Here is a 43,919-nt window from a genome sequence, read left to right as displayed (position 1 = left end):
CATAGATTTCTCCAGATTCGGCCTGCTGTCAGGCCATTTTTACGGGAAGAAATCTCGCTTAGCCAACTGTTCAAAAAACCGGGGCCACTTCTCTTATTCTTCCAGCCTCAGTTCCCAACGCATCACATGCCAGGGGTGGCTTTTCTGTCCTACCCACTGGTTCACTTCGTCTTCGCCAAAGCCCATGCCCAGGGTGTCGGCGCGGCCGTGGGCGAGCCATTGGGCGCGGCCGCGTGCCAGGGCCTGGCCGTAGGTGAGCCAGCTGTCAAAGCATTCCTGGGCACGGCGCGCGTTGAGCAGCAGCACCTGGTGTTCGAGTGCCTGATCCAGCCAGCCCAGCATATGCGCGCAGCGCACATAAAAGGCCACGCGGGCACAGGCAAAGGCCATGGCCGCATGCAGGTCGTCGCCGGGCGACAGGCGTTGCAGGTCCTGCATGAACCAGCGCTGGCGCAGCAGTGCAGGCAGCTGGCGGCGAATGCTGGCGTCATCCAGGTCGGTGCGCATGCCCAGATGGTGCAGCACCATGGGGCGAAGCTGGGAGGCCAGAGTCTGGTCGGCACCCGCGAGCTCCTTGTCAGCAAAGCCGCCTTGTATGCTGTGATAGGCCATGGGGTGGGCCAGGGCCAGAGCCCAGTCCAGGGTCTTGCTGCCCGTGCTGTAGCTGCTGATGTCGCCACGGTTTCTGGCGGCCTCGGCCGCGCGCGAGCGCTTGCGCTGAAATGCGATCACCACGAGCATGACCAGGCAGCCCAGCAGCCAGTGAAGGCGCATGGCGCCATAGATCAGCGCGAACTGCAAGGCCGTCGTGAGAAGAAACCGGCTGCTCATGGCCTGCGCGGCGCGGCCGCAGTGCGTTTTTTTGCCAGATCCAGCGTTTGCTGCACGGCGTTGCTGCGCGGCATGCGCTCCAGGGGGGGCATGGTGTCGGGGCTGGCCATGAGCAGCCATTGCATCAGGGGCGACGGTGCAAGACACAGCTGGCTCAGCAGCTCGGGGTGGGTTTGCAGCAGCCATAGCTGCTCGGCCTCGGTCTGCAGGTCGTCGACTGCGCACCAGGGCGTGGCCTTCTCGGTGACGCTCAGCAGGTGGACGGGGCGGCGCACAATGCCCATGGCCAGGGCGTCTTCGGGCACGGCATGGTTGAGCGGCAAGTGGTTGAGCAGGGCCACGACATCGGGCACGTAGCGTGCAATCGGCGGGCGGTTCTGCTTGCCTTTGATCTGCTCGATTTCCAGCAAACCGTCTTCTCTGACATGGGTATTGACCGTGATGCGCGGCTGGGCCGAACCCGTGCGGTAGCTGAACAATCGCATTCGGCCTTTTTCACAGGCCTCGGCATAGCGCTCACCATAGCCGCCGCGCAATTGCTTGCGTTCGGCAAACTGGCCCAGGCAGTGGCCCATCATCTGGCTTTCATAGGCCATTTCCTCCCGCAGTGCAGCGCTTTGACCGTCGAACTCCACAAAGCTGCCGAGCTGGCCGCGCAGCATGTCGCGCACGGCTTCGGGCCTGTGCTCATGCCTGCCGGCGTGGCGCTTTCTCTCGAAGGCCAGGTGCTCCAGCGTCCAGCGTGCCAGCGCCTGGGGGCAGTTGATGCGCTGCAGCTTGCCCTGCAGCGATGTGCCGCTGCGCGTGGTGAGAAACTCCACCAGCCGCGCCTCCAGTGCGAGCACGGCTGCAGCATCAGGCTCCAGCCACCAGAGATCGGGAACTTCGAAGCCCGAGGCTTTTTTGTGCAGTCGCTCTGCTGCCCATGGCGGTGCAGGCTTGCGCCCGAGCAAGGCCTGGAGGTCTGCATTGCTGGCCACGGGCTGTAGTGTGGGTGCATCGGCCTGGAAGTTGCCCACGAGGTGACGATAGAAATGATTGCCCAGCCAGTCCGTGACATCCTGGGAATCGCCGCGTTGAAGGCTGCGCTCGCGAATGCGCTGCTTGATGGCCGGGGCATTGACCATGTCGCGAGCCTTGTAGGCCGGGTGCGGTGCCGTGGCTGCCTGCATGGCCAGGCTCACCAGAATTTCCACCAGGGCCTGGCTGTCGCGCCGCGCTGCTTGTACTCGGCCAGCTTTTGCTCGGTGCGCTCTATGCCTTGCTGGCTGGCGCGGGCCTCGAAGTCGTTGTCGTCGCCCAGCGCGAAATCCTTGTCGACGTTCTTGCCCAGGTGGGTCGCGGCTTCGCGGTGCAAGGCCAGGCATTCCTCAAGCAGCTCGGGATAGGCCTCCATGGCGCAGGCCAGGCGGCGCAGCACATAGCAGTCCTGCAGCGCTCGAATTTCCTCCAGATGGGCGCGCAGCCGGGGCAGCACGGGCTCGGGCCTGAAGGCGGAGAGAAAGTCCAGCAGCGACATCTGGGCCGCAAGATAGTCGCGGCGTTCCTGCTGCTTTTCCTCTGCGTCCAGATCCGCATACCAGTCGTCCAGGCGTTCGAGCCAGATGCTGATTTCATCGCCCCGGTCAAGCTTGTAGAGCGACAGCGCGACGGTAGGGAAGTAGCGCTGCGGCTCATGGCGGCTGAAGCCGTGTTCGCGCGCAAAGTGCCACAGGCGTTCGGCGGCTCCGATGATGGCCACATCATCGTCGCGGCCGTTGGCGCACCACCACAGACCGTCCAGATGCTCGGCAAAGGGGCTGCTGGCCAAGCCGCGCTGGTGCAGGTCTTCGGCCTCGTCGTAGCGGTCCTGGTCGCGGTATTTGATGGCCAGGTTGTTGCACAGCATGGAGTAGACATGCAGGTCGCCGTCCTTGAAGCTGCCCTGGCCCGTGGACCAGAACTGCTCGAAGCGCGCAAGGCCCTCTTCGTAGTAGCGCACGACCAGCGGAACGCGCACTTCCTCGGATGGCACTTTCGTGTGGCCTCCCATCGAGGAGGCAAGGTCATCCTCGTCATCCAGGGTGACGCCGGCTGCATAGCACCAGTGGCCTCCATGGGCCTCAGGGAAGGGGCGAGTCACGGCATCTTGTGGCGCCAGCGCGCAAAAGCGGGCGGCCCAGAGGGCGGTCAGCTTGTCGCCGTCGGCAAGCTCGGGGTGGCTGGTGACGGCTTGCTCCAGCAGGGGCAGGGCTTGGTCCATCTGGTGCTTGCGAGCCAGCTCCAGGCCTTCGATCAAGGCCAGCAGGTGGTGGCCGGGCGCGCGCGCGCGCACCAGATCCAGATAGTGCGTGGCCGGGTGTGGGGCCGCGTCTTGGTCGGCGAGCAGCTGGCGCATGTCCTCGTCGATTTGCGACCAGGCAAGAACCAGGGCCCAGGTGCAGGTCTGGGGCGTGTCTTTGTCGAACTGAGCAAGTGCAAGCTGATAGGCGGCCTCGGCCGAGCCCGGACGGGCGTGCAGCACGCATTCAAGCGCCAGCTCGGCGGCCTGGTCCAGGCGGCCGGCCTGCTCCAGCCATTGCAGCACAAGGCCGCTGAAGGGGTCGCCGTGGTCGTCGGTCAGGCTGGTGCGGCTTTGCAGGCCGAGCTGTATTGCCGCGTCGAGCTGGCCGGCCAGATGGCAGGCCTGGGCCTGCAGCCGGGCCATGCGGGTCTTGCGGTGCGTCTTCACGGCAAGTGAGGGCGCCGGCTCTTCGTTGCGGGCCAGCCATTGTTCACAGCTGATCAGCAGCGAGGGCAGGCTGTTGGGCGCCACGGGCAGCAGGCGCCGGGCCAGCTCCATCCATTGGCTGAAATCCAGGTTTTGATCGTCCCCTGCGTCGCGTAGCGTGGCCAGGGCCTGCTGCACATGGCGCTGCAGCAGGCCCTGGTCGTTGCGCAACTGGGCAAGCTCGGCCTTGTCCAGGCTGTTGGCGGCAAGAAACCAGGCCTGGTCTTCCTCGGCGATCTGCAGGTTTTCGCTGTCCTGGGCCAGCCTCAGGTCCAGGCCTTGTTCGGCCAGCGCATAGGCCTGGCATTCGCGTGCCAGGTACAGCCATCCATCCCAGTAGTTGCCGGCTGGTGTACCTATGGGCAGTTGCTCCAGCAGGCGCAGTGCGGGCTGGAGCAGGGCGCTGGCGGTTTCGCGGTCGAACAGCCGGCGGCTTTGTATGTCGCTGAGCGCCAGGCGCAGCGCGGCTTCGGTGCGCTGGACGGGATCGGTCACGTCCTGCAGCAACTGGTCGCCATGGGCCTGGAGCAAGGCATTCGCGGCCTGGGGGCGCTGCAGGAACAGCCAGAAGTCGTGTACGCGCTCCAGCTCCATGATGCTGGTCGGGGCGAACTGCTGCTGCTGCATCAGCTCCTGGACGGCGGCCAGGCGGTCGCCGTACTCGATGCTGGCACCGGTTTCGGAGTACTCGTCCAGCAGCTCCTGGGCCTGGTCTATGAGTGCGTGCAGTGCATCACCGTGCAGAGGGGCTGCAGGACTGCTTGTTGGGGCGTGGTTCATGAGAGGGCGTGATCGGGAATACTGAAAACCGCAAGGGTGTTGGGCGCAGAGGCTGGCGACACATGCTGTGGTTAGAGCCCGGCAGAGGGGGCTGCCTGTGGGTCTGTGCCAGGGTCTGGCGAGGTGCGAGGGCAGATGCGGGGGCATGCATCTGTCTGCGGGCTGCGGTGTGAAAAGGCGGGCTGACTCGCTTGGTCGGGTCTTTCTCCAGAACCTGGAAGAGCTTTCGGAACATGGCCCGGTCTGGCTTTGGCGGCGGCATCCAGATTCAGGCAGGCTGTGCAAGCCCTGCTTCAACGCACATGCATGTTCTTGTCATGCAGCTGCACAGGGGTGGGCTGCATGGGGTGTTTATCCATACAAGCGTAACAAAAAAAGATGATCCACCGAGAGGGTGGCGCATATTTTCGACGCCGGCGTCCATTCGCTCAGGGCTAACGCCCGGAGGCGCTTGCGGGGCGCGGGTTTCTTGCAAGGGCAGCTTCATAGACCGGCATGACCTTGGGGATATAGGACTGCATTTCGGCAATGCGCTCTTCGCCCAGCGGGTGGGTGCTGAAAAAGGATGAGCCTTGCTTGCCGCCCACGGTCATCATCTTTTCCCAGACCTTGGGGGCGTTGCGCGGGTCATAACCTGCGCGGGCCATGAGTTCCAGGCCGATGATGTCGGCTTCAAGCTCCATGGCGCGCGAGTTGGGCAGGTGCATGAACAGGTTGGCGCCCGAGCCCAGCAGGCTGCTGTCCACGCCCGAGGCCGCCGAGGCCACGCCGACCAGAATGTTCGACAGCCCCTGCTTGGACAGCTTCTCGCGCGAATGCTCGCGCAGCGCATGGGCGATCTCATGGCCCATGATGGCGGCCAGCTCATCGTCCGTGAGCTGCAGCCGGGTGACGATGCCCGAGTAGACGCCTATCTTGCCGCCGGGCATGCAGAACGCGTTCAGCTCATCCGACTCGAAGACATTGATCTCCCAGGGCCACTGGCGTGCATCGGGACGGAAGGCGCCGACCTGGGCGATGAGGGCCGTGCCGATGAGGCGCACGCGCTCGGTCAGCCGGCGGTCGGTGTTGAGCTTCTTTTCCTTGACGGCATTCGCCGTCATCTGCGAGAAGCCCTGGGCCGCCTGGGCATTGACCTGGGCGCTGGAGAGCATGAAGAACTGGCTGCGCTCTATGCCCACGGCTCCGCCCTGGGTGCTGCTGGCGCAGCCTTGCAGGCCCAGGATGGACGCGAGCAGCAGCGCGGGGGCCAGCAGGCCTGGACGCGTGCAGAAAGCAGGTAGGGAAAAACGCATGGCAAGTCTTTGAACGGCGGGTCGCCTTATGTTACGAGCGAGTAACGCCATCATGCCAGCAAGCGGCGGCCTGGTTTGTCCGGTGCGGGCCAGAAGGCCGCCCGAAGAAGCCGGGCGCAGGGGTCAATGGCGGAGCATGATCTCGCCGCGCAGCGTATAGGTGCGGGCCTCGGTGATGCGCACGTCCACCATCTGGCCGATCAGGCGCTCGTTGCCAGGGAAGTTGACCACGCGGTTGCACTCGGTGCGGCCCATGAGCTCGCTGCCGTCGCGCTTGGACAGGCCTTCGACCAGCAGGCGCTGCACCGTGCCCACGCGCTCTTCGCTGATCTCCTTGATGTTGTGGTTGATCACGGCCTGCAGCTCCTGCAGGCGGCGCAGCTTGACCTCGTGCGGCGTGTCGTCGTGCAGATTCGCGGCCGGCGTGCCGGGGCGGGGGCTGAAGATGAAGCTGAAGCTGTTGTCAAAGCGCACATCTGCAATGAGCTTCATCATCTTCTGGAAGTCGGCCTCGGTCTCGCCGGGAAAGCCCACGATGAAGTCGCTGCTCATGGCCATATCCGGGCGAATGGCGCGCAGCTTGCGGATCGTGCTCTTGTATTCCATAGCCGTGTAGCCGCGCTTCATGGCCATCAAGATGGTGTCGCTGCCGTGCTGCACGGGCAGGTGCAGATGGCTGACCAGCTTGGGGATCTTGGCATAGGCCTCGATCAGGCGCGGCGTGAACTCGTTGGGGTGGCTGGTGGTGTAGCGGATGCGCTCGATGCCGGGGATTTCGGCCACGTACTCGAGCAGCAGGGCAAAGTCGGCGATCTCGGCCGTGTCCCCCATCTTGCCCAGGTAGGCGTTGACGTTCTGGCCCAGCAGCGTGACCTCTTTCACGCCCTGGTCGGCCAGGCCTGCGACTTCCACCAGCACGTCCTCGAACGGGCGGCTGACCTCTTCACCGCGCGTATAGGGCACGACGCAGTAGCTGCAGTATTTGCTGCAGCCTTCCATGATGGAGACAAAGGCCGAGGCACCTTCCACACGGGCGGGCGGCAGGTGGTCAAATTTTTCGATCTCGGGAAACGAGATGTCCACCTGGGGCTTGGCCTTGGCCGCGCGGGCGTTGAGCAGCTCGGGCAGGCGGTGCAGGGTTTGCGGGCCGAACACCACGTCCACATAGGGCGCGCGCTTGATGATTTCCTCGCCCTCCTGGCTGGCCACGCAGCCGCCCACGCCGATGAGCACGCCTTTTTCCTTCAGATGCCTGATGCGGCCCAGGTCGGAGAAGACTTTTTCCTGCGCCTTTTCGCGCACCGAGCAGGTGTTGAACAGGATCAGGTCGGCCTGCTCGGGATCGTCCGTGGGCTCATAGCCCTGGGCGGCCCCCAGCACATCGGCCATCTTGTCCGAGTCGTACTCGTTCATCTGGCAGCCAAAGGTTTTGATAAAGACTTTTTTGGACATGGCGATTCTCGTGGGGCAGCCGCAGGCTGCAGCAAAAGCGATAGCTGGTAGCGCTTGTCACACCTTCATTTCAGTATGAAAGTGATCTGAAATCAAGCAGTGGAAGGCGCTAGCAGCTCTTATAAAAATAGCAATCAAGCCGTGGTACGGCCGGATTGGTGCGCCGTGGCCGGGGTCAGCTGCCCAGCAGGCGGTTGAGCAGCGTGGGCTTTACGACCTGGTGCTTTTCGATTTCGGCGGGCGTGAGCACCCAGGCCTGGTGCAGCCACTGCGTGTGGCTCTCGATCACATAGGCCACGAGCATTCTCTGGCCCGGCAGTTGGGCGGCCTGCAGCAGGGTGCGCTCGGGGCTGAACAGGCGAAAGCCCGGCGAGGTGCGGATCTCCTGACCATTGATCCTGACTGTGGGAAAGTCGGAGATCGTGAGCTCGCCAAACCGGGTCTGAGGCGGGAAGTTGCGCGCCTCATGGCTGGGCAGGCCCTGGGCGGCGGCGCCCAGGCTGGCGCAGGCCGCAGCCGAGCACAGCAGCGCAGCAAAGGCGCGGCGCTGAAGAGGCTTGGCGAAGCCGGATTTTTCTGAACAGGTGGGAGTGCAGCGGTGCATGGTGTTTATCCAGGGGCTGGACTCGGGATTCTACGAAGTTCTGTGCGGGCGACCAAGGCACTGGGGCATTGCCGATGAACGCGCTGTCCGCGCGCGATCTCAGAAGCTGCGGTATCGCGCCTCGTATCCCATCCCGCACAGACACTGGCGCGGCACCGAGGAGATCGTAAACACGTTCTCAGGCGTCGGTTGCATCGGGCAGGCGATGGCCGCAATGCGGGCAGTAGCAACAGGGGTTGCGCTGGGCGGCCAGGTTTTTCTCCTGCTGCTCGCGCAGCAGCTTGAGCACGATGTCCTGGGTTTGCTCGGGCGTGAGCCCGACCTGCTTGCGTATGACCTCGATCTGCGCGCGGTCGCTCAGCAGGTTGATGTCATGGCTTTGCAAAAGCTCCTGGAACTTGATCTCTATCTCCTGCTTTCTGACCTCGAGCTCATTCGCAATGCCCGTGGCCAGGATACCGGCGGGCAGGGCCGCCAGACCCAGGCCCAGAATGGTGATGATGGCGCCCAGAAAGCGGCCCAGCGGCGTGATCGGCGTGACATCGCCATAGCCGACCGTGGTCAGCGTGACCACGGCCCACCACATGGAGGCGGGAATCGAGCTGTAGACCTCGGGCTGGGCCTGATTCTCGACCACATACACGCCGGCTGCGGCCATGACGATCAGGATGCTGAGAATGAACAGCACGGCCTGGAACGAGCCCTTCTCCCTCTCTATGACCCGCAGCAGCATTTGCAGCGAGGTGAAATAGCGCGTGAGCTTGAGCAGGCGCAGCAGCCGCAGGATTCTGAGGAAGCGCAGATCGAAGTGCACGAAGAAGTTGATGTAGGCCGGCAAGATGGCCAGCAGATCGATGATGGCGCCGCCGCTGGTCACCCACTGCCAGCGCGACTTCCAGGCGCTTTGCCCGGGCCTGGCCTCGACCACGCACCAAAAGCGCAGTATGTACTCGGCCGTGAAGATGGCGATGGAGGCGTTCTCGAAGATGTCGAAGAACTGCTGATGGGACTTGTAGATCTCGTTGACCGACTCCAGCAGGACCGCGACCACATTGCCCAGGATCAGGACGATCAGCAAGTAGTTGATGCTCTTGCTCAGGCGCGTCTCGTTTTTCTCGTCATGCAGATAGTCGTAGAAGAATCTTCTGAGCGAGAGCCAGGCATTTGCAATCATGGTTGCTGTGGTCTTTAAAGAATGTCGCGGGATGGGGCGATGCGGTGTTGGTTCCGGCCGTGGTGGCCGTCAGAACGTGTTTACGATCTCCTCGGTGCCGCGCCAGTATCTTTGCGGGATGGGATACGAGGCGCGACACCGCAGCAATAGCCGTGCTATTGCGAGGATTCGCAACGCTGTAGACCGCCCGCAAAGGCACTGGCCCCAAGGGTTGGAGCGAAATCGGGCTATTTTCTAGCGCTGTGGCTTGCTTGCACCCCGGTGCAAGCAAGCCACAGCGCTTTGAACTCATCCCGATTGCGCTCCAACGCGGCAGCGTAGAGATCGTAAACACGTTCTCAGGGCTGCAGGCTCAAGCGCCCTGGCCCGGCGCATACAGCACGGCCTGGGGCGGGCGGCACAGGCCCCAAAAGCGCAGGCCGGTGAGCTCGGCCATGCGCACGCCCATGGCTGTGGGGGCCGAGATGGTGGCCAGCGCGGCCAGGCCCAGCTTGGCGCATTTGCGCACCAGCTCATGGCTGCCGCGGCTGGAGAGCACCACAAAGCCGGGCTCCCCCAGGCGGTCTGTGCGTGCCAAGCGGCCCAGCAACTTGTCCAGCGCGTTGTGGCGGCCCACGTCTTCCAGCACGTCGTGGAGTTGCCCATCCAGTGTGGCCCAACCCGCAGCGTGGATGGCGCCGGCCTGCTGGTTCAGCAGCTGCAAGTCCGGCAACTGCTCCATGGCGCGCAGCACCGTGGGCAGGTCGATCTGCGCGATCCAGGGCTGGGGCTGCAGCGCGGGAAAGTCCAGGTCCAGCGCGGCAAAGCTGTCCACCCCGCAGACGCCGCAACCGGTGCGCCCGCTCATATTGCGGCGCCGGTCCTTGAGCCGGGCAAAGCAGCGTGCGGCAATGTCCAGCTGAATCTCTATGCCATCCATGCCCTCGGGCAGGCCGGCCGCTGCGGCGGCCACGGTGTTCACCTCGATGCCATAGCAATCGGCGGCGCGGTCGATGATGCCTTCGCTGAGCGCAAAGCCCAGGGCAAAGTCCTCCATGTCCTGGGGCGTGCCCATCATCACCGCGTGGGAGATGCCGTTGAACACCAGGGCCATGGGCACCTCGTTGGCCAGCACCCGGGTCTGGGCCTGAATCTGGATGCGAGGCTGCACGCCGCCATCGTCCTCCAGGCGCAGCTGCTGCGCCGTCACCGGCTGCACACAGGCAATGGAGTCAGGGGCGGAGGGGGAAGGCAGAGGGCAGGCATTGGTCATAGCGCCTGCATTATCAAACGCGGGCACAGTTGGGTGCTGGCGGCAGGGTTCTGCAAAATCGTGGCGTGACAAGTACGAGCACGTGAGAACGCTTTTGCGATCTCCTTGCGGCGCGCCCGCAAAGGCACGGGCCCGAAGGCATGGCATGAATCTTTCAAAGTCATGTCATAGGCTGCGGTTGCGCCCCGCCAGTACACCGACCAGCGCCGCGACAAGCGCGAGCCCCATGCACAGCACAAGGGAAATCGTCCAGCCACCCAGTGCATCGTGCAATGCTCCGATCGCCATGGGTCCGGCTGCCGCCAGCAGATAACCAATGCATTGCGACATGCCCGACAGTGCTGCAGCCTGATGCGCATTGCCGGTGCGAAGGCCAATAAAAGACAGTCCCAGAATGATCCCCGCGCCAGTGCCGATCCCGAACAGAATCGACCAGACAAGGGCGAACTTCGGAGCTATGCACAAGCCCAGCAATGCAATGGCCGAGAACAGGCAGACCGCCGCCGCGGCAAGGCGCTGATCGCGCATGCGGCGCAGGATGGGGCCGAGCAACAGTCCCGGTACGGCCGTCGCCAGTTGCAAAACGCCGTGCATGGAGCCTGCTTGTGCTGGCGACATACCGGCATCCGTCAGGATGGAGGGCAGCCAGCCGACGACGATGTAATAGATCGTGGAATTGAGGCCGAGAAACAGCGTGACCTGCCAGGCCAGTGTCGAGTGCCAGACTTTGCCATCATGCGGTGGTGTCGATGTCTTTGCAGCGGGTTGGGAGTGGTCGGAAAGCTGTGTCATCCACACAGCCATTGCCGCCGCAGGAAGAATCAGAAATGCCAGCAATGCTGATTGCCAGCCCCAGACTTGGGCCAGGGGAATGACGGCGACCGAGCCCAAGGCGGCAGCAACACCCATCGCCAGCGCATAGGCTCCCGTCAGAGAGGCCACATGGCGAGGAAAGTCGCGCTTGACGAGGCTGGGCAGCAGCACGTTGCCCACGGCGATGCCCATGCCGATGATCCCCGTGCCCACGTACAGGCACCAGACGGCGGGAGCCGAACGCAGTGCGATTCCCAGCGCGATGGCAGCCACGGCCGCGAACAAGGTGCGCTCCAAGCCATATTTGCGTGCCAGCAATGCGCTGAATGGCGACAGCAGCGCGAATGCCAGCAGCGGCAACGTCGTCAAAGCGCCGGTTGCCAAGGTACTCAAGCCGAAATCTGCCTGGATCGTGCCTAGCAGCGGAGGCAATCCCGTAAAGGGCGCCCGCAAATTGGATGCAACCAACAGGATGCCGATCAATATGACCGCACCACTTGCATTCCGTCGATATGTTGAGGAGCTCATAACCATTCTTTCCATGCTGAATGAACATCCCAACTTTACGGATGATCGCATTGATTTAATATAGACATAAAGACAACTAATCTCTAAATAATGACAATACATGCGCCACTGGCTCACTCGATCAATGACTTCGACCCGGACACGTTCGATCGGCCAGCTGTGGCATGGCGGTTGGACGTTCAGCGCAACGATGTCGAACAACCGGTGCATCAGCACCGCAAGGGACAGCTGGTACTGGCATTGAGCGGAGGGGTGACCTGCACGGTGCCCAAGGCGATGTGGATGGTGCCGCCGCACCACGCGGTGTGGATTCCCGGAGGAATGCCGCATAGCAATCGTGCGACTGACAACGCCCGTATCTTCTTTTTGTTCATAGAGCCGGATGTCGCGCGGATGCCTGATGAATGCTGTACTTTGGCCATCAGCCCGCTGGTGCGGGAACTCATCGTGCACTTGGCTGACCAGCCTGCGGCGTACCCGCAAAAAGGGCCGACGGCCCGTGTTGCCGCAGTGCTTTTGGAGCAGTTGGCTGCTGCACCGGTAGAGCAGCTTTACCTGCCCATCTCGGCGCATCCGAAGCTGCGCCGCATCGCAGACACATTGGTGGCGGATCCTGCAAACCGGAGCACTCTGGCTGAATGGGCGCAGGAACTCGCCATGAGCGAAAGAACCCTGGCGCGGCTCGTCGTGCAAGAAACCGGACTGACGTTTGGACGCTGGCGCCAGCAACTGCATTTGATTGTTGCGCTGGGTCAGCTCGCGGCGGAGGTGCCGGTACAGCGGGTCGCCGGAAACCTGGGCTACGATTCAGTGACGGCGTTTATCACGATGTTCAAGAAGGCGTTGGGCCAATCGCCGACGCAGTATTTCGCCGCGCTGCGATAGTTCGGTCGCGGGCCATATATTGCATTCGGCAGGCGTGTGACTCTCGAACTCAGGGGCGCTTGGGGTTGGCCTCATACCCTTGGAGGACCTGGTCAATGAGTGTCTGAACCGAGCCTGCGCCCGCTCCGGAGAGATACCAGACATCGGGGTCGGCCATCACGACACGGCCATTCTTCCAAGCTTTGGTCTGCCGAATCAAGGGATTGTTGAGATCCGCGGGATTCGCGGCATGGCGCTCCACTGCCGCCGTGCGGTCGATGACATAGAGGATGTCCGGATCGGCCTCGACGATAAATTCGTTCGAGATCGGTTGTCCGTGCATACCCGGTTCGATGTGTGTGCTGGCAGGCGTGACGCCAAGCGTGTCATAAATGAAACCGTAGCGCGATTGCACGCCGAACGCAGTGAAGGAGCCATTGTTGTACATCACGATGAGCGCGCGCTCTGGCCGGCCTTTGGTGACCGTCTTCGCTGCCGCCACTTTTTGGTTGATCTCGTCGATCTTGTCGCGGGCACGGTCTTCCACGCCGAATACACGGCCCAGCGTCGTCAATTGTTCCGCCGCTCCTTTGATGAAGCCGCCATGGGCATTCATGAAGTCAATATCGAAGTAGATCGTTGGCGCGATCTTGGACAAGTCCTCGTAGCTCCAAGCCACGAGCGGAGAGATCAGGATCAGGTCCGGCTTCGTGGCATGGAGCTTCTCAAGGTTCGGCTGGAGCACGGATCCCACATCGGCGATGGCTGCGTCACGCTTGTATGTCGTCAGGTAGTTCGGAACATAGTCTTTCGGCATGCCGGCAATGGAGATGCCGAGTTGATCCAACGAGTCCAGTACGCTCATGTCGTAGGCGACTACCCGTTGGGGATTGGCAGGTGCGACGGTCGAGCCCAATTTATGCTGTATCTCGATGCTTTTTGCATCGTTGGCAGGCGCCTGCGATGTGGCAGTGTTGACCGGGCCGGAGGGCGGGGCTTCGGTCTGCTCGCGCTGACATCCTTGCAGCATGCAGGCCAGCGTCAATGCGGCGACGAGGAATCCGGGCAGGCGGTACGAGACTCTCATTGAAATTTTCCGGTTGGCTTGAAGTAATTGCACAGGCGGACGTGCCTGGTGTGCGTGATCTCGAAATTGAGGTCGTAGAGGGAGCGAAGGCTTTCCTCTGAGATGACCTCATCAACGGGGCCGGCAAACTGGACTGCACCACGCCGCATGGCGATGATGTGATCGGAATAGTTCGCCGCGAAATTGATGTCATGAATCACCATGACGACGGTGCGAGCCTTTTCGTCGCACAGCGTGCGAAGCGCCCGCATGACTTGGACCGAATGCTTCATGTCGAGGTTGTTGAGCGGCTCGTCCAGCAACAGGCATTCCGTCTGTTGCGCGATGGCCATGGCGAGGAAGGCCATCTGCCGCTGTCCTCCGCTCAACTCGTCCAGCAAGGTGGCGCGCAAAGGCTCCAGAGACAGGAAGGAAATTGCGTCATCGACCTCACGGTGATCATCTTCAGTAAGCGCTCCCTTGCTATATGGGAAGCGCCCGAAGCTCACCAGCTCTTCCACTGTGAGACGCAGGCTGATGTCCGGTGATTGGGGCTGTGTTGCGATCTTTTTCGCGTACGCGCTGTGTCGGATGGTGGAGGCCTCTTGGCCATCCAGGAGCACCTCGCCACTCGTAGGCTCGAGCAGCCGCCCCAATGCCATGAGCAAAGAACTTTTTCCTGCACCATTCGGCCCGATCAGCGCAGTGAGCTTTCCGTGCGGGACGGAAATATTGACGTCGGAAATGACCTGGTTGTCGCCATAAACTTTCGTCAGATTCTTGGTTTTAATCATGCGTTGCCCTTGGTTCGCACCATCAGAATCAGGAAGTAAGCCCCTCCAAGCATGTTGATGAGGATGCTGACCGTGGTCGTATAGTTGAAGACATGCTCCACGAGGAATTGAGCGACAAGGAAGATGGTGATGGCTATCGCGCAACCAATGGGCAGCATCGCGCGGTGCCGGGCCGAAGCAGCTATCGTGTAGGTGAGATTTGCCACAAAGATTCCCATGAAGCCCGTTGGACCGATCAGGCTCGTCGAGGTCGCAACCAGGACGGCCGTCAAGATCAGATAGAGCCTGACGTACCGTGGGTAGTCCACGCCCAGTGAGATCGCCCGGTTCTTTCCCAGCGCAATGGCATCAAGGTAAGGTAGCGTTTTGGCGCCCACCACGAGGACGCCTACGAGCAGCAGTGCCGAATAGCCGAGCTGGTCGGCCTGTGCCCGGTTGAACGTCGCGTAGATCAGGCTTTGCACCATCCCAAAGTCGCTGGGGCTGATCTTGAGCTGAACGAACTGGGCCAGCGTGCCCATCACCATGCTGAGGACCAGTCCCAGCAGCAGCAGAAAGTAGATGTCGCGCCTCCCATCCTTGAAAAGCCAGCGATGCAACGCCCAGGAATAGGCCAGCATGCACCCGAGCGAGATCAGGAAATTCGCGCTGTTCCCGAACACGATGCGTGTGTGGCCACCAAGCACCAGCGTCAGCGTGGACTGCAGGAGCAGGAAAACCCCTTCATAGCCCATGATGGCTGGCGTGAGGATGCGGTTTCCGGCAATGGTCTGGAAGCAAATGGAGGCGCAGGCGACGCAGATCCCGCCAATTGCAATGGCACCGATTCGGATGAGCCTGTTCGGAATGACATACCCGAAATCGAGTCCGGAGCGGAACAGCAGGAATGCAGTCGCCAAGCCCAAGGTTGCGGCAAAGAGCACCGACTTCGAAACACGCATTAGCGCCCCTTCCGCAACAGGAGCACGAAGAAGAGTGCCCCGCCGAGGCTGCCGGTCGTCATTCCGACGGGGACCTCGAATGGATAGATCACCAGCCGGCTGACGAGATCGCAGGCCAGCACGAGCGCGGCGCCCCACAGCGCGATGACAGGTAGCGTCCTGCGCAGGTTATCGCCGTAGCGCAAGGCCACTAAATTGGGAACGAGCAGCCCGACGAATGGGATTGCGCCGACCGTAATGACCGAAACAGACACGGCGAGCGACACCAGCAGCAAGCCTAGGATGACCGTGGCCGCGTAGTTCAGCCCCAGGCTGGAGGCCAGGCCCTCGCCCATGCCGGCCAGCATGAACCGATGGGTATAGAAATAGCAGAGCACCACAATTGGCAGGATGAGGAAGACGACCTCGTAGTTGCCTTGGACAATCTTGGAGAAATCGCCGAGCAGCCAGCCCTGCATGTTCTGGACGATGTTGTGGCGATAGGCATAAAACTCGGCGATTGCGCTCAAAACGCTGCCATACATCAGTCCCACCACGGGGACCAATACGGTGCTTCTGAAACGGATGCGGCGGATGACCGCCACATACACCAGGTTGGCGGCGAAACAGACAAGAAAGGCGCACAGCATCTTTGCGGCCTGCCCGCCGGACGGGGCGATGACCAGTGAAGCCAGAATGCCCAGCTTCGCGGCATCCAAGCCGCCGGACGTGGCAGGCTCCACGAAGCGGTTGCGAACAAGTTGCTGGAGAATTACACCGCAGACGGCGAGACCCGCACCGGTCAATAGGATCGCCGCTAGCCTGGGGAGCCGGCTTGCGAGAAACGTCAATCTGACGTCATCGGTCATTGCGAATAGAGAAAGCCAGGAAAGCTGTTTTGCCCCCAAGAAAAGTGATGCCATGCAGGCAGCTACAAAAACGACAACATGCCATCCACGGATCACAAAACCCCCAGCCAAATATCCCCGTGCGGGCCCGAGTTCAACGACTTGGGCTTCGCAATTTCATATGTTGGCAAGCATATCTTTTAAATGAAAATCATTATCGTTTAATGTGGGCAGTTCATCTCTAAATTAAGACAGTCGTTGGGAGGCGCAATTTTCTGCAGCCACTGCCGCACGTTTTTGCAGGGCAGGCAGTTCAGGCTGTGGCGCACCATGTGCCCCCACATTGCCGGATCTCTCGGGCCACATCGAATGTAGAGATCGTGAACACGCTCTCAGGCAGCCGCAGGCTGCAAAGCGTGCACTCAATCCAGCAGTGCCACGCCCTTGACCTGCGCAAACACAGGCTGGCTCACCTGCAGCCCCAGCTGCTGCACCGAATGCAGGCTCAGCCGTGCCAGCAGCGTGGTGGTGCCGGCCTGCAGCTGCAGCATGGCGTGGCCCTGGGCGTCGGGCTGTATGGCGGCAATCACCACCGGCAGCACATTGAGGATGCTGGAGTCCCGGGGCGCCGTCAGCGCCACGCTCACATCGCGGGCCTGTATGCGCAGGCGCACGGCCGTGCCGGGCTGGTGTGCCTGGCTACCCACGAGGCGCAGCTGGCCGCCGTCAAAGCCGGCCGTGGTCAGGTGCTGGGCCGCGTCGTGGGCGGTGACGGTGGCGGGCACCACAGCGGCGGCGGTGTCGCCCTGGGCCAGCGGCAGGTCCAGGCGCGACAGCAGGCTGGCCGTCTCGCCCTGGGCCATGACCTTGCCGGCGCGCAGCAGCACCAGCTGGCTGGCCAGGCGGGCCACTTCGTCCAGTGAGTGGCTGACATAGAGCACGGGAATGTCGAGATGGGCCTGCAGCTTGTCGAAATAAGGCAGCAACTCGGCCTTGCGCTGGGCATCCAGCGCAGACAGCGGCTCGTCCATCAGCAGCACGCGCGGGCTGGTGGCCAGGGCGCGGGCTATGGCCACGCGCTGGCGCTCGCCGCCGGACAGGGTGGAGGGCTTGCGCGGCAACAGTTGGGCAATGCCCAGCAGTTCGATGACCTGCTCCAGCGCCACGCGCTGGCGTGCCTGGGGCGTACGGCGCAGGCCGTAGCGGATGTTGTCCTCGGCCGTCAGATGGGGAAAGAGGCTGGCTTCCTGGAACACATAGCCCAGCGCACGCTGGTGGGTGGGCAGCCAGTGGCGCGCGGCATCGTCCTGCCAGCGCTCGCCGTTGACGGTGACCGCTCCGCGTGCGCGCTCCAGCCCGGCAATGCTGCGCAAAAGCGTGGTCTTGCCGCAGCCCGAGGGGCCGAACAGCGCAGTCACGCCCTGGCCGGGCAGTTGCAGGTCCACATCCAGCGCAAAGTCGGCGCGCTGCAGCTGCAGGCGGGCGGTGATGTGGCGCTCGGCCTGAGGGGAGGCGTTCATGGAATCCGGGTTCATAGCGGCGAGGCGTTGCGGTTGTCACGGGGCTGCAGCCAGTTCAGCAGCATCAGCACCACAAAGGCAAAGCCCACCATGCCGCCGGCCAGCCAGTGGGCCTGGGCGTATTCCATGGCTTCCACATGGTCGTAGATCTGCACCGAGACCACACGGGTGACGCCGGGGATATTGCCGCCCAGCATCAGCACAATGCCGAACTCGCCCACGGTGTGGGCAAAGGTCAGCACGGCGGCGGTGATGAAGCCGGGCCTCGCCAGCGGCAGAGCCACGGTGAAGAACCTGTCCAGCCGGCCGGCGCCCAGGGCGGCAGCCACTTCCAGCGGACGATTGCCCATGGATTCAAAGGCCCGCTGCAGCGGCTGCACGGAAAAGGGCAGCGAGTACACCAGCGAGCCGATCACCAGACCGGGGAAGGTAAAGGGCAGATGACCCAGGCCCAGCGCCTGGGTCAGATGGCCGACCGGGCCATTGGGCCCCATGGTGATCAGCAGGTAAAAACCAATCACCGTGGGCGGCAGCACCAGGGGCAGGGCCACCACGGCCCCGATAGGCCCACGCCAGCGCGAGCGCGTGTGCGCCAGCCACCAGGCCAGCGGTGTGGTCAGCACCAGCAGCAGCACGGTGGTGACGCTGGCCAGCTCCAGCGTGAGGGTGATGGCGGCCCAGTCTTCGGGGCTGAGTAGGGGAGAGTTCACGGCGCGGAGTGCCAAAGGTGCACTATGAAAATTGAGAGCTTTATTCGCTGATGGAGAGCCAGTTTCAAAGCTGAATATATTTGAAACTGGCTTTCGATAAGCGCTTCCAGCTATGGTTTTTGCTGCTGTTCGGGATGCCGGCGCGGGCCTGCGCAGCGCAGCCGGGCGCAAGCGCATCCTCCACAACGCCCAGACGGCACTTCAGGCGAGGCGCTGGCCCGCAGACAGTACTTGCGTACGGCCAGGGCCGGCAACGACGCATCAAGTGCCGTATGGGCGCCTCCAAAAGAGGCGCTTACGCTTTCAAAAAAGGCTTAGAACGCGTAGCCGTAGGACTTGATGATGGCGCGGGCCTTGTCACCCTTGAGGTACTCCATCAAAGCCTTGGCGGCCGCATTGTCCTTGGCCGCGTTCAGCACGATGGCGTCCTGGCGGATGGGCTCGTGCATGGAAGCCGGCACCACCCAGGCCGAGCCTTCACGCAGCTTGCCTTCTTCCATCACCTGCGACAGGGCCACAAAGCCCAGCTGGGCATTGCCGCTGGCGGCGAACTGGTAGGTCTGGCCGATGTTCTCGCCCAGCACGGTCTTGGCCTGCACCTGGGTGGTCAGGCCCAGCTTTTCCACGGTCTGCATGGCGGCCAGGCCGTAGGGGGCCAGCTTGGGGTTGGCGATGGCGATGTGCTTGTAGTCGCCGGTCTTGAGCACGGCGCCCTTGTCGTCCACGTAGTTGGCCTGCTTGCTCCACAGCACCAGCTGGCCGATGGCGTAGGTGAAGCGGCTGGCGTCCACGCCCTTGCCTTCCTTGGCGATCTTCTCGGGCGTGCTGTCATCGGCGGCCAGCAGGATGCCAAAGGGTGCGCCGTTGTTGATCTGGGCGTAGAACTTGCCGGTGGCACCGAAGGACAGCACGGCCTTGTGGCCGGTGTCTTTTTCAAACTGCGCAGCAATCTTTTGCATGGGCGCAGTGAAGTTGGCAGCCACGGCCACGGCCACTTCGTCGGCGTGGGCGGCGCTGGCCAGCAGCAAGGCGGAAGGCAGGATCAGATGGCGCAGAGAAAAAGTGCTCATGGTTCGTTATTCCAGTGATGAATAACGAAGAGTGTAACCAGCCTGAAGATGGCTTCAAACACCGTTCGTTGATTCTTGTTGGGAATAGCGCTGGCCGTGCATGATGCGGGCATGACAGCCCCAGCTCCAAAGCCTGTCATCGGCCGCCACGGAGAGTTTCTGGATCTGGCGCCGGCCCTGGGCCATGCGTCGGTCGACAGGCGTTTGGCCATCCTGCGCCATATCACGCGGGAAAGCACGTAACGCCAAGGCCGAGCGGGGGCTGCGGGTTCCGCAAAATGAGGCGCCTGGCGCTCATGGATTGAAGGCGGCAGCCAGAGTCGAGGCCAGGCGGGAATAAGGCGTGGCGCCGTTTCTGGGCGTCATGTGCGAGCTGCCGCTGCCGGCTTCACCGCTCCAGGCGGCCAGCACCCGGCCCCTGTGGTCTATGAAGCTGCTGAGGCCCACGTTGTTGGCGCGTACCAGGGGCTTTTGCAATTCGGCTGCGCGTACTCTGGCCAGGTTGTGGGCCTGCAACAGGTAAAGCCGTGAAGGAATCCAGGAGTCGCTGGCGGGAGAGACCACGAGGCCGGCGCCCGCACCCTGGCCTGCGCTCAGAACAGGAGCCGCGAGCTCGCTGCAGATCATGGGGCCGAGCTGCACGCCGCTAATTCTCAGCGGGTCCTGGACCGGGGGGCCGGGCACCATGTCGGCCAGCGGATAGCGGTAGAGCAGAGGCCAGATCCACTGCACCCAGGGGCTGGATGGCAGGTACTCGGTAAACGGCAGCAGCAACTGCTTGGCATAGCTGTGGGCCAGACCTGTTTCGTCAATCAGCACCAGGGTGTTCTGCTGGCCGGCAATGGGCTCGCCCGGACGCTCTTCCCGGGCCAGGCCGGGCGCGCCAAACAGCAGACCCGTCTTGCTCTCGCGGGCCAGCTGTGCAATGCGGCTGCGCCAGTCTCTGGGGAAGGCACTTGGGTGCTGAACCAGAAACAGCTCGGGAAAGACCACCAGATCGGCCTGGGGCGAATGCGCGGCCTGCTCCAGCATGGAAGCCGCCAGGGCCTGGTTGTGAGGCAGGTATTTTTCCTCTGCGGGCCAGTGGGTGTGGACGATGCGGATCTGCAGGCCGCTGTCTGCGGCCTGCGTCCATTCGATGCCGCCAAGCGGCATGGCTGCAGCCAGCCAGGCAAGGCTGAGCAGGGCCGGCATACGGATTTGCCGCCATGTGCCGTTCCGCACTTGGCGCAATCTCTGGACCCAGAACAGCCAAAGCCCAGCCAGCAGCCACTGCAGCCATGCAGCGCCAAGGCTGCCGCCCACAGGGTAGATGCCGCCGAGCAGGGGGTTGTCGATGGCGCCATAGCCCCAGAGCCCCCAGGGCAGAGCCAGGGGGCCGATGCTGCGCAGGCCCTCGGCCAGGCTCCAGGCCGTGGCCAGCACCAGGGTCTGCACCACAAGACTTCTTCTGCCGCCGGATCTGCGCTCGATCAGGCGTGCGGGCGCATCGATGAATACATAACAGGCCAGATAGACCAGCAGTTGCAGGCCGACGATGGCCAGCCATAGCAAAGCCGCAGAGGAAAGCTGATTGACGGGCGGCCGGTACAGGCCAAGCCCCAACCAGCATAGGGATGCGCCAAGAAAACCCAGGGCAAAGCAGCCGAGCGCCAGCAGATGCCTGGCCAGGTCATGCCTGCGGCCCATCACCTGCAGCAGCAGGGCGCCTGCAGCAGGCAGCAGGGCCGCGCTGAACCAGGTGAGCGACAGGGAAAAGCCGGCGCAAAGCCCTGCGGCAAACAAGATGCAGCAGGTCAGAGGGAAAGCCGATCCGGCACGCGGCTGAGTGTGATCACCGGGAGAAAACATGATTTAATATTTCTGACTTATATGAATCAATTTGTAAAAAAACCAAATCTTCTCGTAGTTGTCATATTAAGTAGACGGAAATTTTTAACAATCCACCTGCTTTCCACACTGGGTGGATCGTTTATGTACCAGGGAGCATATCCAATGAAACTTTCCAGCAATCTCGTTACCATCAAAAAAATCCGTGGCCAGGGCATGACGGAATACATCATCATCGTGGCCTTGATCGCGATTGCGGCCATCGGCGTTTACAGCGCCTTTGGTAACGTCGTCAAGGGTCAAACCGGCGCCATGGCTGCCGAGCTCGGCGGCAAGGATGGATCCACCTCCGCCAATATCGCCCAGACCCAGGCAGAAGGCGCAAATACGCGCGGTGGGAAAAAGCACTCTCTGGAAAACTTCCAGGACCATGCTGGCAAGGGCCGTTGATTTTTGAGTACGGATTTCAATCCGTCTCTCTTCTGATGATCAAAATATGAAAAATATGGGAATGTACTCGTGGTGAATAGATTTTCTTTCAGTGCCTTTGTTTTTTGCGTGATGGCAGGGGTGCTTCCCATATCTCATGCTCAGGATCATTCTTTACTCTCCGGGATGGATGGGTATAAAACCAATGGCAGAAAAGTGTCTGACTATTCTTCCTATGAGGATGGTTATATTTTCTACTGCCAGAAAAGCATAAAGTGCAACTCTGAAATCCCTGGATTTGACGATAAAGGTCATCTCGTCGCTGAGGGCAAGGTAACGGCTATTAATTATTCGGCAACAAAATCGGCTGGATCCTTGGCTATTTTCAGAAATTATGAAAATGCGATCAAGGAACTGGGCGGGCGCATGCTGAGTTACAACCCGGATCACGAAGGCGTGCATGTCTTTTTGCTGGACAACAAGGTCGGCAAGGTCTGGGTGGTACTTGAGAACAACTATGGCCGCAATTACAAGCTGACCTTGATTGAAGCCAAAACCATGCAGCAGGTGGTCAAGGCCGGTCAGCTTGCCGACGAGATGGCGCGCCAGGGCTATGCCACGCTGTACATCAATTTCGATCACGACAAGGCCGAGATCAAGGCCGAGGCCAGGCCGGCTCTGGATGAAGTGGTCGCCATGCTCAAGTCCATGCCGGCGACACGCATCTCGGTCGAGGGGCATACGGACAACGTCGGCAATGCGCCAGCCAATCAAAAGCTTTCCCAGGCCAGAGCACGCTCTGTCATGGAGGCACTGACTGCTGCAGGCATTGAGGCCAGGCGCCTGCAGTCCAAGGGCCTGGGCAGCGGCGTGCCGATTGCCGACAACCGTACCGAGGAAGGCCGGGCCAAGAACCGGCGCGTGGAGCTGGTCAGGCTCAAGTAGGCATGGGCGAGGACTGCAGGAGAGACAGGCGGTGATGAAGAAGACGAGTCTTGGTGGGCAAAGCCGGCGCAGTGCCTGGCTGCGTTCGAGGCAAATGGGCCAGGTGCTGGTCTGGTTTCTGGCGTTTGCTGCAACGCTGGCCGTGATCTTTGCGGGCATTTATGGCGTGGGCCAGGCGACTTCCGAGAAGCAGAAAGTCGTCAATGCTGCCGATGCCGCTGCCTATTCCGGGGGCCTGGTCCAGGCGCGGGCGCTGAATCTGGTGGCCTATACGAACAGGGCGGTCGTCGCCAACGAAGTCTTGATCGCCCAGGTCATCAGCCTCCAGTCGTGGAATGATTATTTCAAGACGGCCACGGGGAACTACCAGACCATTTTTCAGACCCTGGGCGCGGCCACGGCAGCGATTCCGGGGCTGGGCGCGGTCTTGACAGCGCTGGGGCGTGTCATGGGGGCGCTCGAGCGTGGCGCGCAAGGTGCGGAAAAGGCGCTCAAGGGCATCGTACCTACCGTCATTCGCACCTGGGAACTGTCCTTTACCGCCTGGTATACAGGGGTCATCAGGCCGGCCTTCGTGCCTCCGGTCATGGCCTTGGCGACCAACGATGCATCGGACTCCGTTCTTCGCCAGAGCGTTGCGACCCAGGGTGGCCGCCATGACGAGCCCGCGCATCTGGTGCAGTCCAAGGCCATTGGCGTCATGAACGAGCTTGAATGGCAGCGCATGAGCCATTTGTATAAAAAAGGCCAGGGTGGCAGAGATGAAAGAAAAACAGCGGCCGATCTGATATTGAATTCCCGCGATGAATTCTCTACCGAGCGTCGTGGTTCGGATATTTTTCTATTGGATTTGTTTTTTGGAAATCGTACCTTGTGCATTCCTTTCGTCATCAAGCTGGGGTCGGAGAAACAAGGGCCGACGAAGCTGGTCAACTATGACCGCTGGGAGGCTCAGGATACTGTGGAGTTCAAACAGAAAGTCGGCCCCAATGGCTGGGATGGATGCAGCTGGGGAAAGGGAACCACGGCTGTTCCTGTGGGCTGGGGACGTTCCGTGGCCGATCTTCAGGGAAGAAACAGCGGCAACAGATTGAGGACCGATGGCGGGGCTGGAAATCTGGCCTATGGAAATACCAAGAGAAATGGCGGCTGGAGCGGAATCAAGGAGCTGTATGACGTTCCTCGCGACCAGAGCGGCCAGCCCAGCAAGCAGGAAATGTTCTATATGGTGGCCGTGGCCAAGGACAAGGTTCAGATCAGGAGCAATGAATCCATGGATATTGCGAACCGCCCTATGGACTCCAATTTGGGATCTCCTGATTTAAAAGCCGGATTTTCAAAAGACCAGATATCTTCGCTGTCCGAGGCAAGAATTTTCTTTGAAAGACCCAAGCGGGACAACCTGGATATCACAGGCCGTAATCTTTTCAGGGCAGATGGGCATAAAGAATATGCAAGCCTATACAACCCTTATTGGCAGGTCAGATTGCAAGAGCCTTCCATGGCGAACAAGGCGCTTGTTTATGGCGCTTTGCAGATGAATCCTGCTCTGGCGGCTTTTGCGCAATAAAAGAGAATTCCAAATGACAAACCAAAGATATTTGCTGGCAGCGGCTGCGGCCATTGCCCTTGGTGCCTGTTCCCAGGGGTCGGATGCCGGGACAGATTCTCAATCCCTGCCTTCGGTTCTGATCGAGCGTGAAAGGCGTTTTGATGCTCCCCAGGCCCATGTCCAGCTGATCCGGGAGACCATCGAGAGCTGTCAGCAGGCCAGGGGGGCTGTCATGGCGGCAGCAGGAGCCGTCTATGACCCGCGCTCGGAGCAGATCACGGATCAGCAAATCCTGGATCTGGATACGTACAAGGTGCTCGAAGCTTTCGAAGGCCGGCGCTACGTGAAGATCACCACGCAAAGCGTTCTGGACCGTAGCCACTGGGGGCCGGGACCGGGCGAGAGCTGTCTGCCGAAGGCCGTGCGCTCCAAAAGCATGGAGATCCATACCCAGTGCGACGTGACCGAGGTGTCTTACGACCTGGATGCAGGCACGGGCTCGCGCTCTGAGCTCAAGGGGGTTTGCGCGCCATCAGCAAGACCCGTGTCTGCCGACATCATGAAGGGCGAGACCATGGTCATCGCCGGCACGCAACTCCATTGCCGCTGGACTGCACCCGAGGACGATCCCATGGGCAGCCTCTGCCTGCTGGAGCCATGGCTGTCCTATCCGGGAACGGACAGGGATTTGATGGTTGCCATGCATGACGCAAGGCCAGCAGCCCCGTCCGGGGCGCTGGCCGCCATACAGCAGGCGGCCCAGGCATCAGAGCATCCGGTGCGCGTGGAGGTGGGCAAGCCCCTGCCGCAAGGGATCTTCGAGGTTCCCGCTGACGCGCTGCAGTTCGGCCCGCCCAAGGACTGAGGCGCTTTCGGACATGGGCATGCTGCGCAAAAAACTGTCCTCCGGCCAGGCCACCACGGAGTTCCTGGTGTGCCTGCTGGTCCTGGCCCCGATGTTTCTCGGGGTGTACTACCTTGCGCGCTATGCGGACGTCAAGCATTCGGCCATACAGGCCAGCCGTTACGTGGCCTTCGAGCGCGCCTTTGACCCCTATAACAAGGCCAAGAACGCAAGCCAGCTCGCCCAGGAGACGCAGGCGCGGTTTTTCCTGCGCCGTGAGTCCGGCCAGCAGGAAATCGTTTATCGCGACAGTCCACTGAAATACCAGGCCGACAAGCACCGTGTACCGCTGTGGAGCGATGTCGGCTACAAGCCTTTGCTCAAAGACTTCAACGACGTGGCCATCACAGAGCGCGCGCTCGGCCCGCTCTCCAGCGGCCTTGTGGGGAATCTGCAGCAAAAGGTTGCCGAGCCGGTCTTTGATCTGCCCAAGAGCGGGATCATGAAGGCCGAGGTCACGGTCTCCCTGGCCGAGATCACGCACTTCGATGCGCTCAAGGGCCTGCAGATCGGCCTGCCGGGGGCGACCGCCATTGGCGTGGGCGCCTGGAATGCGGACGGCGTCAATGCGGTCTGCTCGCGTGTGAAGAGGGCGGTGTTCGGGTATTACGTCGAGCCTGTCTCCAAGGTGCTGGGGGCCGTGATGTCGCCGACCTTCGAAAAGCACGCTCCGGACATAGGCCGTGTGGTGCCCGACTATGTGCCTGCGGGCAGCTTGAAGAACAACGCCGGCCAGAACGTGGACTACCGGAACCAGGATGGAAGCAAATGCTAGTGCTGCGTTCCTGGTCATCTCTTGCGATCCCGGCAGCGCGCAGTCTTCGGCATTTGATGGGCGGCATGCTCGGGGCGGTCTTGCTGCTCGCAAGCCCCTGGCTGGGAGCCCAGTCTTCGTTCACCTATGGCGCCACGCCCTGGCCGCGGATGCCCGAGCCGCCCCGCTCCGAAGTGCACTGGGTTTCCGATGACATGCGTGTGAACGGGGTTCCCATGCGGGTCCAGAGCTTCGAGAGCAAGTCTTCGGTGGTCGAGGTCCAGGCTTTCTATGCGGCGCACTGGCGGCATGGTGCCGGCGGCCGCGCACAGATGGTCGTGACCCAGGCCGACCCCTATGTGCTGCTGGGCAAGCTCCATGGCCCGTTCTATCTCATGGTCAAGCTCAAGAGCGCAGAGGGCGGCGGCACCCAGGGGACGCTGTCGGTGTCCCAGGTGCAGGGCATACAGCCGCGCATCGATGCCTCGGGCATACCGGCCCCTGCACATGGCGCCAAGGCGGTCAACGTGGTCGAGTCCATAGATGCGGGCAAGCGCAGCAAGCAGGTGCTGTGGTTCAGCGGGGACAGCGTGCCCGTGCTGGCCGCCCGCTACCACGCAAGTCTGGTGCGGGCCGGCTGGACGCTGGTGCAGGAGCAAAGCGCGCCACAGGCCGCCGAGGCCTCGGTGGTGCGCATGTATGGCCGCAACAAGCAGCAGCTGGACGTGGCCATGGGGGCGGATCTGCCCAATCGCATGACGGTGATGAACACCAATCTTGTGACGTTTGACTGAATAGAGAAAGAGAGAGTCCGTGCCTGTCTGCAATTCCGGATCGAGAGCCCGGCTGAGGGGGTTTGCCATGGTGGAGTACTGCGTGGTCTGTGCGCTGGTCGTGCTGGTGCTGTTTTCCAGTCCGAACACGCCGCAGATGCTGGTTGACGCCTTCAAGGCGTTCTACCGCGCCCTGACTTTTTATATTTCCCTGCCCTGAGGTCTGTCGTGGCTGTATCGATCAACAAGAACTGGCTTTTGCTGGCCGCGGCCATTGCCCTCGGGGCCGCAGCTTTCTATCTGAGCAACCGGGCCATCACCACGCGCATCACGGAGATAGAGGAAGAGGCCACGCGAGGCAAGACCTTGCTGGGCGTGGTGGTCGCCAACCGGCCGATGCGGGCTGGCGAGGTGATTGATGCGGGCAGCGTTTCCGTGCGCCAGATTCCTGCGGAATTCGTGAGCCGCAACATGGTCACGCCCGATACCTATGACGGTGTCGATGGTCAGGCCCTGGTCGTCGATCTGGATCGTGGCGAAGCGCTTCAGGTCAGCCATACGGCCAGTCTGGGCGGAGAGATATTTGCGGCCACGCTCAAGAGCGGAAGGCGCGCGCTGACCATAGACGTAGACGAGATCAGCTCCATTTCCGGGATGCTGCGCGCGGGCGACCGCATCGATCTGATGCTGACGGCAACAGCGCCGGTGAGCGGGCAGACCGCAGGTGAGACCCGTGAGCTGACCTTTCCGCTGCTGTCCAACGTCGAGGTGATCGCCACAGGTCAGCAGCAAAAAGGCGTGGGCACAACCAACGAGGCCATTGCCCGCGCCTATTCGCATGTCACCCTGGATGTTCTTCCCGAAGATGCCACGCGCATCATCGCCGCCAAGGCCGGCGGGCATTTGACGGCCGTGCTGCGCGCCCCGGGCGATGAGAGAGGCAATCCCAGCATGGCGCTGACCCTGGACGATGTGGTGGCCGGCATCTCTTCGGGCCTTACAGGGTCGGGCCGCATGGTCGAGTTCCTGATCGGTGGGTCGGGCAGCGGCAGTGCCGTCAGCCGAACTCCCGTGCTCGATGCCGTCATGAAAGACCCGAGAAAGCGGGAGCAGGCCGAGTCCATTGCCCGGGACATGCTGGAGTCCGACAGCGGCGCGGGCGTGAATGCGCGCGCGCGCGCTGTGGGCCCCCAGGCCGCGGCCGCTTCCGGCACGGCCACGACAAGCCTGCCCGGCACGCTGGCCAGTTCGGCCATGGGGGCGGTCTCGCCCTCTTCTTCCGACCTCATCCGCTCCGCCCCGTAAGCGGTGCAGCCCTTTTGACATGGCTTACGCAAACCCGCTGGAGGCCGAGCGCCTGTTTCATGGAAACAGCTTGGGCCGCTGCTCGCTTGCGTGAGTCTTATTTGCTTGTGTGATCCATGAATCAGCTTTTGCATTTGAGCAAGTCTTCCCTGGCCCTGCTATGCCTGGGCATCTGCGGCACGGCCGGAGCCGATGCTCCGCCTGCTGGGCCCTGGTCTGCGGCGGCCGAGCGCGCGGCCGGCAGTCAAGACGCGCGGCCTGTGCCTGCTGCGGCATCGGCAGCGGCGCCGCTGTCCCTGTATGCAGGCCAGGTCAGGGTGCTGGCCCAGGCCGGGGTGGAGCGTGTGGCCATAGGCAATGGCAAGCTGCTCACGGCCTCCGTGGTGGCCGACAGGCAGATCGTGCTCATGGGCGAGAACCCGGGCACGACCACGCTTTACGTCTGGCTGCGCAATGGTCGCCAGCTGCAGTACGAGGTGAGCGTGAGCGCGGACAACCATGCACGCACGGCCGGCGAATTGCGCCAGCTGCTGGCCCATGACCCGGGAATTTCCGTACAGGCGGTGGGCGACAAGATCGTGCTGGACGGCGCCTACTCGAACGAGGATTCGGCCGAGAAGGTCCAGAAGATCGCCAAGGCCTACCCCCAGGTGCTGAACCTCATCCGGGAGCGGCCCGAGGAGATGCATACCGTCGTGCCCGAACCCATGGTGCAGCTCGATGTGAAGGTGGTCGAGGTGCGCAAGCAGGCGCTGGACAACATCGGCGTGAAGTGGAGCAACCTGGGCGTTGCCGGTCCCACGCTGGCCACATCGGGCTATTTCTATGCCAACTCCAGCTTTCGCGGGCTGAACCAGGGCGGCTATCCGGTCACGACCTCGGCCCGTCCCTTCATCACCTACTTCGGGCTGGCGACACAGATCACGTCGGTGCTCAACTTTCTTGAGTCCAACGGCGACAGCTGGACGCTGGCCGAACCCCGCATCAGCAGCGTCAGCGGGGGATCGTCCAAGGTACAGGTCGGCGGCGAGATCCCCATCCCCGTGAGCTCGGGCTTTGGCCAGATCAGCGTGGTCTACAAGACGTATGGCGTGATTCTGGAGTTCAAGCCCGTGATCGACAAGGCCGGCAATGTGCGCTCGACCATCGTGGCCGAGGTCAGCCAGCCCGATCGTTCGGCGGGCACGGGCCAGTTCGTGGCCTTCACCACCAATCGCACGGAGACCGAAGTCAGCCTCAAGCAAAACGAGACCCTGGTCATCTCGGGACTGCTCAAGAGCGTGGGCGCGCGCAACAAGGAAGGCATTCCTGTGCTGGGGCGCGCACCCCTCATAGGCGGGTTGTTCTCCACGCAGGAGCTGAGCAATGACCAGACGGAAATGCTGGTCGTGGTCACCCCCAGGCTGCATACGCCGGCAGCCGACCGTGCGGCGCTGCTTGCCCAGGAAAGTGCCTACCAGAACATGCAGGAGGTGCGCTCCATGATCGAAAACAAGCTCGCGCGCTGAAGAGGACCAAGGAATCGAGATGCTGTATCTGGAAATACTCAGCCCCGACAGCCAGCCGCGCAATGTGGTCCTGGACGGGCCGCGCTGCCGCATAGGGCGGGCTGCGGATGCCGACCTGGTCCTGCCGGGCTGGACCGTGCACAAGGAGCATGCCGAAATCTTTGTCTCCAACGAGCAGGCCTTTGTGCGCGACCTCGGAACCATGTTCGGCACCTATGTCAAGGATGCCAAGGTCACGACCTTCGGCCCGCTGCAGGCCGATGAGCCCGTGCGCATAGGCCCGCACAAGCTGCTGGTGCGCTGGAGCCGCTCCCAGCAGGACACGGCGCAGCCGGAGGAGACTGCCCAGAGCCCTGCGGGCATGGCTGCGGCCCGGGCCGAGCCTTCGGTCCAGGCCCAGGCAACTGTGGCAGGCCCCGGGATGCAGGCCCAGGCACTGCCAAACCCGGTAGCGCAGGCCGTGCAGGGCCTGCCGCCCGCAGCGGACGAGCGGTTCGCATCCAGCGTGCAGATCGATCAGCAGTGGCTTGAGTATCGGCGCAAGATCCAGGACAAGCTCATCGAGTCCTTCGACATGCGCCGCACCGACGTGCACCGCATGTCGGATGCCGAGCTGCGCCAGCATACGGAGCAGGCCATACGCGAGATCTTCCAGCAGATGCCGGCAGGCATTCCTGCGAGCGTGGATCGCCAGCGTCTGATGCAGGAGGTCCGTGACGAGGCCATTGGCCTGGGCCTGCTCGAACCCCTGCTTGCCGATCCGTCGGTGACGGAAATCATGGTCAACCGCGTGGACGAGATCTTTGTCGAGCGCGCAGGCCGGCTGTCGCGCGTGCCGCTGGCCTTCTCCAGCGAGAAGGCCGTGATGGGCGTGATAGAGCGTATCGTCGCTCCCGTGGGGCGGCGCATAGACGAGAGCTCGCCGCTGGTGGATGCGCGGCTCAAGGACGGCTCACGCTTCAATGCCATCATTCCGCCGCTGGCCCTCAAGGGGCCGTCGATGACGATACGCAAGTTCTCCAAGCGCAAGCTCATGGCCTCGGACCTGATCAAGTTCGGCTCGGCCAACGAGCAGATGGTGGAGTTTCTGCGTGTGGCCGTGGAGCAGCACAAGAACATCATCGTCTCGGGGGGAACGGGCTCGGGCAAGACCACGCTGCTGAACATCCTCAGCAACTTCATTCCCGATGGCGAGCGCATCGTCACCATCGAGGATGCGGCCGAGCTGCAACTGCCGCATGAACACCTGGTCTCGCTGGAGTCGCGCCCCGCGAATGCCGAGGGCAAGGGCCAGATCGCGATTCGCGAACTGGTCAAGAACTCGCTGCGCATGCGCCCCGACCGCATCGTGGTCGGGGAGTGCCGAGGGGGTGAAGCCCTGGACATGCTTCAGGCCATGAACACCGGCCACGACGGATCGCTGACCACGGCCCACGCCAACAGCCCACGCGACATGCTGGCCCGTCTGGAGGTGATGGTCATGATGGCCGGCATGGAGCTGCCGGTGACGGCCATACGCGAGCAGGTGGCTTCGGCCGTGGACCTGATCGTGCAGCAGACCCGCTTTGCCTGCGGCAGCCGCAAGATCACGCGCATCACCGAAGTCACGGGCGTGGAGAGCGGCAAGATCCAGCTGCAGGACCTGTTCGAGTTTGTCGAGACCGGCTTCACTGCCGAGCGCAAGACCGCAGGCTTTTTCACGGGCTGCGACTGCGTTCCCGAGTTCTACGAGAAGCTGCGCCAGATCGGTGTGCAAGTGAGCCTGGACATCTTCAAGAAGGCGGCGTGAGATGGTCTTCCCCTTGAGCGGCTTTGCCGCCTCCCCCAGAAGCCATGGCGCCCTTGCAGGCCGGTGCTGTAGCGCCGTTTCCGGCTGCGGCGCATGCCCGTTGCGTGCGATGCAGGTGCGCTGCGCCATGGAGAGCTGAGATGGAGCTCTTTCCTCTTTTGGTCGGTGCCCTGACGGCCGGCGCCGTGGTGCTGGTCGTGCTTTTCGTGCGCTTTTCCTGGAGCAGCTACAAGGCCAAGTTCACCAGCGATGCCAAGCTGTCGCTGGAGGACATGTTCCTGTTCATAGATCCGCAGCGCCTGTTCTTCTTCAACATCGGCATGGTGGTGCTGATTCCGCCCCTGGTCTGGGGGCTTACCGGTGCCCTGCCTCTGGCCATCCTGGTTGCCATTGGCATCTTCGTCCTGCCGCGAATGGCCTATGGCTATATGCGCGGCAGGCGCGAGCAGCGGCTGGTGCAGCAAATGCCGGATGTGCTCAACATGATGGCCGGCTCCCTGCGTGCGGGCGCCAGCCTGAGCATGGCCATCGACCTCGTGGCAACCGAGTCGCCGCCGCCGTTCAGCCAGGAGATGTCCATGGTGTTGCGCGAGCAGAAGCTGGGGGTTTCGCTCGAGGACTCGTTCGAGAGCTTCTCGCAGCGTGTGGGCGTGGAGGACGTGCGCCTGCTGGCATCGGCCGTGAGCATTGCCAAGGATGTGGGCGGCAATCTGTCCGAGGTGCTCGACAGGCTGGCGAGCACGCTCAGGGCCAAGGCGGCCATGGAGGGAAAGATCAAGGCCCTGACCTCCCAGGGAAAGCTGCAGGGCCTTGTCGTGGGTCTGCTGCCGGTGTTTCTGGCCTTTGTGCTCTACCAGATGGAGCCCGAGGCCATGGAGCCCTTGTTCACCACCTATTACGGCTGGGCCGTGATCGCCGTGATCAGCGTGCTGCTCATCATGGGGGGCGTGGTGATCAAGAAGATCGTGACCATCGATGTATAGCCCCGGCCCTTCGCCTCTCCAGGAGTTTCCATGCAAACAATGATTGCCTCGCTGCTGCTGGCTCTGGCCCTGGTCGGCTGCCTGGTGGCCGTCTACAAGCTGTTTCGCCAGGCGCCCGAAGAGGACCGCTCCTACAAGGACAAGCCGCCGCGCCTGTTCAGACTCACCTGGCCGGTGATCAATCTTCTGGCCAACAGTCTGAACTGGGCCATCGGCTCCAAGAGCAAGGAGCGCTATACCACGGCCTTGCAGCGTGCAGGCCAGGACTATGCGCTCAATCCCCAGCAGTTTTTTGCGGGCAAGGTGGTCTCTGCCATCACGGGCGCGCTGCTGGGCCTGGTGTTTCAGGCCATGCTGGAGATGCAGGGCCTGGGCCTGATGCTGACCCTGGCAGTCATGGCCTTCTTCTACCCGGACCTGTGGCTGGCCGAAGTCACCAAGAAGCGCAACCTGGCGATTCTCAAGGCCTTGCCGTTTTTCATCGATTTGCTGACCCTGTCGATCGAGGCGGGCCTCAATCTTGCCGGAGCCATGCAGCAGGCCATGGCCAAAAGTGCGGAAGGGCCGCTGACCGTGGAGATCAACCGTGTGCTGCGGGACGTGCGCGCCGGCAAGGCGCGCATCGATGCGCTGCGCGATTTTGCGCAGCGGCTCGATTTCGTGCCCGTGACCAGCTTTGTCTCGGCCCTGATCCAGGGGGAGAAGACCGGCTCCAGCCTGGGGCCCATCTTGCGCGCCCAGGCCGAACAACGCCGCACGGAGCGCTTCTTGCGCGCCGAGAAGATGGCCATGGAAGCGCCGGTGAAGATGCTGGGGCCGCTGATCCTGTTCATCTTTCCCTGCACCTTCATCGTCCTGGGCTTTCCCATTGCGATGAAGTTCCTGGCTTCGGGGCTGTGATGGCCGGAGCGTGTGCTTTGCGTAAGAACAAGGGGGGTGCGATGTTCGGGCATTCATCGGTGCTGCACATCAATGCGAGGCCTGTGCCATGTGAGGTGGCTCGGGCCAGAAGCTTTTGGGCGCGCGCAAGAGGGCTGCTGTGGCGCCCTGCGCTGACGCAGCAGCAGGGCTTGTGGATAGAGCGCTGCGACAGCATTCATACCGTGGGCATGGGCTATGCCATCGATGCGGTGTTTCTCGATGCGCAAGACCATGTTCTGAGGGTCTGCGAGAACGTCCCGCCATGGCGCTTTCGGCTCTGCGCAAAAGCGGCCTCCGTGCTGGAGCTGCAGGCCGGTCGGGCCCGGGTCCTGGGCATTGCGCCCGGGCAGTTGCTGGGCCATGGCTAGGCCATCGGTGATCCATCTGTGAGCTGTTTGATTGAGTGATACACATGAACTTTCTGCATTCGACAATTTATGCGGCCATGGCCTGTGCCGCCCTGGCAGGCTGCGCCTCGCCCCAGCCTGCGGCCAATCCTTTCGAGGGCGCTCCTGGCGTGCTGGGCTCCATGGCCCAGGCCCGTCCCGCGCCTGCGGCCGCCGAAGAGGCGCCTGCTGCAGCCCAGGCCGATCCCCGCAGTGCCCAGGCGGCAGCCGAATCGGCGCAGTCACGGGCTGCGCTGCAGGCGGCCGAGGACACGTATGCGCGTGGCGACTGGCCCGGGGCGGCCCAGCAGTTCAGGCAACTGACGGCGACTTATCCGCGCAATGCACAGCTGTGGTTTGGCTATGGTGCGGCTTCGGCGCTGGCGGGCAATCTCGATGAGGCCGCTGCCGGTTTTGATGCGGTGTTGCGTCTGGATGGCAATGATGTGCGCGCGGCCTACAACCTGGCCCTGGTGCGTCTCTCCCAGGCCGACATGGCCTTGAACCGGGCCAGCCTGAATCAGGGGGGCGCACCCGGGCAGGTGCGTGGCGAGATCACTCAGCTGCGCAACGACCTGGCGCCCTTGTTCGGGCGCCGCCCGCAAATGGCGCAGGCTGGCGGCACGCAGGAGTCCGGTGCCCGCATACAGGATCCGACAAGGGCTGCACAAGGCGCCAGCCCGTCCCCGGCCCAGATGCTGCTTTCGCGTCCGGGCGGCGCGGTCACCGCGCCCTGAGGAGCAGGCCATGAGCGTGTTGCGGTCTCCACTTCGGGCATGGTCGTGCAGGCAAAAGGGCGCGGCGCTGACGGAGTTCATCATCGTCGGCCCCATTGCCATCTTGCTGACCTTTGTGATGCTGCAGGCCGGACTGCTCTACATGGCCAAGCTCACGCTCAACAACGCCACCTTCATGGCGGCCCGGCATGGTGCCTTGAACGAGGCCCAGGTCGGCTCCATCAAGGACTCGCTGGCCAAGGGCTTGATCCCGTTCCATCAGAACGCGTTCAATGGCAATGATGTGACGCGCCTGGGTGCGGCCTATGCCCTGGCCAAGGTGGATGTGACTGCCGGTCTGAACGTGCGGCTCGAAGTTCTCAGCCCCAGCGAGGAGGCGTTTCGCGTGTATGGCATCAAGCGCGGGAGCGCCACCGTCATCCCCAACGACAACCTTGAATTTCGCACTGCCGAGCCGGTGCGCGGCGCCAGCATCTCGCTGCGCGATGCAAATGTGCTGCGCATCAAGGTCACCTATGCCTATGAGCTCAAGGTGCCGTTGATGCAGGCCATCGTCAAGCGCGTCATGTGCCCGTTTACCGACTCCGATGTGCGGGGCTGGGAGAAGCCCTCGCTGCTTCCCCTGGGGGCGCTGAGCGACTGCAGCTACTACCTCAGGGGACGCATCCCCATCGTCTCCTACGCCACCGTGCAAATGCAGACACCTGCACGCCGAAGCTGAGCGTCAGGCTGACTGAGTAAATCCCTGTCTTACCAACTTGCATCATCATGAAGAAACACCGGTTTGCACTTTCCATGCTGTCCATGGCGGCCCTGCTTTCGCTCCTGTCCGGCTGTGGCGGCGGCGGATCCATGAGCGACGGATTGACGCCCTTGGCCATGTCGCCTTCGGAAATCAAGGAAGTCACCGCGGACAAGACCTGCCCCGCCACGGCAGGGGCCGTGGTCTATATGGCCGGCGGCACCCTGCCGCTGACCTTGCGCAACCCGGCGCCGGACCGGATCGCGCTGAGCACGACTTACGTGACCCGTTTCGATCAGGGCGTGAGCATCGACTTCAAGGGCGGCTGCCTGGACAACCTGCCCGTGACGGTGATCGACAGCGCAGGCCTGAGCGCCTTCATCTCCGTGAGCTATGTGGCCCAAGGCTCCTGAGCTGCGGCTCGTGCCCTGGCTGCTGGGCGGGCTGTTGCTTGCGCAAGGCCAGGCTGCCGTGGCGCAGGCCTCGATGGTGCTGGTTGCCCCGGGGGCAGGGCGCTGTGCGTCAGAGGGAGTCGAGTTTCTCGTGGGCGGAGGCCGCAGCGCAGGCGGTCTGTCCTGCTCTGCGAGTGCCCCGGCCGCCTCCAGGGCCGGGGCTGGTGGGCGCAGTCCTGCGGGTGCCGCTGCAACCAGGGCCGAAGCAGGCCGTCTTGAAGGCGAGCGTCGCCTGATTCTTGAGCAGGAGCTACGCAAGGAACAGCAGCAGGCTTCGATGCTCAGGATGCAGGAGGGGGGCGAGGATGCGGCGCAGGCCGCTCGGAGCCTGCGTCGCCATGAGGCGAATATTGCGGCCCTGCAGGCGGAGCTGGGTCGCTTGCCATGACGCGCCGAGCGCGTTTTCAGGACTGCACGTTGGTGCGGCGCGCGGTTCAGCTCAGCTCCTGCCCCTTGAGCTCGGGGATCAGAAACGCCGTGGCGAGCATGTCCAGCACATAGATCGCGGCCAGCAGCGCAATGGCTACCTGGAAGGAGTAGGCCATGGCCAGCGCACCGACGACCACCGGGCCCAGGCCGCCCACGGCACGGCCTATGTTGAACAGCACGTTCTGGGCCGTGGCGCGGGCTTCGGTCGGATAGGCCTCGCTGATCACCGCACCATAGCCGCCCATCATGCCGTTGACGAACATGCCCAGCAGGGCGCCGGCCCAGAGCATGGCCGTGGGGTCGGAGAGCTGGGCATAGGCAATCACCATGATCACGGCACCGAGCTGGAACAGCAGAAAGCTGGGCTTGCGGCCTATGCGGTCGGCCAGCTGGCCAAAGACCCAGATGCCGGCCATCATGCCCAGCACGGTGACGGCGGTCCACATCGAGGACTTGGTCAGGCTGAATCCCAGCTGCTTGGACAGAAAGCTGGGCATCCAGATCATGATGCCGTAGTAGCCGAAGTTCTGTACCGAGGTCAGCACGATCACGCCCAGGCTGGTCCTGGCCGTCGCCCCATTCTTCATGAGCAGCCTCAGGCTTTGCAGCATGGATGTGCGGCTGCAGGGCTGGCGCTGGGCCACGGTCTGGGTGAAGGCCTCGGGCTCATGCAGCTTGTTGCGGATGACCCAGGCCACGATGGCCGGTATCACGCCGATGAGGAACATGCCGCGCCAGCCTATGAAAGGCAGCAGCAAAGGCGTCAGCAGGGCGGCGCCCAAAACCCCCATCTGCCAGCCCAGGGCCACGTAGGAAGACACGCGTGCGCGGTGGCGCGCGGGCCAGGCTTCGGCCGCCAGGGCCATGCCTATGCCGAACTCTCCGCCCAGGCCTATGCCGGCAATCGTGCGGTAGACCAGCAAATCCCAATAGCCGGTGGCAAACGCACAAAGACCGGTGAAGACTGCAAACAGCACAATGGTCCAGGTCAGCACACGGATGCGGCCGTAACGGTCGCTCAGCATGCCGAACACGATGCCGCCGAAGACCGCACCAATCAGCGTCCAGGTCACCAGGGAGCCGGCCTGACCCGGTGTCAGACCGAGGTCGGCGGAGATGGCCGACAGCATGAAGCCCAGGATCAGCAGATCGAAACCGTCCATGGCATAGCCCACGGCCGATCCGGCCAGGGCTTTCCAGCTATAACTGCTGACTTCGGAGGGATGGGCTGGAGCCGTGCAGGCCGCAAGCGTTTGGGGGGCGGAAGGGGTCACGTTGGCAAATCCTCTGGAGCTGCTGCAGCCGGGCACTGTCTGCGCGCGGTGGCGAAAATGGCTGCAGAAAGCGAAAAATCGGCTTCTGCAAAAAGCAAAAGCCCTGAAGACAAGGCATTCAGGGCTTGATTTCCAGAGGGGCGCCGGTTCCGGGGGGCCGTGCGACGCCGCGATTCTAATCGAATCGAAGAGAGGGCGCTCGCAGCGATGCGATGCGATTCAAGCGCCGGCGCAGACTACAAAAATGATCGTTGTCGTCGCGCCGCAAAAGCCTTTTGACCTTGCTCGGCAGTGCGACGATTGCCCACGGTTTTTAATCAAAACAATTCTCAATTACATTTTGCTATCTTTGTTTCATCACTTTCATTCAAAGCGCTTATGCATCCCTTTCTGATCGCCGCTGCCCTTGCACTGGGCACCGCAGCTCCTGTGACCCAGGCCATGGCCGCCGGCAGTGTTCAACAGCCGGTGAAAAAGGATATTGCCGTGGCAGACGTGGTCGGGCACTACAGCAGCCTGGTGGACGCCACCTACCAGGACAGCCTGACCACGGCCAGGCGCATGCAGAAGACGATCGATGCCTTTCTTGCTGCGCCCAGCCAGAAGGGCCTGGAGGCTGCGCGCAAGTCCTGGCTGGATGCCCGCGAGTTCTATGGACAGACCGAGGCCTTCCGTTTCTATGCCGGTCCCATCGACGATGACGAGGGCCCCGAGGGCCGCCTCAATGCCTGGCCCATGGACGAGTCCTATGTGGACTATGTGGAGGGCAATCCCAAGGCCGGCATCGTCAACAACCGCAAGGAGGTGCTGAGCAAGGAGCGCCTGGCCGAGCTCAACGAGCATGACGGGGAAGAGAACATCTCCACGGGCTGGCATGCGATTGAATTCATGCTCTGGGGCCAGGACCTGAGTGCCAAGGGCCCGGGCAACCGTCCCTATACCGACTATGTCGACGGCAAGAAGCCCAATGCAGACCGCAGGCGCGAGTATCTGCACCTGATCACCGAGCTGCTGGTGGAAGACCTGCAGTCGGTCGCCGATCAGTGGAAGCCCGGCGTGGCCGACAACTTTCGTGCGGGCTTCGAGAAGAATGCCGATGATTCCCTGCGCCGCATCTTCGTGGGCCTGGGATCGCTATCGCGTGGCGAGCTTGCGGGCGAGCGCCTGGAAGTGGCCATGGCCAGCCGCGACCAGGAGGACGAGCACTCGTGCTTCTCCGACAACACCCATCGCGATGCGGTGGCCAATGCCCAGGGCATTGCGAATGTCTGGCAGGGCAGCTACAAGCGGCTGGATGGCAGCACGCTCAAAGGGCCGGGCCTCAAGCACTGGGTCGCCACCAAGAACAGTGCGCTGGCCGACAAGACCACGCACCAGATCCTGAAGTCCGTGGCTGCGGCCGAGGCCATTCCCGCGCCTTTCGATCAGGCCATACAAGGGGCGCGCGATTCGGCCTCGCGTGCCAAGATCCAGGCCACCATCGACAGCCTGGTGCAGCAGAGCAAGGATCTGGTCGAGGCCGCGCATGCCGTGGGTATTACCCAGCTCAACCTGGTCGACCCCAGTTAAAGTCGCCCGGTCCCTGTCTCTCGGCCACTGTTTCCATGAAGCAGTGGCCGTGGCTTTTTCCGCATTCTCTTCACGATGAGACCACTTTTCTTGCTGCTGCCCGCAGCCCTGATGTTGCAGGCCTGCTCGGCGCAGCGCCAGGAGGCCGAAGTCTTTGCGCCCGACCAGCGCTTTGCCGCGCCGGCCCAGGCCTTGCTGCCAGGTGGGCAGACCACGGTGTATGCCACGGGGCGCAATGCGTTTTCCCTGCCGGCGGCCAATCTGGACGATGCAGAGCGCACGCGCTTTGTGATCGGCAATTCATTCTTCAAGCGCAACTGGGTGCAGGCCCCGGCCTCGACCACGGCGCGTGACGGCCTGGGTCCGCACTTTCTCGCGCGCTCCTGCGGCGGCTGCCATGTGCAGGACGGGCGCGCCCAGCCCCCGGATTTTCACAACCCGCTCGCCCCCCAGCCGTTTGCAGGCCTGCTCATGCGCCTGTCCATTCCCGGGCAGGATGCGCATGGCGGCCCCTTGCACGAACCTGTCTATGGCGACCAGTTCAACACCATGGGGGTGTCGGGCGTCCAGGGCGAGGGCGAGCTGCGCATACGCTACGAACAGATCCAGGGCCGCTTTGCCGACGGCCAGCCGTATACGCTGGAAAAGCCGGTGTACGAGCTTACGGGCCTGAACTACGGCCCCATGGCGGCCGATGTGATGATGAGTCCGCGCATTGCGCCCCAGGTCATAGGCCTGGGCTTGCTGGAGCATATTCCCGAGTCCGAGATCCTGGGCAATGCCAGAGCCCAGGCCGCGATGAGCGGCCCCATCAAGGGGCAGCCCAACCGCGTCTGGGATGCCTATGGGGAGCGCATGATGCTGGGCCGCTTTGGCTGGAAGGCCAACGTGGCCTCGGTGGCTCATCAGTCGGCCTCGGCCTTTCTCGGCGATATCGGCATCACTTCCCGGCGCTTTTCCGAGCAGACCTGCACGGCTGCGCAAAAGGACTGCCTGGCTGCGCCCAACGGCAACGGGGCCGAGGGCGTGGAGATCGAGGATCGTGTGCTGAACGATGTGATCTTCTACCAGGCCACGCTGGCGCCGCCTGCCAGACGCAATGCGGACGACATGCGGGTGAAAAAAGGCGAGGCGATCTTTCACCAGGCCCAGTGCGCCGTATGCCACAGGCCGGCCTACAAGACCGGCGAGGCGCTGTTTCCGGCCCTGTCCTCGCAATTGACCAGCAAGGCGCTCGTGGGGCAGACGATTGCGCCCTATACCGACCTGCTGCTGCACGACATGGGTGAGGACCTGGCCGACGGGCGGCCGGACTTCCTGGCCTCGGGTCGGCAATGGCGCACGCCGCCGCTGTGGGGTCTGGGGTTGCTGCCCGATGTGAACAACCATCAGCGTCTGCTGCATGACGGCCGCGCGCGCGGCGTGCTGGAGGCCATTTTGTGGCACGGCGGCGAGGCCGAGGATGCGCGCGAACAGGTCAGACACCTGAGCGCCGAGGACCGCGAAGCGCTGGTGAAATTTGTGGAGTCTCTCTAATGCCTGGATTTTCGATGTACCGCCAAGCCTTGCCCGCTGCGGCCCTGAGCCTGCTGGCCGCGACCTGGGCTCAGGCCCAGGATGTGCCGGCCAACATGGCCATTCCTTTCTACAACACCACCCATGCGGTGCATGGCCTGTATGCCAAGTGGTTTGCGCCTGGAGCGTCCCAGGCCCTGGGCTCGGCCAAGGCCTTGAGCCTGGCCGTGAGCGCGTATTGCGCAGCTGATCCCGGCAAGGCAGACGGGCCGCTGCTGGCCGCGCGCCAGGCTTTCCTCGCATCCTCCACGGACTGGAGCCGTCTGTCAGCCGTGGCCCTGGGGCCGCTGGTGGACAGGCGCTCGGCGCGGCAGGTGGACTTCAGGCCGCTGCGCCCGGCCCTGCTCAAGAAGGCCGTGCAATCTGCGCCAGCCGATCTCGCGGCCATGGAGCGCATAGGAGCGCCGGCCAAGGGCTATCCGGCGCTGGAATATCTGCTGTGGACGCAGCCTGCAGCGCCCCGCACTCCCAGCTGCGCTTATGGCGTGCTGGTGGCCCAGGAGGTCGCAGGCGAGATGCAGGCCCTGGAAAAGGGCTTTGCAGAGCTCGCGGCCCAGGACTGGGGTGAGGACGGGGAGGCCACGACCGAGGCCATGGCCGAGTTCATCAACCAGTGGGTTGGCGGTCTGGAGAGGCTGCGCTGGGCCGAGATGGAAAAGCCATTGCGCAGCGCGGGCAGCAAGCCGCCTGCCTGGGAGCATGGCCCGAGTGCCGGCGCGATCGCGGTCTGGCGTGCCCAATGGCAGGGGTTGCGTCAACTGGCGGTCAGCGTGGACCGCAGCGTGCCCGCAGCGGGCTCCGATCTCGTGCCCATCGAGGCCTATCTGCGCGGGCGAGGGCTGAACCCTCTGGCCGATCGCTGGCTCAAGGCCGTGAACGAGGCCGAGGCCGCGATGGCCGGCCTGGCCGTGCTCGGGCCTGCCGAGGTGGAGGCCGCGACCAAGCCCCTGTCGCGGCTCAAGCGTTTGATGGAGGCCGAGGTTGCGCCGGCGCTGGAGGTCAACATAGGTTTCTCCGATGCCGACGGGGACTGAGGGGCTGCGCCGGCGCAACTGTCTGCAGGCCATGGTCCTGCTTGCGGCCATGCCGCTGGCCAGGGCTGGCGAGTCTTTGCGGCAACAGGCCCTGGCGGCTGCCTGGCTTGAAGGCGAGAGCATGTGGGTCGGGGTGGTGCGGGCTGAGGCCGCGCCTGGTCAGCCATTGCATGTGTTGCAGGCGGTGGAGGTGCCCACGCGTGCCCATGGCATGGCGCGGCTGCGCGATGATTCTCTGGTGTTTGCCAGCCGCCGCCCCGGGGACTGGCTGCTGCGGCTGCGGCCCGGGCAGAGTGCCGAGCAGGCCCAGTGGCTGTGGATAGAGCCCGACCGGCGCTTCAACGGCCATGTCATAGAAAGCGCCGACGGACGCCATCTCTACACCACGGAAACCGATCTCGAAGACGGTCAGGGCGTGATCGGCGTGCGCGATGCGGCCAGCCTGGAAAAGATTGCCGAGTGGCGCAGCGGCGGCATGGACCCGCACCAGTTGCTGCTCGATGCCGACGGCTCGCTCATGGTGGCCAATGGCGGCATTCCCACCCAGTCCGAAACCGGGCGCCGCAAGCTGCGCCTGGATCACATGGATTCGTCCATTGCGCGGCTGCTGCCGGCGCAGAATGGGGTGATTGCCGGCCAGTGGCGGCTGGAAGATACGCGCCTGAGCCTCAGGCATCTGGCCTGGGGGCCGCGCATTGCCTATGCGGCCCAGCGGCGCTGGCTGGGGATTGCGCTTCAGGCCGAGCATGACAGTGCCCGGCAGCGGGCCGAGGCGCCCGTGCTGGCCTTGTTCGATGGTCAGCGCCTGCATGCCGCCCCCTTGCCCGCAGGCCGCAGTTTCGGCGGCTATGGCGGCGACATAGGCAGCAATGGCCGGCACTTCGTGGTCAGCTGCCCGCGTACGGACAGCGCGGGCTGGTGGCAGGTGCCGGACCGGGACGGGGAGGCCGGGGAATGCTTTCGCGAGGTCAGCCTCAAGGGGGTTTACTGCGTGGCCAATGCCAGCGTCTCGCCCGGGCAGGCCGGGGCCGATGGCGCACCGGCGCGGGCCTTGTGGCTGGGCGGCAGTCAGCTGGCCCAGCTGCATGCGGTATCGGGGCGCGAGCACGAAGCCGGCACGGCCGGCATGCAGCTGGACAACCACTGGATCCCGCTGGCCTGACGGCCACGCCAGACATGCAGACGCGAAGGGCCTCAGAACGTGTTTACGATCTCCTCGGTGCCGCGCCAGTGTCTTTGCGGGATGGGATACGAGGCGCGACACCGCAGCAATAGCCGTGCTATTGCGAGGATTCGCAACGCTGTAGACCGCCCGCAAAGACACTGGCCCGAAGGGTTGGAGCGAAATCGGGCGATTTGTTCGCGCTGGCCCTTGCTTGCACCCCGGTGCAAGCTGCGCCCCATCGCTTTGAACTCATCCCGATTGCGCTCCAACGCGGCAGCGTAGAGATCGTAAACACGTTCTAAGCCGGTTTAGGTGAAAACCGGCTCAAGCCCTTATGCAGCAAGCGCTGGAAGCTATGGTTATTGATAGCCTCCAGGTTGCGGCCGCCTTCAGCGCGCGGCCGCCTTGTAGACCTGCTTGAGCTGGGCCACGTTGCGCAGCATGGCCGTTGGGCCGCTGCTGCCCATCAGATACCAGCCCTTGGGATCCAGAAACACCACCTGGTTTTTCTGCCCCGCCGGCGTGCTGCGAACCTGGGCGTTGTCGAACACCTGGGTGGACGGAATCACGGCGCCGCCGCCCGGGGCCGAGCCGGTGGCGGCGTTGCGGTCGATCACGTAAATCCACTGCGGCTGCAGCTTGGCCAGATCGTCAAAGCCGAAGGCCGGACCACCGCGTGCGGGCACATCCTTGGCGGCCAGCAGCGACTGGGCGCCGAGCACATCGAACAAAAAGCCGAAGCGCGCACCCGGTGCCTGGGGCATGATTTTTTCGTTGATGGCCATCAGCAGCACGCCGGGGGCGGCCTGGCTGGCCAGCGGGCGCAGGCTGTCGACTTCGCTGCGCACCTGCTTCATCAGCGTCCGGCCCTGCTCCTGCTTGCCGTACAGGCCGGCCAGCGATGTGACGGCGCGCTCCATGTCCTCGAGCATATGACTGCCGCGCACGCTGAAGTCCAGCGTGGGTGCGATCTTGCTCAGCAGCTCGTACTTGGCGCTGGAGCGGCCGCCTACGATGATCAGGTCCGGGCGCAGATGGCTGAGTGCCTCGTAGTCGGGCTCGAACAGGCTGCCGGCCATGGTGTAGCGCGGGGCGGCATAGCTGCTCAGATAGTCGGGCAACTGGGCCTTGGGCACACCGGCGACCGGCAGGCCCAGGGTGTGCATGGCATCCAGCGAGGTCAGATCGAACACCACCACGCGTTTCGGTGCGCGTACCACCTCGGTGCTGCCCTTGGCATGCTGAATCGTGACAGTGGCGGGCTGGGTCGGCGTGGCGGCAGTGGCCAGGCCGCTGCCGGTCAGGGCGAATGCGGCCAGGGTATGCGCGACCAGGCTGCGGCGGGACATGCGTTCTTGCATGGAAACCTCTCCTTCAATGGACAGCCAGCCTCCGAAGAGGCTGGCTTGGGGTGAACAGGCTGCAGGCATGGAGCCTGCAGCCGTTTCGGGCCGGGCGACTGGGGCCCGGCATGGCTTGGATGGTGAGCCCGTTCTTAGAGCGTGTTCACGATCTCTACGCAGGCGCGTTGGAGCGCAATCGGGATGAGTTCGAGTCGATGGGCCGCAGCTTGCACCGGGGTGCAAGCAAGGG

The 43,919-nt window shown here is 63.1% G+C and carries 42 protein-coding genes; 23 read left to right on the top strand and 19 right to left on the bottom strand.

The window, feature by feature from the left end; genetic code table 11:
• Nucleotides 1-93: 93 nt before the first annotated feature.
• From G486_RS0115215 to G486_RS0115175, 9 genes are all read right to left on the bottom strand, one after another.
• Nucleotides 94-831, bottom strand: coding sequence for a DUF1266 domain-containing protein (locus G486_RS0115215; RefSeq protein WP_245587338.1), 738 nt, complete (start codon nucleotides 829-831; stop codon nucleotides 94-96).
• Nucleotides 828-2,030, bottom strand: coding sequence for a hypothetical protein (locus G486_RS0115210; RefSeq protein ID WP_027016314.1), 1,203 nt, complete (start codon nucleotides 2,028-2,030; stop codon nucleotides 828-830). Before G486_RS0115210 ends, G486_RS0115215 begins: the two co-directional genes overlap by 4 nt.
• Nucleotides 2,012-4,360 (bottom strand): hypothetical protein, encoded by a 2,349-nt coding sequence (locus G486_RS0115205; protein WP_027016312.1) that lies wholly within the window; start codon nucleotides 4,358-4,360, stop codon nucleotides 2,012-2,014. Before G486_RS0115205 ends, G486_RS0115210 begins: the two co-directional genes overlap by 19 nt.
• A gap of 434 nt (nucleotides 4,361-4,794) precedes the next feature.
• Complete coding sequence (locus G486_RS0115200) at nucleotides 4,795-5,655, bottom strand: M48 family metallopeptidase (RefSeq protein ID WP_051303581.1); 861 nt, start codon at nucleotides 5,653-5,655, stop codon at nucleotides 4,795-4,797.
• Between the two features lie 123 nt (nucleotides 5,656-5,778).
• Nucleotides 5,779-7,107 carry a tRNA (N6-isopentenyl adenosine(37)-C2)-methylthiotransferase MiaB gene (miaB, locus tag G486_RS0115195; protein ID WP_027016310.1) on the bottom strand — a complete coding sequence of 443 codons (1,329 nt, stop codon included), beginning with the start codon at nucleotides 7,105-7,107 and terminating at the stop codon, nucleotides 5,779-5,781.
• Between the two features lie 175 nt (nucleotides 7,108-7,282).
• Nucleotides 7,283-7,711, bottom strand: coding sequence for a hypothetical protein (locus tag G486_RS0115190; RefSeq protein WP_027016309.1), 429 nt, complete (start codon nucleotides 7,709-7,711; stop codon nucleotides 7,283-7,285).
• Between the two features lie 178 nt (nucleotides 7,712-7,889).
• Nucleotides 7,890-8,885: an ion transporter gene (locus G486_RS0115185; RefSeq protein WP_027016308.1), complete on the bottom strand. Its 996-nt coding sequence runs from the start codon at nucleotides 8,883-8,885 to the stop codon at nucleotides 7,890-7,892.
• 352 nt (nucleotides 8,886-9,237) lie between these two features.
• The gene (gene fdhD, locus G486_RS0115180; protein ID WP_027016307.1) at nucleotides 9,238-10,137 is read right to left on the bottom strand and encodes a formate dehydrogenase accessory sulfurtransferase FdhD; all 900 of its coding nucleotides are present in this window, start codon (nucleotides 10,135-10,137) and stop codon (nucleotides 9,238-9,240) included.
• Nucleotides 10,138-10,302: 165 nt separating this feature from the next.
• Nucleotides 10,303-11,478 (bottom strand): CynX/NimT family MFS transporter, encoded by a 1,176-nt coding sequence (locus tag G486_RS0115175; RefSeq protein ID WP_027016306.1) that lies wholly within the window; start codon nucleotides 11,476-11,478, stop codon nucleotides 10,303-10,305.
• A gap of 90 nt (nucleotides 11,479-11,568) precedes the next feature.
• Here G486_RS0115175 and G486_RS0115170 point away from each other — a divergent pair, with 90 nt between their 5' ends.
• Entirely contained in the window at nucleotides 11,569-12,363 is a 795-nt protein-coding gene (locus G486_RS0115170) for an AraC family transcriptional regulator (RefSeq protein WP_051303578.1), read from the top strand.
• Between the two features lie 49 nt (nucleotides 12,364-12,412).
• Here the strand turns inward: G486_RS0115170 and G486_RS0115165 are convergent, their stop codons facing one another.
• The 8 genes from G486_RS0115165 to lnt all read right to left on the bottom strand — a co-directional run bounded on the left by G486_RS0115165 (nucleotide 12,413) and on the right by lnt (nucleotide 21,121).
• Nucleotides 12,413-13,429, bottom strand: coding sequence for a siderophore ABC transporter substrate-binding protein (locus tag G486_RS0115165; RefSeq protein WP_034387909.1), 1,017 nt, complete (start codon nucleotides 13,427-13,429; stop codon nucleotides 12,413-12,415).
• On the bottom strand, nucleotides 13,426-14,202 hold the full coding sequence (locus G486_RS0115160; RefSeq protein WP_027016303.1) for an iron ABC transporter ATP-binding protein: 777 nt from the start codon (nucleotides 14,200-14,202) through the stop codon (nucleotides 13,426-13,428). The genes G486_RS0115165 and G486_RS0115160 overlap by 4 nt, the downstream gene beginning before the upstream one ends.
• A complete protein-coding gene (locus G486_RS0115155; protein WP_027016302.1) occupies nucleotides 14,199-15,143 on the bottom strand; it encodes an iron chelate uptake ABC transporter family permease subunit in 945 nt (314 codons plus the stop codon). Before G486_RS0115155 ends, G486_RS0115160 begins: the two co-directional genes overlap by 4 nt.
• On the bottom strand, nucleotides 15,143-16,045 hold the full coding sequence (locus tag G486_RS0115150) for an ABC transporter permease (RefSeq protein ID WP_051303576.1): 903 nt from the start codon (nucleotides 16,043-16,045) through the stop codon (nucleotides 15,143-15,145). The genes G486_RS0115155 and G486_RS0115150 overlap by 1 nt, the downstream gene beginning before the upstream one ends.
• Nucleotides 16,046-16,392: 347 nt before the next feature.
• Complete coding sequence (gene modC, locus G486_RS0115145) at nucleotides 16,393-17,490, bottom strand: molybdenum ABC transporter ATP-binding protein (RefSeq protein ID WP_027016300.1); 1,098 nt, start codon at nucleotides 17,488-17,490, stop codon at nucleotides 16,393-16,395.
• A gap of 11 nt (nucleotides 17,491-17,501) precedes the next feature.
• A complete protein-coding gene (gene modB, locus G486_RS0115140; RefSeq protein ID WP_027016299.1) occupies nucleotides 17,502-18,200 on the bottom strand; it encodes a molybdate ABC transporter permease subunit in 699 nt (232 codons plus the stop codon).
• A 314-nt stretch (nucleotides 18,201-18,514) separates the two neighbouring features.
• The gene (gene modA / locus G486_RS0115135; RefSeq protein WP_027016298.1) at nucleotides 18,515-19,270 is read right to left on the bottom strand and encodes a molybdate ABC transporter substrate-binding protein; all 756 of its coding nucleotides are present in this window, start codon (nucleotides 19,268-19,270) and stop codon (nucleotides 18,515-18,517) included.
• 294 nt (nucleotides 19,271-19,564) lie between these two features.
• The gene (gene lnt / locus G486_RS0115125; protein WP_084455340.1) at nucleotides 19,565-21,121 is read right to left on the bottom strand and encodes an apolipoprotein N-acyltransferase; all 1,557 of its coding nucleotides are present in this window, start codon (nucleotides 21,119-21,121) and stop codon (nucleotides 19,565-19,567) included.
• A gap of 21 nt (nucleotides 21,122-21,142) precedes the next feature.
• Here lnt and G486_RS0115120 point away from each other — a divergent pair, with 21 nt between their 5' ends.
• The 17 genes from G486_RS0115120 to G486_RS0115040 all read left to right on the top strand — a co-directional run bounded on the left by G486_RS0115120 (nucleotide 21,143) and on the right by G486_RS0115040 (nucleotide 35,668).
• On the top strand, nucleotides 21,143-21,550 hold the full coding sequence (locus tag G486_RS0115120; protein ID WP_245587337.1) for a hypothetical protein: 408 nt from the start codon (nucleotides 21,143-21,145) through the stop codon (nucleotides 21,548-21,550).
• A 405-nt stretch (nucleotides 21,551-21,955) separates the two neighbouring features.
• Nucleotides 21,956-22,474 carry an OmpA family protein gene (locus G486_RS24325; RefSeq protein ID WP_051303572.1) on the top strand — a complete coding sequence of 173 codons (519 nt, stop codon included), beginning with the start codon at nucleotides 21,956-21,958 and terminating at the stop codon, nucleotides 22,472-22,474.
• A 34-nt stretch (nucleotides 22,475-22,508) separates the two neighbouring features.
• A complete protein-coding gene (locus G486_RS0115110) occupies nucleotides 22,509-24,044 on the top strand; it encodes a Tad domain-containing protein (protein WP_084455337.1) in 1,536 nt (511 codons plus the stop codon).
• A gap of 13 nt (nucleotides 24,045-24,057) precedes the next feature.
• Entirely contained in the window at nucleotides 24,058-24,891 is an 834-nt protein-coding gene (locus G486_RS0115105) for a hypothetical protein (RefSeq protein ID WP_156920052.1), read from the top strand.
• A gap of 19 nt (nucleotides 24,892-24,910) precedes the next feature.
• The gene (locus tag G486_RS0115100; RefSeq protein ID WP_156920051.1) at nucleotides 24,911-25,705 is read left to right on the top strand and encodes a TadE family protein; all 795 of its coding nucleotides are present in this window, start codon (nucleotides 24,911-24,913) and stop codon (nucleotides 25,703-25,705) included.
• Nucleotides 25,699-26,478: a hypothetical protein gene (locus G486_RS0115095; RefSeq protein WP_156920050.1), complete on the top strand. Its 780-nt coding sequence runs from the start codon at nucleotides 25,699-25,701 to the stop codon at nucleotides 26,476-26,478. The genes G486_RS0115100 and G486_RS0115095 overlap by 7 nt, the downstream gene beginning before the upstream one ends.
• Nucleotides 26,479-26,497: 19 nt before the next feature.
• Nucleotides 26,498-26,677, top strand: coding sequence for a hypothetical protein (locus G486_RS24060; RefSeq protein WP_156920049.1), 180 nt, complete (start codon nucleotides 26,498-26,500; stop codon nucleotides 26,675-26,677).
• A gap of 8 nt (nucleotides 26,678-26,685) precedes the next feature.
• A complete protein-coding gene (gene cpaB, locus G486_RS0115085) occupies nucleotides 26,686-27,762 on the top strand; it encodes a Flp pilus assembly protein CpaB (protein WP_169728603.1) in 1,077 nt (358 codons plus the stop codon).
• A 134-nt stretch (nucleotides 27,763-27,896) separates the two neighbouring features.
• Nucleotides 27,897-29,270, top strand: a complete 1,374-nt coding sequence (locus tag G486_RS0115080; RefSeq protein ID WP_169728602.1) for a type II and III secretion system protein family protein — start codon at nucleotides 27,897-27,899, stop codon at nucleotides 29,268-29,270.
• A gap of 19 nt (nucleotides 29,271-29,289) precedes the next feature.
• Nucleotides 29,290-31,059: an ATPase, T2SS/T4P/T4SS family gene (locus tag G486_RS0115075; protein WP_027016289.1), complete on the top strand. Its 1,770-nt coding sequence runs from the start codon at nucleotides 29,290-29,292 to the stop codon at nucleotides 31,057-31,059.
• Between the two features lie 140 nt (nucleotides 31,060-31,199).
• Nucleotides 31,200-32,042, top strand: a complete 843-nt coding sequence (locus G486_RS0115070; RefSeq protein WP_027016288.1) for a type II secretion system F family protein — start codon at nucleotides 31,200-31,202, stop codon at nucleotides 32,040-32,042.
• Nucleotides 32,043-32,072: 30 nt separating this feature from the next.
• Nucleotides 32,073-32,942, top strand: a complete 870-nt coding sequence (locus tag G486_RS0115065; protein ID WP_027016287.1) for a type II secretion system F family protein — start codon at nucleotides 32,073-32,075, stop codon at nucleotides 32,940-32,942.
• Between the two features lie 41 nt (nucleotides 32,943-32,983).
• On the top strand, nucleotides 32,984-33,331 hold the full coding sequence (locus G486_RS0115060; protein WP_084455331.1) for a DUF192 domain-containing protein: 348 nt from the start codon (nucleotides 32,984-32,986) through the stop codon (nucleotides 33,329-33,331).
• 44 nt (nucleotides 33,332-33,375) lie between these two features.
• Nucleotides 33,376-34,086, top strand: a complete 711-nt coding sequence (locus G486_RS22485) for a tetratricopeptide repeat protein (RefSeq protein ID WP_034387906.1) — start codon at nucleotides 33,376-33,378, stop codon at nucleotides 34,084-34,086.
• Nucleotides 34,087-34,096: 10 nt separating this feature from the next.
• Nucleotides 34,097-34,807 carry a TadE/TadG family type IV pilus assembly protein gene (locus G486_RS0115050; RefSeq protein WP_027016285.1) on the top strand — a complete coding sequence of 237 codons (711 nt, stop codon included), beginning with the start codon at nucleotides 34,097-34,099 and terminating at the stop codon, nucleotides 34,805-34,807.
• Between the two features lie 47 nt (nucleotides 34,808-34,854).
• Nucleotides 34,855-35,241, top strand: a complete 387-nt coding sequence (locus tag G486_RS0115045) for a hypothetical protein (protein WP_156920047.1) — start codon at nucleotides 34,855-34,857, stop codon at nucleotides 35,239-35,241.
• Entirely contained in the window at nucleotides 35,222-35,668 is a 447-nt protein-coding gene (locus G486_RS0115040) for a hypothetical protein (protein WP_027016283.1), read from the top strand. The genes G486_RS0115045 and G486_RS0115040 overlap by 20 nt, the downstream gene beginning before the upstream one ends.
• Nucleotides 35,669-35,714: 46 nt before the next feature.
• Here G486_RS0115040 and G486_RS0115035 read toward each other — a convergent pair whose 3' ends face one another.
• Nucleotides 35,715-36,872: an MFS transporter gene (locus G486_RS0115035; protein ID WP_034387915.1), complete on the bottom strand. Its 1,158-nt coding sequence runs from the start codon at nucleotides 36,870-36,872 to the stop codon at nucleotides 35,715-35,717.
• Between the two features lie 112 nt (nucleotides 36,873-36,984).
• Here G486_RS0115035 and G486_RS24320 point away from each other — a divergent pair, with 112 nt between their 5' ends.
• The 5 genes from G486_RS24320 (at nucleotide 36,985) to G486_RS22480 (ending at nucleotide 42,323) form a co-directional block, all read left to right on the top strand.
• Nucleotides 36,985-37,377, top strand: coding sequence for a hypothetical protein (locus G486_RS24320; RefSeq protein WP_169728601.1), 393 nt, complete (start codon nucleotides 36,985-36,987; stop codon nucleotides 37,375-37,377).
• A complete protein-coding gene (locus G486_RS0115030; RefSeq protein WP_027016281.1) occupies nucleotides 37,362-38,552 on the top strand; it encodes an imelysin family protein in 1,191 nt (396 codons plus the stop codon). Before G486_RS24320 ends, G486_RS0115030 begins: the two co-directional genes overlap by 16 nt.
• A gap of 75 nt (nucleotides 38,553-38,627) precedes the next feature.
• On the top strand, nucleotides 38,628-40,088 hold the full coding sequence (locus tag G486_RS0115025; RefSeq protein ID WP_034387904.1) for a di-heme oxidoreductase family protein: 1,461 nt from the start codon (nucleotides 38,628-38,630) through the stop codon (nucleotides 40,086-40,088).
• A complete protein-coding gene (locus tag G486_RS0115020) occupies nucleotides 40,088-41,161 on the top strand; it encodes an imelysin family protein (RefSeq protein ID WP_027016279.1) in 1,074 nt (357 codons plus the stop codon). Before G486_RS0115025 ends, G486_RS0115020 begins: the two co-directional genes overlap by 1 nt.
• Complete coding sequence (locus tag G486_RS22480) at nucleotides 41,145-42,323, top strand: DUF1513 domain-containing protein (protein WP_051303568.1); 1,179 nt, start codon at nucleotides 41,145-41,147, stop codon at nucleotides 42,321-42,323. The genes G486_RS0115020 and G486_RS22480 overlap by 17 nt, the downstream gene beginning before the upstream one ends.
• Before the next feature lie 392 nt (nucleotides 42,324-42,715).
• On the opposite strand, the gene G486_RS0115010 is transcribed toward G486_RS22480, so the two are convergent.
• Nucleotides 42,716-43,687 carry a siderophore ABC transporter substrate-binding protein gene (locus G486_RS0115010; RefSeq protein ID WP_027016278.1) on the bottom strand — a complete coding sequence of 324 codons (972 nt, stop codon included), beginning with the start codon at nucleotides 43,685-43,687 and terminating at the stop codon, nucleotides 42,716-42,718.
• Nucleotides 43,688-43,919 lie beyond the last annotated feature (232 nt).

Origin of the sequence: Comamonas composti DSM 21721, from assembly GCF_000429845.1 — a bacterium.
GTDB lineage: Bacteria > Pseudomonadota > Gammaproteobacteria > Burkholderiales > Burkholderiaceae_C > Comamonas > Comamonas composti.
The sequence above is the reverse complement of the archived record's forward strand: the minus strand, read 5'-3'. Positions and strand labels throughout refer to the sequence as shown.

Coding starts and splice junctions, on each gene's coding strand:
- G486_RS0115215 (WP_245587338.1), bottom strand. CDS start 831: ATGAGCAGCCGGTTTCTTCTCACGACGGCCTTGCAGTTCGCGCTGATC.
- G486_RS0115205 (WP_027016312.1), bottom strand. CDS start 4,360: ATGAACCACGCCCCAACAAGCAGTCCTGCAGCCCCTCTGCACGGTGAT.
- G486_RS0115200 (WP_051303581.1), bottom strand. CDS start 5,655: ATGCGTTTTTCCCTACCTGCTTTCTGCACGCGTCCAGGCCTGCTGGCC.
- miaB (WP_027016310.1), bottom strand. CDS start 7,107: ATGTCCAAAAAAGTCTTTATCAAAACCTTTGGCTGCCAGATGAACGAG.
- G486_RS0115190 (WP_027016309.1), bottom strand. CDS start 7,711: ATGCACCGCTGCACTCCCACCTGTTCAGAAAAATCCGGCTTCGCCAAG.
- G486_RS0115185 (WP_027016308.1), bottom strand. CDS start 8,885: ATGATTGCAAATGCCTGGCTCTCGCTCAGAAGATTCTTCTACGACTAT.
- fdhD (WP_027016307.1), bottom strand. CDS start 10,137: ATGACCAATGCCTGCCCTCTGCCTTCCCCCTCCGCCCCTGACTCCATT.
- G486_RS0115175 (WP_027016306.1), bottom strand. CDS start 11,478: ATGAGCTCCTCAACATATCGACGGAATGCAAGTGGTGCGGTCATATTG.
- G486_RS0115170 (WP_051303578.1), top strand. CDS start 11,569: ATGACAATACATGCGCCACTGGCTCACTCGATCAATGACTTCGACCCG.
- G486_RS0115165 (WP_034387909.1), bottom strand. CDS start 13,429: ATGAGAGTCTCGTACCGCCTGCCCGGATTCCTCGTCGCCGCATTGACG.
- G486_RS0115160 (WP_027016303.1), bottom strand. CDS start 14,202: ATGATTAAAACCAAGAATCTGACGAAAGTTTATGGCGACAACCAGGTC.
- G486_RS0115155 (WP_027016302.1), bottom strand. CDS start 15,143: ATGCGTGTTTCGAAGTCGGTGCTCTTTGCCGCAACCTTGGGCTTGGCG.
- G486_RS0115150 (WP_051303576.1), bottom strand. CDS start 16,045: ATGGCATCACTTTTCTTGGGGGCAAAACAGCTTTCCTGGCTTTCTCTA.
- modC (WP_027016300.1), bottom strand. CDS start 17,490: ATGAACGCCTCCCCTCAGGCCGAGCGCCACATCACCGCCCGCCTGCAG.
- modA (WP_027016298.1), bottom strand. CDS start 19,270: ATGAGCACTTTTTCTCTGCGCCATCTGATCCTGCCTTCCGCCTTGCTG.
- lnt (WP_084455340.1), bottom strand. CDS start 21,121: ATGTTTTCTCCCGGTGATCACACTCAGCCGCGTGCCGGATCGGCTTTC.
- G486_RS0115120 (WP_245587337.1), top strand. CDS start 21,143: ATGAATCAATTTGTAAAAAAACCAAATCTTCTCGTAGTTGTCATATTA.
- G486_RS24325 (WP_051303572.1), top strand. CDS start 21,956: ATGCTGAGTTACAACCCGGATCACGAAGGCGTGCATGTCTTTTTGCTG.
- G486_RS0115110 (WP_084455337.1), top strand. CDS start 22,509: ATGAAGAAGACGAGTCTTGGTGGGCAAAGCCGGCGCAGTGCCTGGCTG.
- G486_RS0115105 (WP_156920052.1), top strand. CDS start 24,058: ATGACAAACCAAAGATATTTGCTGGCAGCGGCTGCGGCCATTGCCCTT.
- G486_RS0115100 (WP_156920051.1), top strand. CDS start 24,911: ATGCTGCGCAAAAAACTGTCCTCCGGCCAGGCCACCACGGAGTTCCTG.
- G486_RS0115095 (WP_156920050.1), top strand. CDS start 25,699: ATGCTAGTGCTGCGTTCCTGGTCATCTCTTGCGATCCCGGCAGCGCGC.
- G486_RS0115075 (WP_027016289.1), top strand. CDS start 29,290: ATGCTGTATCTGGAAATACTCAGCCCCGACAGCCAGCCGCGCAATGTG.
- G486_RS0115070 (WP_027016288.1), top strand. CDS start 31,200: ATGGAGCTCTTTCCTCTTTTGGTCGGTGCCCTGACGGCCGGCGCCGTG.
- G486_RS0115065 (WP_027016287.1), top strand. CDS start 32,073: ATGCAAACAATGATTGCCTCGCTGCTGCTGGCTCTGGCCCTGGTCGGC.
- G486_RS0115060 (WP_084455331.1), top strand. CDS start 32,984: ATGTTCGGGCATTCATCGGTGCTGCACATCAATGCGAGGCCTGTGCCA.
- G486_RS22485 (WP_034387906.1), top strand. CDS start 33,376: ATGAACTTTCTGCATTCGACAATTTATGCGGCCATGGCCTGTGCCGCC.
- G486_RS0115050 (WP_027016285.1), top strand. CDS start 34,097: ATGAGCGTGTTGCGGTCTCCACTTCGGGCATGGTCGTGCAGGCAAAAG.
- G486_RS0115045 (WP_156920047.1), top strand. CDS start 34,855: ATGAAGAAACACCGGTTTGCACTTTCCATGCTGTCCATGGCGGCCCTG.
- G486_RS0115040 (WP_027016283.1), top strand. CDS start 35,222: ATGTGGCCCAAGGCTCCTGAGCTGCGGCTCGTGCCCTGGCTGCTGGGC.
- G486_RS0115035 (WP_034387915.1), bottom strand. CDS start 36,872: ATGGACGGTTTCGATCTGCTGATCCTGGGCTTCATGCTGTCGGCCATC.
- G486_RS0115030 (WP_027016281.1), top strand. CDS start 37,362: ATGCATCCCTTTCTGATCGCCGCTGCCCTTGCACTGGGCACCGCAGCT.
- G486_RS0115025 (WP_034387904.1), top strand. CDS start 38,628: ATGAGACCACTTTTCTTGCTGCTGCCCGCAGCCCTGATGTTGCAGGCC.
- G486_RS0115020 (WP_027016279.1), top strand. CDS start 40,088: ATGCCTGGATTTTCGATGTACCGCCAAGCCTTGCCCGCTGCGGCCCTG.
- G486_RS22480 (WP_051303568.1), top strand. CDS start 41,145: ATGCCGACGGGGACTGAGGGGCTGCGCCGGCGCAACTGTCTGCAGGCC.
- G486_RS0115010 (WP_027016278.1), bottom strand. CDS start 43,687: ATGCAAGAACGCATGTCCCGCCGCAGCCTGGTCGCGCATACCCTGGCC.